The following is a 56232-nucleotide window of genomic DNA, read 5'->3' as shown; positions in this document are numbered from 1 at the left end:
GACCGCATCGCGACCTATGCCGAGCTGGAGGCTGACGCCAACCGCCTGGCCCACTTCCTCGCCGGCCGAGGCGTAGGAGCCGGCGACCACGTCGGCATCTACGCCAAGAACAGCGTGGAGCACGTGATCGCCCTGCTGGCGATCTACAAGATCCGTGCGGTCGCGATCAACGTCAACTACCGCTACGTCGAGGCTGAGCTCAACTATCTCTTCGACAACTCCGACATGGTCGCGCTGCTGCACGAGCGGCCCTACGCCCCCTCGTCGCCAAGACCGTGCCGAAGCACGAGAAGCTCCAGACGGTCGTGGCCCTGCCCGACCCGACCGAGCCCGGCTCGACGGCCGACATCTCGGCATACGACGGTGTCGAGTGGGACGACGCCCTGGCCGGCCAGAGCGCCGAGCGGGACTTCGAGGAGCGGTCCGACGACGACGTCTACATCGTCTACACCGGTGGCACCACCGGCTTCCCCAAGGGCGTCATGTGGCGCCACGCCGACTTCTGGCGGGTTCTCGGCGGCGGCATCGACTTCATGACCGGCGCCCGGCTCGAGGAGTTCGACCAGTCCAGGACGGCGGCCACCACCGAGCCGATGGTGACGTTCCCGCTCAGCCCGCTGATGCACGGTGGCGCCCAGGCCGCCATGCTGATGCACCTCTTCGCCGGCCACCGCACGATCCTCCTCCCCAAGTTCGACCCGGTCGAGGTGTGGCGCACGATCGAGGCCAACGGCGTGCAGCTGATCTTCATGACCGGTGACGCCATGGCCCGGCCCCTGATCGAGGAGTACGAGCGCGGTGACTACAACGCCGAGACGCTGGTCGCCGTGGCGAGCAGCGCCGCCATCTTCAGCCGGCCGGTCAAGGAGCGCTGGATGAAGGCGTTCCCCAACACGTTCTTCACCGACTCGGTCGGGGCGAGTGAGACCGGCTTCCAGGGCACCGGGCTGCAGGACAGCGAGAACATCAAGGGCGAGGGCCCGCAGGTCGCGCTCGGCTCCGAGAGCGTCGTCCTCGACGAGGAGAACAAGGTCCTCGATCCCGCGACCAGCGTCGGCCAGATCGGCCGGCTGGCCCGCTCGGGCAGCGTGCCGATCGGCTACTACAAGGACGAGGCAAAGTCGGCCCAGACCTTCTTCACCGTCGACGGGGTGCGCTACTCGGTGCCCGGCGACTTCGCCCGCATCGAGGGCGACAACAAGGTCACGCTGCTCGGCCGCGGCTCCAACTGCATCAACACCGGCGGGGAGAAGGTCTATCCCGAGGAGGTGGAGATGGTGCTCAAGGGTCACCCCGACGTCTATGACGTGCTGGTGGTCGGTGTCGCTGACGAGAGCTACGGCCAGTCGGTCAGCGCCGTCGTGCAGCCACGTGACGGAGCCCGGCCCACCCTGGAGGAGCTGCGAGCCTTCCTCCGCACCGAGCTGTCCGGCTACAAGCTGCCGCGCACGATCTCCTATGTCGACGAGATCCCGCGCAGCGCCACGGGCAAGGCCAACTATCCCAAGGCCAAGGAGATCGCCATGGCATCGATCGAGGCAGCCGGATGAGGGGCACACGCTGATGCGGACCGACCTGTGTGACGTCTTCGGGATCGACCTGCCGATCTTCGCCTTCACCCCCTCCGAGCACGTCGCGGCCGCGGTCTCGCGTGCCGGCGGCCTCGGGGTGCTCGGCGCGGTCCGGTTCAACGACCCCGACGAGCTCGATCGCACCCTGACCTGGCTCGATGACAACACCGACGGCAAGCCGTACGGCGTCGACGTGGTCATGCCGATGAAGGTCCCCACCGAGGGCACCTCCACCGACCTGGGATCGTTGATCCCGCCGGAGCACCTCAGCTTCGTCGATCGCACGCTCCAGCAGCTCGGCGTCCCGCCGCTGCCCGAGGGCGAGGGCCGCGAGGGCGTGCTCGGCTGGCTGCACTCGGTGGCCCGGTCCCACGTCGACGTCGCCCTGGCGCACCGACCGGTGCTGATCGCCAACGCCCTCGGCTCGCCGCCGGTCGACGTGATCGAGCAGGCACACGCGGCCGGCGTCAAGGTCGCTGCCCTGGCCGGCGCCGCCAAGCACGCGCTGTCCCACGTCGCCAACGGCGTGGACGTGATCATCGCCCAGGGCTACGAGGCCGGGGGCCACACCGGTGAGATCGCCAGCATGGTGCTCACCCCCGAGATCGTCGACGCCGTGGGCCCCGACGTCCCCGTGCTGGGGGCGGGCGGCATCGGCTCCGGTCGCCAGGTCGCCGCGTCGCTGGCGCTGGGTGCCCAGGGCGTCTGGACCGGCTCGGTCTGGCTGACCACCACCGAATACCAGGAGCTCAACAGCAACCGTGCGATGACCGAGGCGCTCGTGCGGGCCGGGAGCGGCGACACGGTGCGCACCCGCATCTACACCGGCAAGCCGGCCCGGCTGCTGAAGACGAAGTGGACGCAGGCATGGGAGGCCGAGGACGCCCCCGCGCCACTGCCGATGCCCCTGCAGAACCTCCTCGTCGCCGGCGCCCACAACCGGATGAGCGCACACGACGACCCCGACACGATCTCGATGCCGGTCGGTCAGATCGTCGGCCGGATGAACGAGGTCCGCCCGGTGGCAGAGGTCATGGCCGGCCTGGTCGAGGAGTTCGAGCAGGCGGCCGCCAGGATCGCGGACGTCGCTGGGCGCTGATCGGCGTACCGTGGCACGACCCGAGTCGTTGGAGTGGTCATGGTCTCGAACACACAGTCCGGAGTCCGTGGTGCCCAGCGCCGTGGCGCCCGCCGCCGAGTGGCAGCAGCGCTGTTCGCGGGCGCGCTCGCCACGACCGGGCTGCTCGTCGTGACCGGTGGTGGGGCCCAGGGTGGACCGGACCCCCAGCCGGTGCCGCGGGCCGACTGCGGCAAGGGCGCCCGCCCCGAGACCGACATCCAGGGCCGTGTCCCCACCAGCGACTACACCAGCGGGCGGGTCGACAGGGGCTATCGCTGCAACACCCGGCCGGTCGCCCGCCACGGCGAGTCGGGCGGCTTCAAGGTGCTGCGCTACAAGGACGCCAAGGGCCAGACCTGCGCGTTCTACGACAGCACGCTGCTCTTCCCGCGCGACGTCCTCTACAACGCCGGGTCGGGCCTGGGCGTCGTCGTGCTGGCGATGGACAACCCCCGCAAGCCACGCCAGACCGCGACCCTCACGACGCCGGCGATGCTCAGCCCGCACGAGTCGCTGCTGCTGAACAAGAAGCGCGGGCTGCTGGCGGCGACGCTCGGCACCGCCGCGACCTATCCCGGCGTCCTCGACATCTATGACATCCGCACCGACTGCCGTCACCCGCGGCTCTTCTCGTCGACCCCGAGCGGACTGCTCGGTCACGAGAGCGGGTGGGCCCCCGACGGCCGCACCTTCTGGACGGCGAGCACCACCGGCAGCCTGGTGGCCGTCGACGTGATGAACCCCAGGGCCCCCAAGCCGGTCATGGTCCAGCCCGGTGTGCAGTACCACGGGCTGCGATTCTCCGCCGACGGCGACACGATGTATGCCACCAACATCGGCAGCCCCGACCTCGGCGGCCTCGACCTCGCCAAGAACACCGGGCTCGACATCCTCGACGTCAGCAAGGTCCACGACCGCGTCATCGGCGCCATGCCGACCGTGCTGTCCAAGCTCACCTGGCCCGAGGCCTCGATCCCGCAGTCCGCCGAGCCCTTCACCCAGAAGGGCCACGACTACGTCCTGGAGATGGACGAGTACGCCGACGTCTTCTCGGTCAAGGGCTTCACCGACATGGGCAACGCGCCCGTCGGGGCGGGGCGGATCATCAACGTCGACAACCCACGCAAGCCGTTCGTCGTCTCCCGGCTGCGCCTGGAGGTGCACCAGCCCGAGGTGCACGGCGGCGAGCAGGCGACCGACCCCGGGGCGTCGTCGCCCGCCCAGGGCTACGCCGGTCACTACTGCTCGGTGCCGAAGCGCAACAACCCGAGGATCGCCGGCTGCTCGATGATCGTGTCGGGGCTGAGGCTCTTCGACATCAGCAACGTGCGCAAGCCCCGCGAGGTGGCCTACTTCAACAAGCCCGTGCGTCCCGGCTCGAAGCCGAGCATCCCCAACGCCGAGGGCGCCTACGCCATGTCCGCGCCGGCGTGGGACCGCAAGCGGGGGAGTGTCTGGTACACCGACGCCAACTCGGGCTTCTACAACATCAAGCTCACCAACGGTGTCGCCAGGCTGCTCCGCAACAAGTAGCAGACCGGGGGCGTCGCGCAGGTCGATCGCAGGATTGACTGACGTCAGTCAATGACAGCGCTGGCCAGTGCGCGCCCGATGGTCAGCGCCTGCTCGGTCGTCCCGCCGTGGGTGAACTCCCACCGCTTGGCGGCGGTGAAGTAGCGGTGGGCCTCCCCGTCGAGGTCGATGCCGACCCCGCCGTGCACGTGGACGGTGGTGTGGGCGACGGCGTGACCGGCGTCGGCGGCGAAGAGCTTGGCGATGGCGAGCTCGGTCGTCGCCGGCAGTCCCTCCTCGAGGCGCCAGGCGGCCTGCCAGAGCGTGAGCCGCTGGCCGAGGGTGTCGATGTAGGCGTCGGCGAGGCGCTGCGAGACGGCCTGGAAGGTCCCGATCGGTCGCCCGAACTGCTCCCGCGTCCTTGCGTATGTCGATGTGAGCTCCAAGGCCCCTTCGGTGACTCCGAGCTGCTGGGCGCACGCGGCCAGGGTGGCCAGCTCGCGAAGCCGCTCCCCGGCCCCGGCGAGCCGTCGCTCGGCGCCGACCGGGACGTCGAGCAGGTCGATCCTGGCGACCGCGTCGCCGTCGGAGAGCTGCTGCGCGGTGATGGTCACCTCGTCAGCGGTCAGCACGAACACGTCGGTGTCGCCGTCGTCGGTCGTGGCCGGGACGAGGAACACGTCGGCGACGGTGCCCGCAGGGACCACGGCCTTGGTGCCGCTGATCAACCAGCCGGAGCCGTCGCTGCGAGCGGTGGTCCCGGGTCGGCCCGGAGCGAACGAGCGCTCCTCGGCCAGGGCCGCGGTCAGCACGCTGGCGCCGGTCGCGGCCCAGGGGAGGAACTGTTCCTGCTGCCCGGGCGACCCCAGCTCGGCGATCAGCCGGCTTGCGGCCAGGTGGGTGGCCAACGGCAGCGGTGCGACCCGGCGGCCGACCTCGACCAGCACGCGGCAGGCCTCGATCAGTCCGAGCCCCGCCCCGCCGTGCTCCTCGGGCAGCGCGAGCCCGAGCAGTCCGGCCTCGCCCAGCGACCCCCACAGCTGGCGGTCGAAGCGGTCGCCTCCGGCCTCGACCTCGCGCATCCGCTCGGGGGTTGCTCGGTCGCTGAGGATGCGCGCGGCCAACGTGGCGGCCTCGTCTGCCTCGGGTGAGAACTCGAAGTCCATGCTGCGCCCCTAACGCTTCGCTGCCGGCAGGCCGAGGCCGGCATAGCCGATGATGTCGCGCTGGATCTCGTTGGTGCCGCCACCGAAGGTCATCACCAGCGCCGAGCGGTGATAGCGCTCGAGCCGCCCGGCCAGCACAGCGCCTTCGCTCTCGCCCGTGACCGCTGCCAGTGGACCGACCACCTCCATCAGCGCCCGATAGACCTCGGTCGCGAGCTCGGAGCCATAGACCTTGGTCGCGCTGGCGACCGCGGGGGACAGGTCCTTGCCGGCGTCGGCGCTGGCGGCGATGTTCCAGTTGAGCAGGGTCAGCATCTCGATCCTCGCGTGGGCGCGCCCGAGCAGGATCTGCACCCATTCCTGGTCGATCACCCGTCTGCCGTCGGCGATGCGGGTGGCTGCGGCCCAGTCGCGCACCAGCTGGAGCGAATGGGTCAGCGGTGCGCTGGACGTGAGGGCCACGCGCTCGGCGTTGAGCTGGTTGGTCATCAACGACCAGCCGCCGTTGAGCTCGCCGACCAGGTTGGTGGCCGGCACCCGCACGTCGTCGAAGTAGGTGGCGCTGGTGTGCACCCCGGCCACGGTGTGGACCGGGGTGTAGGAGAACCCGGGGGAATCGGCGGGCACCAGGATCATCGACAGTCCCTTGTGGCGGGGCAGGTCGGGATCGGTGCGACACGCCATCCAGATCCAGTCGGCGTACTGGATCAACGAGGTCCACATCTTCTGTCCGTTGATCACCCACTCGTCGCCCTCACGGTCGGCGCGCGTCTTCAGCGACGCCAGGTCGGTGCCGGAGCCGGGCTCGGAATAGCCGATGGAGAAGTGGAGGTCGCCGGCCAGGATCTTGGGCAGGAAGTGGTCCTTCTGCTCGTCCGTTCCATAGCGCATGATCGTCGGTCCGACGGTGTTGAGCGTCAGGTAGGGGATCGGCACCCCGGCGACGGCCGCGACGTCGGTGAAGATCAGCTGCTCGATCGTGGAGCGGTCCTGGCCGCCGTACTCCCGAGGCCAGCCGATGCCGAGCCAGCCGTCGCTGCCGAGCTGGCGGATGACCTCCTTGTAGGTCTCGACGTCGCCGAACTCGCCCGTCGCCATCGACAGGGCGCGGCGCCGCTCGGGAGTGACGAGGGCCTGGAAGTAGTCCCGCAGCTCAGCTTGGAGGGCGAGGTGCTCGGGGGACAGGGCAACCTGCATGGGCCGAGACTAGAACGTGTTCTCGTTCTAGTCCATAATGAACCCATGAGTGACACTCGCATGCTCGACACCGGCACCGCCCCCGAGCGCTTCGCCCGCGGCTGGCACTGCCTCGGCCGTGCCGCCGACTTCCGCGACGGCAAGCCCCACTCGGTGGAGGCCTTCGGCGGCAAGCTGGTGGTGTGGTCCGACACCCAGGGCAACGTCAACGTCCTCGACGGCTACTGCCGCCACATGGGCGGCGACCTGACCCAGGGATCGGTCAAGGGCGACGAGATCGCCTGCCCGTTCCACGACTGGCGCTGGGGCGGCGACGGGAAGTGCAAGGCGATCCCGTATGCCCGCCGGGTGCCGCTGCGAGCCCGCACGGTCCGCTACGAGTCGGTGGTCCGCAACGGCCTGCTGATGGTGTGGCACGACGTCGAGGGCGGCGCCGCCGACCACGAGATCCTGCCGCCCGAGCTCGAGGGCATCGGCACCGACCGCTACACCGACTGGACGTGGAACGTCCTCGACGTCCCCAACGCCCACTGTCGCGAGATCGTCGACAACGTGGTCGACATGGCTCATTTCTTCTACATCCACTTCGCGTTCCCGACCAACTTCCGCAACGTGTTCGAGGGCCACATGGCCACCCAGTTCATGGAGTCGACGGGTCGTCCCGACATGGCCGGTGAGGGGTATGGCGACGAGGACCTCATCCTCAAGTCCGAGGCGACCTACTACGGCCCGTCCTTCATGGTCAACTGGCTCGAGACCGACTACAAGGGCTTCCTGACCAAGGTCATCCTGATCAACTGCCACGTGCCGACGGGGCCCAACTCGTTCAAGCTGCAGTACGGCCTGTGCGTGGAGAAGCCCGAGGGCCTCGACGACAAGACGGCGACCTACATCTCCAAGAAGTACTCCGACATGTTCGGTGACGGCTTCATGCAGGACGTCCACATCTGGCTCAACAAGGCGCCGGTGCAGAACCCGCTCCTGTGCGAGGAGGACGGCCCTGTCTACCAGCTGCGTCGCTGGTACGAGCAGTTCTACGTCGACAGGGCCGACGTCACCGACGAGATGACCGAGCGCTTCGAGTTCGAGGTCGACACCACCAAGGCCAACGAGTTCTGGCGCGCCGAGGTCGAGGAGAACCTCGCCCGCAAGCAGGCCGAGGACCGTGCTGCTGGCGAGGGCGTCCCCGCGCCCACCGCCGGTGGCGGCGTGTGATGGCCTACATCCTCCCGACCAGCCCGGACACGCTCGAGGACCAGCGTCTCTACACACGGGCGCGGCTGACCGAGGTCGCGTGCCTCGACTGCCTGGCCCGCGTCGGGGTGAAGAAGAACTCCGAGCACCACACCTCGATCCAGTGGAGCTCTGGGTCCCTGGCCGAGTGCGCGGAGTTCCGTCGTCAGGACCAGCAGCCCGGCGGGCGTAGTGTTCACCAGTCGTGCCCGCGCATGCAGGCGAGCATCGACGCTGCCGTGCGCGACGGCGAGCTCACGATCGGAGCCCAGGATGGATACTGACTCGTTCTTCCTCGAGGTGACCGAGGTCGTCCGCGAGACCGAGGACGCCTCGTCCATCGTCTTCTCGGTCCCCGACGAGGCTGCCGATCTCTTCGCGTTCGCGCCCGGGCAGTTCCTGACCCTCGGGGTGCCTTCGGAGGAGACGGGCCTGGTCGCGCGCTGCTACTCGATCTGCACCCCACCCGGCGAGCCCCTGACCGTCACGGTCAAGCGGACGGTCGGCGGCTATGCGTCGAACTGGCTCAACGACAACCTCAGGGCAGGCGACCGGGTGCGGGTGCTGCCGCCGTCGGGGATCTTCACGCCGAAGGACTGGAGCGCCGACCTGCTGCTCTTCGCCGGGGGTTCGGGGATCACGCCGATCCTCTCCATCGTCCGTACGGCGATGCGTGACCACAGCGGACGCGTCGTGCTCTTCTACGCCAACCGCGACGAGCGGTCGGTCATCTTCGCCGAGGCCCTCACCGCGCTCGCCGCCGAGCACCCCGGTCGTCTGCAGGTCTTCCACTGGCTGGAGTCGGTCCAGAGCCTGCCGAGCGAGGCCCAGCTGCGCGAGTTCGCGAGCGCATACTCCTCCTGGACCAGCTATTGCTGCGGCCCGGCGCCGTACATGTCGGCCGTCTCCAACGCGCTGCGCGCGCTCGACTTCCCCCGCGCCCGCCGCCACCAGGAGAAGTTCGTCAGCCTCGGCGGCAACCCGTTCGGCGACGTCGAGGAGGTCCTCGCCGCCCAGGCCAGCCTGGCCGAGGCCGACGACGCCGACGAGGCCGACGAGGCGCCGCCCGCCGGCCCGACCGGACCGGTGAAGGTCGAGGTCGAGCTCGATGGCGAGCAGCACGTCTTCGATGACTGGCAGGCGGGGGAGAAGCTGCTCGACTTCCTGGAGTCGAAGGGCGTCAAGGCGCCGTACTCCTGCCGGGAGGGGGAGTGCTCAGCCTGCGCGATCCGGTTGGTGTCGGGCGAGGTCACCATGCTGCGCAACGACGTGCTCGATGCCGAGGACCTGGCTGAAGGCATCCGGCTGGGGTGCCAGTCGGTGCCTGCGTCCGAGGAGACGGTGAAGGTCAGCTACAGCTGACCGGCAGCGTCGGTCGGCCACCGCACGGCGCGAGCGCAGCGGCAGTGCGCGAACAGCAGCGACACTGGGTGCATGACGGACGACGAGTTCACGCAGCTGCGCACGCCCAGGCTGCATCTTCGCCGCTTCCGGGCGTCCGACATCGAGACCTTCGCCAGGTACAGGTCGGACCCGGCCGTGGCGCGGTACCAGGGGTGGGATGCGCCGTACCCCATCGAACATGCCACGGAATTCGTGACCACCATGGCGACGGCGCCCACCGATGTGCCCGGGGACTGGCTGCAGATCGCGATCGCCCGCACCGGGGACGGTGCACTGGTCGGAGACTGTGCGTTTGCGTCCCAGGCACATGATGAGAGGACGGTCGAGATCGGGTTCACCGTCGCTCCTGAGCATCAGGGAGTCGGCTACGCGCGCGAGGCCGTCTCGCTGCTGCTGCGCTTCTTGTTCGGCCACCTCGACAAGCATCGCGTGACTGCCTCGTGCGACTCCCGCAACGTCCCCTCGGCCAAGGTGCTGGCTGCCGTGGGAATGCGCCGGGAAGGTCACCTTGTCGAGAGCACCTGGGCGAAGGATGAGTGGACCGACGACCTCCTCTTCGCCATCCTCGAACGCGAGTGGATGAGCTGAGGACTCACTGACGAGCCCGGGCGCAAGCGGAACGCAAGGCGATCGCAGGGTCCGGGGCAGTCGCCCGCCCTACCAGCCGACGGTTCCCGCTGCCCCCTTGAAGGGGCCAGTCACCTTGCTGGTGATCCAGCCGCCATAGAAGTCGCCCTGCTGGGCCAGGACAGTCTCACCATCGACCGTGCACCGATCCATCCGACCGGGATAGAACGCGACGTGGTCGACGAGCGCCTCGTAGCCCGAGGTGGGTTGGGGGTAGTGCCAAGCTGCCCGGGGAACCACCCGACCGCTGGGGCAGACCACATCGAAGTACGACGCAGATCCCTTGAACTCGCACCACGTCGTCCCGGGGACCGGCCTGAGCAAGCCGGGACGGACGGCGTCGCCGGGGACGTAGTAGACGGGTGGATGCGTCGTCTCCAGCACCCGCAGGGATTGCCGGGTGTCGGCCACCACCTCGCCATCCAGCTCGATGACCACGCGCTCGCGCGACGGGACCAGGGCCGGGGGCCGGGGGTAGTCCCACACGGACTCTGTCGCTCGATCGACGTCGTCACTCACGGGCCCATCATTGCTCGGGGCTGCAACCTGGCAGCCCCCCATCACCTAGTCCTGGCGGTGCAGCTCGCCCCGCAGGTGGCCTGCGAGGTCCACCGATGCCTCGATCTCGTCGCGTCGGCTGGAGACGCTCTCGACATTGAGCCCGAACGGCACGCCGAGGCGGCGACAGTAGGCCATCAGCTCCCGAGCAGCGGTCAGGGCGTACTCGAAGGACGCCTCGAGGGTGTCGTCCGCGTGCAAGAGCTCGTTCTCGATCCAACGCGGCACGTCCACGCCCAGCCACCTGAGGAAGTCGAGCGTCTTCGTGGAGCCGCACACCGAGAAGGTGAAGACGATCGGCGCCGGGGACACACCGTGCGCGAGGCACTCGTAGCGATAGTCCGAAACGAGGTTCTTGGCGGCAGTCACGTCGTAGACCACCTGCGTGACGAAGAAGGAACAACCAGCGGCCTGCTTCCGCAGCAGGCGCAGGTGCTCATCGCCACTTCGTGCATGCCGCTCAGGGATGGCGACCCCGCCGAGGAGAAGGTCGGGGCGCGTCTGCGCTCGCAGGGTCAGCGCACGCCCCAAGGAGGTGGTGACCGGCTTGTCCCGCGAAGCCGCCCCGACGAACACCGACAGCCGGCGGGCGGGATCCTGGGCCCGCAGCCATGACTCGAGGTCAGCCTCGGCGTACTTCCCGACAGCCCTGTAGACCACGACGGGGATGTTCCCGACGTCGAAGTAGCGCGACAAGTAGTCGGCCGGGTCCATCGTCGGCAGGAACGGGAACGGGCGCTCGTGCGGGTTGCGGTCACTCTCGTCGTCGATGTCATAGAGGACCAGGCCGTCCACTTCCAGGGACTCCAGGCGCTTCACCGTGATGTCGGCGATCTCCTGGGCCCGTTCCGGCGAGGCAGTCTGGCGCGGTGGAGTCAGGGCGAAGAGCAGGAACTCGCCCCGGCCGTCGATGATGCGTTGCTGCAGCTCCACCTGCGGACCGTAACGCGTTGCAACCTGGCGGGCTCCTGAGGCGTATCTAGCATGAGACAGGGAGGCCTCATGGAAGCCGATGAGTTCGACGCCTTGTACACGATCGCGTTCAGCAGGCTCGTGAATCAGCTCTATGCCCTGGTCGGGGATCGCGAGGAGGCGCGAGACTGCGTCCAGGAGGCCTTCGTCCGGGCGTGGTCGCGTCGCCGCGAGCTCGACGGCTCCGGCTCTCCCGAGGCCTGGGTGCGCCTGACGGCATACCGTCTGGCGGTCAGCCGTTGGCGTCACACAGTCCGTTCCCGCCGCAGTCCAGACCGAGCGCTGCAGCCCGTTCGCAGCGAGCCACCCCCTGACGAGGCGAGGATCGAGCTGATGCGGGCGCTGAGCCAGCTGCCGGTGGAACAGCGGCACGCGCTGGTGCTCCACCATCTCTGCGACCTGCCCGTCGCCGAGGTCGCCGTCGTGGTCCGCGCCCCCGTGGGCACCGTCAAGGCCCGTCTGTCGCGGGGCCGGGCGACGCTGCACTCATTGCTGGCCGAGGAGGGCGCCCGCCATGTCTGACATCTTCGCTCCGCTGCGCGACCCTGACCAGGTGTCCTCGCTTCCTCCTGCGGAGGTCCGTCGCCGCGGGGACAGGTTGCGTCGTCGCCGTGCCGGGCTGGTCCTCGTCGGTACGGCGTTCGCCGCAGCGACGCTCGTGGGAGGCCTGTCCCTGCTTCTGGGTGAGCCGCCGAGCTCCGACTCGGGTCCGGTCGACTCGCCGGGTGTCGAGTCGCTGATCCCGCCGCAGCTCGACCTGGCGTCCGGGATGTCACGGATTCCCGAGCGCCCCACGGCCCACCCCGGTGCACTGAAGCTCTTGGTCTGCGGCGAGACGTCCGCGTTCGCCGAGGGTGCGATCGCCCACCAGTTCGTGAGGGTGTCCCAGGGAAGCGACCTGAGTGCCCGCGGACTGAGTGTCTATCCGGACGCGAGCACGGCGGAAGCGGCTGCCGCCGGCCTCGCCGCCGAGTTCAGGGGCTGCCCGCGCTTCACCGACGAACGGGGTCGCACGTGGACCACCACCGTGCGGTGGGCGCCGGAGCACGGTGAGCCGGGGTGGGTGGTGACGCGCGACGGAGACGGCCCCGGGACCAGGGCGGACTTCCCGGACGTCGTCCAGATCGTCCGCCTCGGACCCAACCTGCTCGTCGTCCAGGAGCGTGAGGTGCACGGGGTTGCGATGGAGGACCTGGCTCGCTGGGTCCGCACCCAGGTCGGCTGGCTGATGGATCGGCAGATGTGCACCATGACCGAGGAGGGGTGCGCCTGGCGCGACGATCCCGACGTCCTGCAACCCGAGGGTTGGGGACCGCTACGACTGGGCAGGTCGTCGGAGGACCTCGATCCGAGCGTCGAGGTGGATTCCAGCGACGCGGGGGAGTGCACCACGGCCGAGGTCGCGGCCGGCACGGGGTGGTTCTCGGGGTCGGGCCGGCTGGTCAGCATCGAGGTCCCGCGGGATGTGACGACTCCAGACGGTATCGGTGTGGGAGCCGGTCGGGAGCAGGTCCTCGACACCTATCCCTTCGAGGAGGTGAGTGGTCCCGTGGTCCTTGTCAGGGCGTCTGCCACCGCTGACTACGAGCTCACCTTCACAGCTGACCGGGTCACTCGGCTGAGGCTGGTGGACGTCGGCTACGACTGCTCCGACTGAGCGCCACTGGATCAGCCACCACGCCGCCCCGCGGGCCTGCCTCGCCCGCGCGCACGACGAGCCGCCAGCTCACGACGACCACGAACGCAACGGCCCACCCGATCAGCGCCAGGCCCCCTGCCTCGCCGGCGCTCCCGGCATGGCCCGGATAGGCGCCCGACCAATAGCCGAACCAGCCGGCGGCGACTGCCACACACCCGGCACTCGCAGCCGCACCCGACCATCGAGCACGTATGCCGACAGCGACCGCCACGGCGGCGGCAGCCACGGCGAGCGCCATCGCTGCCTGCGTGGGCCAGTGGTCGATGCCCCAGGTGTCGTCGTCGAGCGGAGGTCGCCGCTGACGGAACCCCGCGACCATGTCGACCGCGAACAGCACTGCCGGCGGAACCGAGCCCACCGCCAGCACGCCGACCCACGGATCGGGTCTCCGGCTTCGCCGTACGACGAGATGCCTCGGGCGCCCGTGGGCCAGCGCCACGACGGCCCAGCAGCTCAGGGCGAGCAGCACCGCCGGAGCCAGCTGGATCCACGACCCGGCAGCGACCGCGGTCCCTGCCAGGCTCGCAGCCACGATGGCGAGCTGGACGACCGGCATCACCAGCGTCGGCCGCACCACCAGCACGACGAACGCGGCGCTGACCAGGAACGTGTAGAGAACGCCCCACCCGGTCTCCAGGAGATAGGCCTCATGGAACCCGAACGTCTCCTGCACCGGCACCAGCAGGTCGATGACACCGAAGAACAGCAAACCCCAGAAGAGCGCCGATGCGGCCGCGACGCCGCGAACCGCAGGTTGCCGTCCATCCCGGGTCGTCCACCTCACAGGGATCAGGGTGCTCCACCGGTCGCTGGATGGGAAGACTGGCCTGTCGGTGACCGATCCCGGTGCCTACGGTGGTTGTCATGAGCGATCTCGACGCCGTGGAGGCTCGGATCTGGAGCCTGCTCGCTTCCTATCGTGAGGAGCTCGAGGAGGCGACCATCTATGGGATGCCGTCCCTGCGCTGGCCCGGCTCCGGCGCGCACGACTACTTCGCGGCCGTGAAGCGGAGCTCCAGCAAGGTCAGCCTGTACGCGATCGCCGTCGACGCCTGGCCGCAGACGCTCGAGGCGTGCTCTGAGCGGTTCCGGGCACGTCGTACCGGCAAGGCGACCTTCTCCTTCCCGTCACTGGACGACGAGATGGCGATCGAGCTCGAGGCGTTCCTGACGCGCCTCTATGCGGCGTACCGCGCGCACCACGTGGCCCGTGCCCCTCAGCCGCCCACGCACTCGTCGCTGCCGCCGCCGGAGTGACACACCGAGGCGCCGCGGTCAGGCTGCTCGCGCGGCTCCGGGGTGCGGTCCGGCTGGTCGACCTGTCCGGGCTCGGAGACCGAGAACAGCAGGGCCAGGACCAACCCCATGGCAGCGACGAGGGAGTGCCAGGCAAGCGCTCGCCTTCCCCCGCGACGGTGTGCGGCAGCGAGCGCCGCGATGCTCGAGACTGCGAGCACCCCCACGAGGACCCAGTACTGGCGCACGTTCTCGGGGTGGATGACGGCCCGCTCACCGAAGAACGCGAGGCGGACCGCGAAGTAGAGCACAGGGAACAGCGCTGCTGCTCCCCCGCCAGCAGCGAGGCGACGACTTCGAGGGTGACTGCCTGCCACGAGACGCGGTGTTCGGTCGTCTCCATCGGTCTGCCTCCGCCTTCGCCAACGAGCAACGGCCTGATCATGACGGATCGACCGCCGTGGGCGACAGAGTTCCGATACTCCGTGTCCCGAACCGCTCGGCTACGCTCGCTCCTTTCCGATGAAGGAGTGAGATGCGCGAGCAGGACCTGCCGTTCGACCGGCGTCGGGCGGGCGTCCTCCTGCACGTGACGTCGCTGCCCGGAGGTCCGGTGCCCTCGGGCACGAGCACGGGCGACCTCGGCGACGAGGCCTACAGGTTCGTCGACTTCCTCGCCGCCGCGGGCTGCTCGGTCTGGCAGGTGTTGCCGCTGGTGCCGACCCACCCGGGCGACGGCTCGCCCTACAACGCGCCCTCCGCGATGGCCGGCAACACGGCCTTGATCAGCCGCCGGCACCAGTCCGCCCACGGGCTCGAATCTGCAGCGGCGCTCGACGAGCGTCAGCAGGACGCGTTCGGGGCGTGGTGTGTCGCCCAGGCCGACTGGCTGGCGCCGTACGTCGAGTTCATGGCCATCCGCGAGACGCAGGACCTCGCTGCGTGGCAGTCCTGGCCCCAGCCCCTGCGGGACCGCGAGCCGGCGGCCGTCGCCGAGGTGGTCGCTCCGCTCGCCGACCGCGTGCAGGCGCTGCGCTTCGAGCAGTGGGTCTTCGCCGTGCAGTGGGAGCGGCTGCGCGACTACGCCGCGTCCAAGGGCGTGCTGCTCTTCGGCGACCTGCCGATCTTCGTGTCCCTCGACAGTGCCGACGTGTGGGCGTCGCGGGAGTCGTTCCAGCTCGACGAGCAGGGCCACCCGTTCACGGTGGCCGGGTGCCCTCCCGACTACTTCGCCGCCGACGGTCAGCGTTGGGGCAACCCCCACTACGACTGGGACGCCATGGCCGCGGACGGGTTCGGCTGGTGGCGCCGCCGGATCGCGCGCCAGCGTGAGCTGTTCGACCTCGTGCGCATCGACCACTTCCGGGGCTTCGAGGCGGCCTGGCACGTGCCCGCCGAGGCGGAGACCGCCCGCGAGGGGCAGTGGGTCCGCGGCCCGGGTGCCGACCTCCTCTCCGCCCTGGTCGAGACCGCCGGGGCCGGGTCGCTCGTCGCGGAGGACCTCGGAACCATCACCCCGGAGGTCGAGGCGCTCCTGGCCCAGTTCGGCCTGCCGGGGATGAAGGTCCTGCAGTTCGCCTTCGACGGTGAGCGCGACAACCCCTATCTGCCGGCCCGTCACGGCGAGCAGAGCGTCGTCTACACCGGGACCCACGACAACGACACCACCCTGGGCTGGTGGGAGCAGCTGGACGAGGAGAGCCGCGAGCGCGTCCGCTCCAGCCTCGCCGACCCCACGGAGCCGATGCCCTGGGCGTTGGTCCGGCTCGCCCTGCAGTCGACCGCACGGCTCAGCGTCATCCCGGCCCAGGACCTGCTCGGCCTCGGCAGCGAGGGTCGGATGAACACGCCCGGCACCGCGGACGGCAACTGGGACTGGCAGGCGCCGGCCGGAGCCTTCGACGACGAGCTCGCTGCCCGGGTCCGGGACCTCGTGGCCGCGGCTGATCGGCTCGTCTGAGCCCGCCGCGGCCTAGGCTGGCGCCGTGAGTCCTGGCCGCAAGCCCGTGCCGTTCGAGGCCTTCGAACCGGGCGTCCTCCTCCACGGCACCAAGGCGGACCTCGCGGTCGGCGACCTGTTGGTGCCCGGACGCGAGTCGAACTTCGAGGCGGGCCGGCTGATGAACTACGTCTACTTCACCGGCACCCTCGACGCCGCGACGTGGGGCGCAGAGCTCGCGGCCGGGCCGGGCCGCGGACGCATCTACCTCGTCGAACCCACCGGCGCGTTCGAGGACGACCCCAACCTGACGGACAAGAAGTTCCCGGGCAACCCGACCCAGTCGTTCCGCTCGCGCGAGCCGCTGCGCATCGTGGGGGAGCTGGTCGACTGGGTGGGTCACCCGCCCGAGACGCTGCAGGCCATGCGGGACGGGGTCGAGGCCTTGCAGGATCGGGGCGCGGCGCCGATCGAGGACTGACCCTTCGAGGGGGTGTCGGACAGCTTGTGCACCGCTAGCCTCGTCGGGTGCGACCTCTTCGCTACTCCATCAACGTCACGCTGGACGGTTGTTGCGACCACCAGGCCATCCCTGCCGACGAAGAGCTGCACCGCCGCGCAGCCGACAGCCTCGGGCGGGCCGACGCGCTTCTCTTCGGGCGCGTGACCTACGAGATGATGGAAGAAGCGTTCCGGCCGCCGGCGTCGGCGACCGGCAGGCCCGACTGGATGGAGCCCTTCGCCCGGACCATCACCGAGGCCAGGAAATATGTCGTGTCGAGCACGCTGGACCTCGTCGACTGGAACGCAGAGCTCGTGCGCGGAGACCTCGGCGACGCCGTCCGGCGGCTCAAGGACGAGCCCGGCGAGGGTCTGTTCACCGGGGGAGTGCGGCTCCCGATGGCGCTCGCCGAGCTGGGACTGATCGATGAGTACGAGTTCGTGGTGCATCCCAGGATCGCCGGGCACGGGCCGTCGTTGTTCGCGGGGCTCTCGGCACACGTCGAGCTGCGGCCCGTGGGCCGAGAAGAGCTCGCTTCCGGGGCGCTGGCCCTGCGCTACGAGCCTCGGCGCTAGCCCCTCAGGTGCCGCAGAAGGTCTGGTAGTCGACGAAGTCGTCCGGAGCAGGGGCCGCATAGAGCTCGAGCCCAGGCCTTTCGTCGTATGGCGCCGAGACCGCCTCCAGCAGCCGCTGGAGGGGGCCCAGGTCACCCGCCGTCGCGGCTGCGAGCGCTTCCTCGACCAGGTGGTTGCGCGGGATGTAGACCGGGTTGGCGAGCGCCATACGCTCCGCGTCCGGGCCGACCGGGCGCCACCGCGCGAGCCACCCGTCGACCTCCGCGAGGTCGAGGAACAGGCGGCGCAAGGGCTCTGCGTCGCCGGCCGCGGCCGGCCGCAGGGCACGGAAAGCCGTCGTGTGGTCGACCCGGCTGCGCTGGAGGAGCGCCAGCAGGTCTGTGACCAGCCCACCCGCCACGTCGTCCGACAAGCCCGGGGGCAGCCCGAGCTTCGTGCGCATCCCGGCGGCCCACGCGTCGCCGTACTGCGGACGGAAGGCGCCGAGCGACGCCACCGCGAGCTCGACGGCGCGGTCCTGGCTCTCGTCGATCAGCGGCAGCAACGACTCGGCGAGCCGGGCGAGGTTCCACTCGGCGGCCACGGGCTGGTTGGCGAACGCGTAGCGGCCCGCATGGTCGATCGAGCTGAAGACCGTCGTGGGGTCGTAGGCGTCCATGAACGCGCACGGACCGTAGTCGATCGTCTCGCCCGAGATCGTCATGTTGTCGGTGTTCATCACGCCGTGGATGAAGCCGACGAGCATCCACTGCGCGACCAGGGACGCCTGCGCCGACACCACGGCGTCGAACAGCGCCAGCGCCGGCAGCTCCGAGTCCGCAGCGGCGGGGTGGTGGCGGTCGATGGCGTGGTCGACCAGCCGCCGCATCAGGTCGAGGTCGCCGATGGTGGCTGCGTATTGGAAGCTGCCGACGCGCAGGTGGCTGCTGGCGACCCGGGCCAGCACCGCGCCCGGCAACGGGGTCTCGCGCTGGACGGTCCGGCCGGTGGCCACCACCGCCAGGGAGCGCGTCGTGGGGATCCCGAGGGCGTGCATCGCCTCGCTGATGGCGTGCTCGCGCAGCATCGGGCCGAGAGCGGCGAGCCCGTCGCCGCCGCGGGCGAACGGTGTGCGCCCCGAGCCCTTCAGGTGCAGGTCGCGCAGTCGGCCGTCAGCGTCGGCGAGCTCACCGAGCAGGAGCGCTCGGCCGTCGCCGAGGCGCGGGGAGAAGCCGCCGAACTGGTGCCCCGCATAGGCCTGGGCGACGGGTGTCGCGCCGTCCGGGACGCGGGTGCCGGTCAGCAGCCCGACGCCGTCGGGACTGCGCAGCCAGTCCGGGTCCAGGCCCAGGTCGTCGGCGAGATTCTCGTTGAGGACGACCAGCCGCGGATCCGGCGCCGGCTCGCCCCGCCACGGCACAGACAGCTCTGCCAGATCGGTGGCGAAGTGGCTGTGCAGGGCGACCTGGACGGGGGTGAGGCTCACCCGTCGAGCCTACGTCCGGACCCGAGGGCGCCCGGACTCGTCGGCTACGTTCAGGCCATGGGCCCCAGCTCGCGACACATCAGCATCGTGGTCGAGCGCCCCGCGTCCGAGGTGTACGACTTCGCAGCCGACCCGCTCAACCTCCCGCAGTGGGCCGCTGGCCTGGCCGACGCCGAGGTCACCCGGGTGGGCGACAGCTGGGTCACCGAGTCGCCGATGGGTCCGGTCTCGTTCACGTTTGCCCCACCCAACGGCTTCGGGGTCCTCGACCACGACGTCACGCTGCCGTCCGGGCAGGTCGTGCACAACCCGCTCCGGGTCATCGCCGACGGCAGCCGCTGCGAGGTGGTCTTCACCCTCCGCCAGCGACCCGAGACGAGCGACGAGGAGTTCGAACGTGACGCCGACGCCGTCGCCCGTGACCTGACCGCGCTGAAGTCCGTCGTCGAGACCCGCTGAACTACGACCCCGGCATCACGACCGGCTCGCAGACGCACCCGTCGCCGCACGCGAGGAAGGTGTGCGCCCCATGCCCACACCTTCCGCACGGCATGTCGTGCGACAGGTGGACGTCGTTGGTCTGCACGGTGTCCCACATGGTCGTTCCTCCCTGTGTGATCGGTCTCACCACGTGTTCGGGGCCGCCGGCACCAACGACGGGTCGATCGCCGAAGAACTTGGGCGGGCGTGAAGCCCACGCACGGCAGCGGCGTGGCTGTCATCGACCCGGAGACGGCGGACGCGGGCTCGCGACTTCCTGAGCCTGAGCACGGCTGGACCCCTCGAGTTCGGCAGCCACCGGACCCGGCCTCGACGCCGTCGCTGACGGCACGCGACGCGCAGGGCCGGTCGGCGAAGTACGGTTGCCCGGTGGCAAACACTGAATTCCTCGACCTGAGCCGTCGGCTGCGTGCGGCGCTGACGCCGGCCGACCTCGACGCGACCCTCGCCAACATCACGGCCGCGGCCGTCGAGGTCCTGCCCGACGTGCGTTACGCAAGCATCACCATCAGGCACGCGGACGACCGCCTCGAGACGGCCGCCCCCACCGACGACCTGATCTGCGACCTGGACGCGGCGCAGTACGAGCTGCGCGAGGGGCCCTGCTACCATGCCTCCACCGACAGCGTCCACGTCACGGGACCGCACCTGGCCGCGGATGCGCGCTGGCCACGCTATGCGCCGGTCGCCGTGTCCGCCGGCGTGCTGGCCCAGGCCGGCATCCGGCTCTTCGACGCCGAGAAGTCCAAGGGCGCGCTCAACCTCTATTCCGAGAAGGAGGGCGTGTTCGGCGACCTCGACGCCCTGGGTGAGCTGTTCAGCCACCAGGCGGCCATGGCCATCGACTACGCCCGTGAGATCACCCACCTGCAGCAGGCCGTCCAGACCCGTCAGGTCATCGGTCAGGCCGTCGGCGTGGTCATGCACAAGTACGCGATGGACGATGCCCGCGCCTTCGCGTTCCTGACCCGCCTGTCGTCCAACAGCAACACCAAGCTGCGGATCGTGGCCGAGCGGCTGCTGGAGGAGACCAGCGACGACCGCTCGCTCTGAGTCGACGCCGCGAGGACCACTCGACGCTCAGCCGTCGACCAGCGCGAAGGTGGCCAGCGCGTGCACCAGCGAGGACCCCTCCTGCTCCACGTCGCCCTCGCAGACGGTGAGGTTCTCCCCGCGCTTGCTGACCCTGGCCGTGACGACGAGCCGCCCCGGCTGGCCCGGTCGCAGGTAGGTGAGGGTGAGCTGGCTGGTCACGGGAGTCTCGCCGTCGGTGGTGCTGGCGATCGCTGCGCCCATCGTGGTGTCCACCAGGGTGGCGAGCAGGCCGCCGTGAACTGTGCCGGCGTCGTTGAGGTGTCGTTCGTCAGCGTCGAGGGTGAGCGTGGCCGTGCCGTCGGCTGCCTCGGGGGCATGAGCGCCGATCAGCGCGATGAATCGCTGGGAGTGGTCTGTCATGCCGGCCCAGTACCCACGTGACCGCTGCGGATGAAGTTCCACGCGCACGCGTGGAAGTTCGGGCGGCGAGCGCCGTACCGGGCCGAAGTTCCACGCACCTGCGTGGAAGTGCAGCGCCCGTCGCTCAGTTCCCGCCCGCCGGCAGCTCCTCGAGCATCACATCGGGGTTGTCCCGGGCCGTCACCTTGGCGCGCCACTGGTCGACGAACAGCGCCAGCCGCGTGCCGTCGCTGCGTTCCAGGACCTCCACCCCACGGATCCCGGCCAGCGCCGCGGCTCCGGCTGCGTCGGTGCGCCGGGCGACCTGGTAGTCGAGGCGCGCCAGCCGGATGGGCGAGTTGAACTCGTTGGTCATCCGGTCCTCGACCACCTCGAACTGCATCGGTCCGACTGCCGCCAGGACGGGGCTCTGGTCGCCGCGCAGGTCGGAGCGCAGCACCTGGACCACGCCCTCCTGGTCGAGCTGCTCGATGCCGCGCCGGAACTGCTTGTAGCGGCCGATGTCAGCGGCGCTGGCGGTGACGAAGTGCTCCGGGGCGAAGCTGGGCACCGGCGGATATTCGATCGGGTCACCGACATAGACCGTGTCGCCGACCCGCAGCGACTGGGCGTTGACGAAGCCGATGATGTCGCCCGGCTCGGCGGTCTCCACCGAGGTCGTCTCCCGCCCGAACACCGCCTGCGCGAACTTGGTCGCGAAGGGCCGGCCGGTGGTGGCGTGCGTGACGACCATGCCGCGTTCGAACGATCCGGAGACCACGCGCGCATAGGCGAGTCGGTCGCGGTGGGCGTTGTTCATCCCCGACTGCACCTTGAAGATGAAGGCGCTGAAGTCGTCACGGACGTGGCGCACCGAGCCGTCGACGCCCTCGGTCGGGCTCGGGTCCGGCGCCAGGTCGAGGAGCAGGTCGAGCAGCTGCGCGACGCCGAAGTTCTGCAGCGCCGAGGCGAACATCACCGGGGTCGTCTCGCCGGCGAGGAAGCGCTCCTGGTCGTGGTCGGCCTCGTCGAGGCTGAGCAGCTCGTGCTCCTCGACCGCATCTGCCCACAGGGCCGCGTCGTTCTCCTCGACCTGTCCGGACGCCAGCCGCTGCTCGGGAGCCCTCGTGGCGCCACCCGCGGTGCGGGTGTACTTCACGAACTCGCCCGTCCGGCGGTCCAGGACCCCCCGGAAGTCACCGGCCTCGCCCACCGGCCAGGTCAGGGGAGTGGGCCGGAGCTTGATCTTCTCCTGGATGAGGTCCATCAGCTCGAGGGCGGACAGCCCGGGACGGTCCCACTTGTTGATGACCGTGATCACCGGGATGCCGCGGAGCGCACACACCCGGAAGAGCTTGAGGGTCTGCGGCTCCAGCCCCTTGCCCGCGTCGACCAGCATCACGGCGGAGTCGACGGCCGACAGCACGCGATAGGTGTCCTCGGAGAAGTCGCTGTGGCCGGGGGTGTCGACCAGGTTGATCACGTGGTCGCGATAGACGAACTGCAGCGCGGCCGAGGTGATCGAGATGCCACGGGCCTTCTCCATCGCCATCCAGTCCGACACCGTGGCGCGCCGGTCGCCCTTGCCGTGGACTGCTCCGGCCTCGTTGATCACCCGCGCGTGCAGCGCCAGTGCCTCGGTGAGGGTCGACTTGCCCGCGTCCGGGTGGCTGATGACGGCAAAGGTACGGCGGGGGCGACTGTCAGGCACCGCCCGAATCTACCGGTCAGGTGGCCCGACCCCCGCTTCGCCGACGGATCACCAGCCCCGCTCGCGCCACTCCGCGAGGTGCGGCCGCTCGGCGCCGAGGGTGGAGTCACCGCCGTGACCGGGGTAGAACCACACGTCGTCCGGCAAGGCGTCGAAGACCTTGCTCTCGACCTCGTCCATCAGCTGCACGAAGGCGGCTTCGTCGCCGAACGTGTTGCCGACCCCACCGGGGAAGAGCGAGTCACCGGTGAAGAGGTGGCCGGGGCCGTCCGGGTCGGACCAGAGCAGGGCGATCGACCCGGGGGTGTGGCCGGCCAGGGCGATGACCTCGAGCTCGCACGCACCGACGGCCACCCGGTCGCCGTGCGCCACGCGCCGGTCGACGGAGACGCCGGTCTGCTCGGTGATCGCGTCGGCGTCGGGAGCCCCCGCGACGACGGCTGCGTCCGGGTGTGCGGCCTTCACCTCGGCCAGGGCTCGGTGGTGGTCCCAGTGCTGGTGCGTGGTGATGATCGTCGTGAGCGGCTGGTCGCCGATCAGGGACAGCAGCGTCGCAGCGTCGGACGCCGCGTCGATCAGCACGACCTCGCCGGTCTTGTCGCATCGGAGCAGGTAGCAGTTGTTGGACATCTCCGGGTCGACCGCGACCTTGGTGATGCCGAGGCATCCCGCCGATCGGGTCTGTGGTTCGCCGCCGGGGGACACGTCGCCTGTGTAGGTCACCATGGCTCGATCGTAGGCAGGACGCCCGAGTCGGACACCAGTCCGGCGCCGTCCCCGCGCCCCGTCAGCCACCAGCCCAGCTCGTGGGAGGGACCCCGGACGGTGACCTCGGGCTTGCCCTCACCCAGGTCCCAGTCCTGGTCGAGGTCGTCGGCGTGGACGTGGAACGGCGCCGACCAGACACGATGACCGGCGTAGTCGATGAGCGACGACGAGAACTGGGGCGACCAGTCGGCGTGCGTGTAGGCCAGACCCAGGTCCGCGTGGTGGATGTCGACCTCGCGCAGACGCATGAGCACGGTCGAGCGTGCGCGGATGACCTGCCCCCCGGGCGTCCGGCTGAACGTCGTCGCCCACCTGTCCGGGGGCAGGCTGGCCACCTGGTCGTCGAAGAGCGTGACCGTCTCGATGACCCTGTCGCGGATGACGGCCGGGGCTGCGGCGCCGAGGTCGGCGATGTCGCGATCACGCCTGTCCTGCGACTCATACATCGGCGTACCGGCCCCGGAGGCGATGCCCGCCAAGGCACCGGCCAGGGCCTCGGCGTTCAGGGCGAGGTGGGCGAGCACGTGGCCGACCGACCAGCCCGGGAGGAGCGACGGCCTCGTGAAGGTGGCGTCCTCGAGGGCCTCGACGGTCGACACCAGCCGCTGGTTGGCGCCGTCCAGCAGCTGGAGGTGAAGGGGATAGGGAGGCCGCGCGCGCTGGGTCATGGCCCCAGTCAACACACCCGAAGGGCTGCTGTGCGACCCCCGTAGGATCGACGCTGACCGCGTGGCGGGTTGCATCCGACGCCTGCGTGACGAACACTTGTTCGAACAGCCTTCTCGACGCAAGGACGACCGTGATCGACCAGCTCATCATCCGGGGCGCCCGGGAGCACAACCTCAAGGACGTGTCCCTCGACCTGCCCCGCGACTCCCTGATCGTGTTCACGGGGCTGTCGGGCTCGGGCAAGTCGAGCCTCGCGTTCGACACGATCTTCGCCGAGGGCCAACGGCGCTACGTCGAGTCGCTGTCGGCATACGCGCGCCAGTTCCTCGGCCAGATGGACAAGCCCGACGTCGACTTCATCGAGGGCCTGTCACCGGCCGTCAGCATCGACCAGAAGTCGACCAGCAAGAACCCCCGCTCCACGGTCGGGACGATCACCGAGGTCTACGACTACCTCCGCCTGCTCTATGCCCGCGCCGGTCGCGCCCACTGCCCGGTCTGCGGGTCGCCGATCGAGCGGCAGACCCCCCAGCAGATCGTCGACAAGATCCTGGCGCTCGAGGAGGGCGCCCGGTTCCAGGTCCTCGCGCCGGTCATCCGCGGTCGCAAGGGTGAATACGTCGACCTGTTCCGCCAGCTCCAGACCCAGGGCTTCTCCCGTGCGCGCGTCAACGGCGAGACCCACACGCTCGACGAGCCGCCCAAGCTCGACAAGCAGAAGAAGCACACGATCGAGGTCGTCGTCGACCGGCTGGCCGTCAAGGAGAGCTCGAAGCGCCGGCTCACCGACTCGGTCGAGACCGCGCTCAACCTCGCCGGCGGCATGGTCATCTTCGACTTCGTCGACCTCGAGCCCAAGGACCCCGCTCGCGAGCTGAAGTTCTCCGAGCGGATGGCGTGCCCCAACGAGCACACCATCGACACCGACGAGCTCGAGCCGCGCTCCTTCTCCTTCAACTCCCCGTTCGGCGCCTGCGGACAGTGCAGCGGCCTCGGCACCCGGATGGAGGTCGACCCCGAGCTGGTCGTCCCCGATGCCGGTGCCACGCTCGGTGAGGGCGCGATCCAGCCGTGGAGCCACGCCCACGTCTCCGACTACTTCCTGCGGCTGATGAACGCCCTCGGCGAAGAGATGGACTTCGACCTCAACACGCCCTGGGAACGGCTGCCGGCGAGGGCCAGGACGGCCATCCTCGACGGACACAAGACCAAGGTCCACGTCGTCACCCGCAACCGCTACGGCCGTCAGCGTTCCTACTACGCAGCCTTCGAGGGCGTGCGCCCCTACATCGAGCGCCGCCACAAGGAGGCCGAGACCGACACCAGCCGGGAGCGCTTCGAGGGCTTCATGCGCGAGGTGCCCTGCCCGGCGTGCGAGGGCAGCCGCCTCAAGCCGGTCTCGATGGCGGTGACGCTGGGCGCCAAGGACAGCCCCACCGGCACCGGCGGCCTCAACATCGCCCAGGTCTGCCGGCTCCCGATCAACGAGGCGGCCGACTACCTGCGCAACCTCGACCTCTCGGTGCGCGAGAAGCAGATCGGCGAGCGGGTGCTCAAGGAGATCCAGGAGCGCCTCAACTTCCTGCTCGACGTCGGCCTCGACTACCTCTCCCTCGACCGCCCCTCGGGGTCGCTCTCGGGTGGTGAGGCGCAGCGGATCCGGCTGGCCACCCAGATCGGCGCCGGCCTCGTGGGGGTCCTCTACGTCCTCGACGAGCCATCGATCGGGCTCCACCAGCGCGACAACCACCGCCTGATCGAGACCCTGGTCCGGCTCAAGGACCTCGGCAACACGCTGATCGTGGTCGAGCACGACGAGGACACGATCAAGGTCGCCGACTGGGTCGTCGACATCGGCCCCGGCGCCGGCGAGCACGGCGGCCAGGTCGTCCACTCCGGCACCGTCCAGGGCCTCCTCGACCACCCCGACTCGATGACCGGTCAATACCTCAGCGGCCGTCGGGAGATCCCGGTGCCCGCCGTACGCCGACCGCGGACCGTCGGCCGAGAGCTGACCGTCCACGGCGCGCGCGAGCACAACCTGCGCGACATCGACGTGACGTTCCCGCTCGGGGTGTTCTGCGCCGTGACCGGCGTCTCCGGCTCGGGCAAGTCGACCCTGGTCAACGACATCCTCTACACCTCGCTGGCCAAGCAGATCTACAACGCGCGCACGATCCCGGGCCGGCACACCAAGATCACCGGCACCGAGTACGTCGACAAGGTCATCCACGTCGACCAGTCGCCCATCGGCCGCACCCCGCGGTCCAACCCGGCGACCTACACCGGGGTCTTCGACCACGTCCGCAAGCTCTTCGCCTCCACCCCCGAGGCGAAGATGCGCGGCTATCTCCAGGGCCGCTTCTCCTTCAACGTCAAGGGCGGCCGGTGCGAGGCCTGCTCCGGCGACGGCACGATCAAGATCGAGATGAACTTCCTGCCCGACGTCTATGTCCCCTGCGAGGTCTGCCACGGGGCGCGCTACAACCGCGAGACGCTCGAGGTGCACTACAAGGGCAAGACCATCGCCGAGGTCCTCGACATGCCGATCGAGGAGGCGCTCGACTTCTTCGGGGCCGTGCCGGCGATCGCTCGGCACATGAAGACGCTGGTCGAGGTCGGGCTGGGCTACGTCCGGCTCGGACAGCCGGCGACGACGTTGTCGGGTGGTGAGGCACAGCGGGTCAAGCTGTCGAGCGAGCTGCAGAAGCGTTCGACCGGCCGGACCGTCTACGTCCTCGACGAACCCACCACCGGGCTCCACTTCGAGGACATCCGCAAGCTGCTGCTGGTGCTCGGTCGACTCGTCGACCAGGGCAACACGGTGCTGGTGATCGAGCACAACCTCGACGTCATCAAGACGGCCGACTGGCTGGTCGACATGGGCCCCGAGGGCGGCTCGCGCGGTGGCATCGTCGTCGCCGAGGGGACCCCCGAGGACGTCGCGGCCAACGCCGACAGCCACACGGGGACCTTCCTGGCCCCGTTGCTGGAAGGGCGGTCTGCGAAGCAGCCGACCCGTCGGGTCCGGCCGAAGGCGGAGCCCGACCTGCGGCCCCCCACCAAGAAGGCGGCCGCGGCGGCGAAGAGGGCGGCCGCCAAGAATGCGACAGCCACGAAGGCGGCAGCGAAGAAGGTGGCAGCGAAGAAGCCGGCCAAGACGACTACGACCAAGAAGTAGTCTCAGGACATGACTTCTGCACTCAACCGGCGCCTCGTCCTGGGCGGCGCGACCGCGGCCGCCGTCGGCCTTCCCGTCCTGAGCGCCTGCGCCAGCGACGACCCCCAGACGGCCAGCGACCCGGGAGCATCAGACCCGACCAGCTCGTCGGGTGACGACGAGACGGCCGGGGGAGGCGAGTCCATCGCCACCACCGCCGACGTCCCGGTCGGTGGCTGCGCGGTCTTCAGCGACCAGAAGGTCGTCATCACCCAGCCCAGCGAGGGTGACTTCAAGGCGTTCAGCTCGACCTGCACCCACCAGGGCTGCTCGGTCAGCGCCGGCAGCGACGGCGTCATCCCCTGTCGCTGCCACGGCAGCCAGTTCTCGCTCGAGGACGGCTCCGTGGTCTCGGGCCCGGCCACCGCCCCACTGGACGCGGTGGAGATCACGGTCGAGGGAGACAGCATCTCCCTGGCCTGAGGTGTCGGTGCCGCCTCGTAGGGTTGGAACGTGCCGTCCCCTGCCAGCTATCGCCCCTCACCTGGCTCGATCCCCACGTCTCCGGGGGTCTATCGGTTCCGCGACGCCAAGGGCCGGGTCATCTATGTCGGCAAGGCCAAGAGCCTGCGACCGCGGCTGTCCTCCTACTTCCAGGACATCGCCAACCTGCACCCCCGCACCGCCTCGATGGTCACCTCGGGCGCGAGCGTCGAGTGGACGGTGGTCAAGACCGAGGTGGAAGCGCTCCAGCTCGAATACAGCTGGATCAAGGAGTTCGACCCCCGCTTCAACGTCAAATATCGTGACGACAAGTCCTATCCCTGGCTGGCGGTCACCCTGGGCGACGAGTTCCCGCGGGTGATGGTCGGGCGGGGCGCCAAGCGCAAGGGCACCCGCTACTTCGGCCCCTACGGCCATGCCTGGGCGATCCGCGAGACCGTCGACCTGCTGCTGCGGGTCTTCCCGATGCGCTCGTGCTCCAACGGGGTCTTCAAGCGCTCCGCCCAGATCGGCCGTCCGTGCCTGCTGGGCTACATCGACAAGTGCGCCGCCCCCTGCGTCGGCAACGTCACCCCGGCCGAGCACCGTGCGATCGTCGAGGACTTCTGCGACTTCATGGCCGGCAACACCTCGGCGTTCGTCAAGCGCATCGAGAAGCAGATGTATGCCGCCTCCGAGGCCCAGGACTTCGAGAAGGCGGCCAGGCTCCGTGACGACCTCGGAGCCCTCAACAAGGCGCTGGAGAAGCAGGCCGTGGTGCTCGGGGACGGCACCGACGCCGACATCATCGCGCTCGCCGAGGACCCGCTCGAGGTCGCCGTGCAGATCTTCCACGTCCGCGGCGGCCGGATCCGTGGCCAGCGCGGCTGGGTGGCCGACCGCACCGACGAGGGCGCCACCCCCGAGCTCGTCCAGGACTTCGTCCTCCAGCTGTATGGCGGGGATTCGGAGTCGATCCCTCGCGAGATCCTGGTCCCCGCCCTCCCGCCCGACGCCGGTGTGCTGGAGGAGATGCTCAGCGAGCTCCGGGGCAGCCGGGTCGTGATCCGGGTTCCCCAGCGCGGCACCAAGCTCGCGCTCCAGGAGACGGTCGCCAACAACGCCAAGCAGTCGCTGGTGCTCCACAAGACCAAGCGGGCCAGCGACCTGACCACCCGCAACCGCGCGCTGGAGGAGATCCAGCAGGCGCTGTCGCTCGACGAGGTGCCCCTGCGCATCGAGTGCTACGACGTCTCCAACCTCCAGGGCACCGAGGTCGTCGCCTCGATGGTCGTCTTCGAGGACGGGCTCGCGCGCAAGGGCGAATACCGCCGCTTCGTGATCAAGCCGGAGGCGGGGGAGACCACCGTCGGCCAGAACGACGTGGCCCACATGCACCAGGTCATCACCCGCCGGTTCCGACGGCTGCTCGACGAGCAGGCCCGGTCGGAGGCGGTCTCGACCGACTCCGGTCCGATGCTGGTCGACCCGGAGACCGGCCGCCCCCGGAAGTTCGCCTATGCCCCCGGCCTGGTGGTCGTCGACGGCGGCGCGCCCCAGGTCGCAGCCGCCCAGCAGGCGCTCACCGAGCTCGGCATCACCGACATCGCGGTGTGTGGGCTGGCCAAGCGGCTCGAGGAGGTCTGGCTGCCGGCCGAGGAGGACCCGGTGATCCTGGCCCGGACCAGCGAGGGCCTCTATCTCCTGCAGCGGATCCGCGACGAGGCCCACCGCTTCGCCATCGGCCACCACCGCTCGCGGCGCTCCAAGACCATGGTCGAGAGCCTGCTCGACGACGTCCCGGGCCTGGGGGAGGTCCGCCGCAAGACCCTGCTCAAGCACTTCGGGTCGCTCAAGAAGCTCCGAACGGCCGACGTCGCGGAGATCGCGATGGTGCCGGGGATCGGGCCGCGCACGGCAGAGTCGATCAAGGCGGCCGTGGCGACCGCTGACTCGACCGGCAAGAATGCCACCACGCCGCGGGTCAACACCGCCACCGGCGAGATCATCGAGGAGGACTGAATGGAGCCCCACCCCGGCGAGCTCGTCATCGTCACCGGCATGACCGGCGCGGGCCGCAGCACAGCGGCCAAGGAGCTGGAGGACCTCGGGTTCTTCGTCGTCGACAACCTCCCCCCGACCCTGGTGCGCGACGTCGTCCGGCTGGTCGACGACTCCCGTGGGGTCACGCAGCCGATCGCGGTCGTCGTCGACGTACGCTCCGGCTCGTTCTTCGACTCCCTCCAGGCCAACCGCCACCAGGGCGTGACCGGGCGCCCGACCACGCTGCTCTTCCTCGAGGCGACCGACGACGTCCTCGTGCGCCGCCAGGAGGCCGTCCGCCGACCGCACCCCCTCCAGGGCAGCGGCCGCCTGCTCCACGGCCTGCAGCGCGAGCGCGACGTGCTCGCGGACGTCCGGGGCGACGCCGACGTCGTCATCGACACCACCAACCTCAACGTCCACCAGCTCACCGACCGGATCGCCGAGCAGTTCGGCACCCCCGAGTCGACGCGCCTGAAGGTCACGGTCGTCTCCTTCGGGTTCAAGTACGGCATCCCGGTCGACGCCGACTTCGTGGCCGACATGCGGTTCTTGCCCAATCCCCACTGGGTGCCCGAGCTCCGGCCGCGCACCGGGCGCGACGAGGAGGTCGCCGACTACGTGCGGACGCGTCCCGGAGCGGAGACCTTCCTGGCCCAATTCGTCCCGCTGCTCGAGAACGTCGCCCAGGGCTACCTCACCGAGGGCAAGCGCTTCATGACGGTGGCCGTGGGCTGCACCGGCGGCAAGCACCGCAGCGTGGCCATGACCGAGGAGATCGCGGCTCGGCTGCGCGCCGACGGCTTCGACACGCGCGCCAGCCACCGCGACCTCGGGCGGGAATGACGCGCCGATGGCTCGCGACACCGCCCAGTCCGCCGTCGCCCTCGGGGGTGGCCACGGGCTCTTCGCCTCCCTCAGCGCGCTGCGCCACCTCGTGGCCGACCTGACCCTCGACGAGCTCACGGCGGTCGTCACCGTCGCCGACAACGGTGGGTCGTCCGGTCGCCTGCGCGGCGAGTTCGGCGTGCTGCCGCCCGGCGACCTCCGGATGGCGCTCGCCGCCCTGTGCGGCGACGACGAGTGGGGCCGCACCTGGGCCGACGTCGTCCAGCACCGCTTCGACGGCGAGGGGGAGATGCGAGGACACGTCGTCGGCAACCTCCTGATCGTCGGCCTCTGGGAGCTGATGGGTGACCCGGTCCGGGCGCTCGACTGGGTCGGCCGGCTGCTGGGCGCCCGCGGGCGGGTGCTGCCGATGGCCATCACCCCGATCGACATGACCGCGGAGGTGCGCGGGGTGGAGCCGGGTGCTCCCGACGAGGTCACGACCGTGCGCGGCCAGGTCGAGGTCGCGACCACGACGGGCGAGATCGTCTCGGTCGCCCTCGACCCTCCCGGCCCCCAGCCCTGCTCGGAGGCAGTCGACGCCGTCATGTCCGCCGACTGGGTCGTCCTGGGGCCGGGCTCCTGGTTCACCTCGGTGATCCCGCACCTGATGGTGCCCGAGCTGCGTCAGGCGCTGGTGGACACCTCGGCGGGCCTCGTCGTCGTGCTCAACCTCGCGCCGCAGGAGGGCGAGACACCCGGCTACGAGCCCGAGGACCTCCTCGCAGCGCTCTTCGAGCACGCGCCAGACCTGAAGATCCACACGGTGCTCGCCGATGTCCGCAGCGTCACCCGGCCCGAAGCGCTCGAGCAGGCAGTGGGCAGCATGGGGGCGGAGCTCTGCCTGGCCGACATCGCCGCGGAGGACGGATCCGTTCGACACGACCACGACAAGCTGGCCGCCGCCTTCGAGACGATCATGGGGGGGATTACGGCCCGTGGTGATTGACGTTCGTGAAAGGATCGGCGTATGGCGATGACGGCGCAGGTGAAGGCAGAGCTCGCCAACACCCAGATCACCAAGACCTGCTGCCGGAAGGCCGAAGTCGCCACGATGCTGCGGTTCGCCGGCGGCCTCCACATCGTGAGCGGCCGGATCGTCGTCGAGGCCGAGCTCGACACCGGTGCTGCGGCCCGTCGGCTCCGCACCGACATCTCCGAGGTCTACGGCCACCAGTCCGACGTCGTCATGGTGCAGGGCAACGGCATCCGCAAGGGCAGCCGTTACATCGTCCGCGTCGTCAAGGACGGTGAGGCCCTGGCCCGCCAGACCGGCCTGCTCGACCAGCGTGGGCGTCCGGTCCGCGGCCTGCCGCCGGCCGTGGTGTCAGGCGGCGGCTGCGACGCCGTCGCGGCCTGGCGGGGTGCGTTCCTGGCCCACGGGTCCCTCACCGAGCCCGGCCGCTCCTCGTCGCTCGAGGTGACCTGCCCCGGGCCCGAGGCTGCCTTGGCCATCGTCGGCGTCGCCCGCAGGCTCGGGATCAGCGCCAAGGCCCGCGAGGTGCGCGGGGTCGACCGCGTCGTCATCCGCGACGGTGACGCCATCGGAGCGCTGCTGACCCGCCTGGGCGCGCACGAGTCGCTGATGGCCTGGGAGGAGCGCCGCATGCGGCGCGAGGTCCGGGCGACGGCCAACCGCCTCGCCAACTTCGACGACGCCAACCTCCGTCGCTCCGCGCGCGCCGCCGTTGCAGCCGGGGCCCGTGTCGAGCGTGCACTGGAGATCCTGGCCGAGGAGGTGCCCGACCACCTCAAGCTCGCCGGTCACCTGCGGCTCGAGCACAAGAACGCCTCGCTGGAGGAGCTCGGTCAGCTCCACGAGCCGGTGCTGACCAAGGACGCGATCGCAGGCCGGATCAGGCGGCTCCTGGCCATGGCCGACAAGCGCGCCGAGGAGCTCGGCATCCCCGACACGGAGTCCTCGCTGACCCCGGAGATGCTGGCCGACGAAAGCTGAGCCCGACCCCGCGATAGGGTCGTGGGCGTCGTCGGACGACCGGCACCGGTCGTCGTGCTCATGATCGAAGGAGTCCCAGTGACTGTCCGCGTTGGTATCAACGGCTTCGGCCGCATCGGCCGCAACTTCTTCCGGGCGGTTCGCGCCTCCGGGGCCGACATCGAGATCGTCGGGGTCAACGACCTCACCGACAACGCCTCGCTGGCGCACCTCCTCAAGTACGACTCGATCCTGGGACGCCTGGACGCCGAGGTCTCCAGCGACGACACCTCGATCAAGGTCGGCGACCAGTCGATCACGGCGTTCGCCGAGCGTGACCCCGCCAACCTCACGTGGGGCGACCTCGGTGTCGACGTCGTCGTCGAGTCCACCGGCTTCTTCACCGACGCCACCAAGGCGCGCGCCCACGTCGACGCCGGCGCCAAGAAGGTCATCATCTCGGCGCCCGCGTCCAACGAGGACATCACCGTGGTGATGGGCGTCAACCACGAGCTCTACGACCCCTCGAAGCACACGGTGATCTCCAACGCCTCGTGCACCACCAACTGCCTCGCCCCCATGGCCAAGGCGCTCCACGAGGAGTTCACGATCGTCAAGGGCCTGATGACGACCGTGCACGCCTACACCGCCGACCAGAACCTCCTCGACAACATCCACAAGGACCCGCGTCGCGCCCGCGCCGCCGCCCTCAACGTCGTCCCCACCTCGACCGGTGCCGCCAAGGCGATCGGCCTGGTCATGCCCGAGCTCAAGGGCAAGCTCGACGGCTATGCCCTCCGCGTCCCGGTTCCCACGGGTTCGGCCACCGACCTCACGTTCGAGGCCGGCCGCGAGACCAGCGTCGAAGAGGTCAACGCGGCGGTCAAGAAGGCCGCCGACGGCAAGTTCCTCAAGTACTCGACCGACCCGATCGTCTCCTCCGACATCGTCACCGACCCCGCGTCGTGCATCTTCGACGCGCCGCTGACCAAGGTCATCGGCAACCAGGTCAAGGTCGTCGGCTGGTACGACAACGAGTGGGGCTACTCCAACCGGCTCGCCGACCTGATCACCCACATCGGCACCACGCTCTGATCCGTGTCGACCCACACTGCGGACATCGCCTCCCTCGGAGACCTCCGGGGCAAGCGGGTCCTGGTCCGCTCCGACCTCAACGTCCCGCTCGACGGTGACACCATCACCGACGACGGCCGGATCCGCGCCAGCGTGCCCACGATCAGGCAGCTCTCCGAAGCCGGAGCCCGCGTCCTGGTGGTCGCACACCTCGGGCGTCCCAAGGGTGCGCCCGACTCGGCGTTCTCGCTCGCTCCCGTGGCCGCCCGGCTGGGGGAGCTGCTGGGCCGCGACGTCGCCTTTGCGACCGACACGGTGGGTGAGAGCGCCAACGAGACCGTCGCCGCGCTCGGTGACGGCGACGTCGCCGTGCTCGAGAACGTCCGCTTCAACGAGGGCGAGACGAGCAAGGACGACGAGGTGCGGGGCTCGTTCGCAGGCCAGCTGGCGAAGCTCGCCGACGCGTTCGTCTCCGACGGGTTCGGTGTCGTGCACCGCAGGCAGGCGAGCGTCTATGACGTCGCCAGGCTGCTGCCCTCGGCCATGGGCAACCTGGTCAGCGCCGAGATCAACGTGCTTCGTCGACTCACGGTGGACCCGCAGCGCCCCTACGTCGTGGTGCTCGGCGGCTCCAAGGTCTCCGACAAGCTCGGTGTCATCGACAACCTGCTCGAGAAGGCCGACAAGCTGCTGATCGGCGGCGGGATGGTCTTCACCTTCCTCAAGGCCCAGGGGCACGAGGTCGGCAAGAGCCTGCTCGAGGAGGACCAGCTCGACGTCTGTCGCCGCTACCTCGCCGAGGCGACCGAGCGTGGGGTCGAGATCGTCCTCCCCACCGACATCGTCGTCGACACCACCTTCCCGTCCGGTGACGCCGACCCGTCCCCGCAGGTCGTGGCGGCCGACGCCATCCCGGCCGACGCCCTCGGGCTCGACATCGGCCCGGAGTCCGCGAAGGCCTTCGCCGCTTCGCTCGCCGATGCCCGGACCGTGTTCTGGAACGGGCCCATGGGGGTGTTCGAGGTCGACGCGTTCGCCGGCGGCACCCGTGCGGTGGCAGAGGCACTGACCAAGGTGGACGGCCTCTCGGTCGTCGGCGGTGGCGACTCTGCGGCCGCCGTACGCCAGCTCGGGTTCGACGAGGCCTCCTTCGGTCACATCTCGACGGGTGGCGGGGCGTCGCTCGAATACCTCGAGGGCAAGGAACTGCCCGGCATCGCTGTTCTTGAAAGGGACTGAGCCCGTGACGACCACGCTGCGCACGCCGCTGATGGCTGGCAACTGGAAGATGAACCTCAATCACCAGGAGGCAGTCGTCCTGGTCCAGAAGCTCGCCTGGACCCTGTCGGACAAGAAGCACGACTACGGCAAGGTCGAGGTGGTCGTCGTGCCGCCGTTCACCGACCTGCGCTCTGTGCAGACGCTGGTCGACGGCGACCGGCTCTCGATCAAGTATGCCGCGCAGGACGTCTCGACCCACGACAGTGGCGCCTACACCGGTGAGATCTCCGCCGGCATGCTCGCCAAGCTGGGCTGTTCCTACGTCGTGGTGGGCCACTCGGAGCGGCGCGAACATCACGCTGAGACCGACGAGGTCGTCAACGCCAAGGCCCACAAGGCCCTGGCTGCAGGGATGACCCCGATCGTGTGCGTCGGCGAAGGTCTCGAGGTCCGGCAAGCGGGGCAGCACGTGCCCCACACGCTGGCGCAGGTGGAAGGTTCACTCGCTGGCTTCACGGCCGAGCAGGTGGCCGGCCTGGTGGTGGCCTACGAACCCGTGTGGGCCATCGGCACCGGCGAGGTCGCGACCCCGGACGACGCGCAGGAGGTGTGCGCGGCCATCCGCGCCCGCATCAGGGAGCTCCACGGCGACAGTGCCGCGGACTCCGTCCGCGTGCTCTACGGCGGCTCGGTCAAGGCCGCCAACGTCGCCGGCATCATGGAGAAGGCCGACGTGGACGGCGCCCTGGTGGGCGGCGCCAGCCTCCAGGTCGACGAGTTCGGTGGGATCTGTCGCTTCTATGAGATGCCGGTCCTGTGACTGTGCACGTCCTGACGTAGGCTGCCGCTCGTGGAAATGCTCTTCACTGTCCTGCTCGTTGCGACGAGCGCCGTCCTGATCCTGCTCGTCCTCCTGCACAAGGGACGTGGCGGCGGTCTGTCCGACATGTTCGGAGGCGGTGTCTCCAGCTCGCTGGGCGGTTCGTCGGTCGCCGAGCGCAACCTCGATCGTTTCACCATCGGCATGGGCGTCATCTGGTTCGCGTGCGTGATCGCGCTCGGACTGCTCAAGGCCTACAGCGGTTCATGATCAAGTTTCCGCAGGAATTGAGAGAAAGAGACTGACGGTGGCTGGTGGAGGGAATGCGATCCGGGGAGCCGGGTCGGCGCTGGTCCGATGGGTGAGGCGGAGCGCGGCGAGGCCGCCCCACGTCAGCTGATCACCTATTTCTGCGCACACGAGCACCGCTCGGTGGTCGCGTTCGCGGTCGAGGCCGCCGCGCCGGACAACTGGGACTGCCCCAAGTGCGGGCTCCCGGCCAGTCGTGACTGCGACAACCCGCCGCCGGCGCCGAAGAACGAGCCCTACAAGACCCACCTCGCCTACGTGAAGGAGCGTCGCTCCGAGACCGAGGCTGCCGACATCCTCGACGAGGCCATCCAGCTCCTGCGCAGTCGGCGCAAGTCGGGCGACATCATCTTTTGAGGCTCTCGGCGCAGCTTCTCGCGTCGGCGAGGGTGATCGGCTCGGGTGAGCAGAGGTCAGCCCTCAGTCCGGTGACCAGTGCGGCCAGCGCCCGAACCGCCCCCGACTGCTCGTCAGGCAACCATCTCCGGATCATGGCGTGCTGCTCCTGCTCGCCGAACACGGTGGCGGCTCCGACGGCGGCGTCGCTCCTGCCGGCCTCGCAGATGGCGAGCCAGACGCGGGCGAAGACGATGCCGTCCTCGTCCGCGGGAAGCAGCCGCTTCGCCACTGTCGCAGCGTTCGGGCCAGGTGGGTTGTAGGCACCAGCCAGCTGGTAGGACAGCAGCTGCGTCCAGCGTCGCGCGTAGCGCCATGCGATCTGCTCCCGGAGCGGTTGCACGCCGCCAAACCACGCTTGGACCGACTGCTTCGACATGTTCCCGCGCGCACCGACATTCGCCAGGGTGACGGCTTGCCAGCCTTGTTCAGCCATGACCGGGATCGCCAGGTCAGTCGCCATGTCAGCCTTGGCCTGACTGGTGAACGCGAACATGGGTCGGTCACGACGATGGGAGAGAGCTGCCACGCCATGAGCGAAGCAGCATGACGCGCGCGTCGCACACGCTCCTCCACAGGGTCCCCCTGCGAGGCCCTCAACTCGATCATTGACTGACGTCAGTCAATGATCGAATCGACCTCCGCGGTCCTGTCGGATCAGCGGGGGATCCGGCTGGCTGCGGCCTCATCGATGAGCCAGACCGTCTCCGAGGTCCCGCGCACGCCGCGGGCCGGGATCTCGTGCCGATCCCCACCGTCGATGGCCGCGGCGACGGCGTCGGTCTTGTCGCCGCCGCTGACCAGGAACCACACGGCCTTGGCGCGGTTGATGGCCTCGAAGGTCAGGCTGACCCGGTCGGGTGGAGGCTTGGGGGAGTCGTGGACCGCCACCGCGATCTGGTCGGTGACGTCGAGCGCCACGTGCCCGGGGAAGAGCGATGCGACGTGCCCGTCCGGGCCGACGCCGAGCATCAGGACCTCGAAGGAGCCCGCCCCCACGGAGCGCATCGTCGCGGAGTATGCCGACGCCGACTCCTCAGCCGTTGCGACTTCGTCGGCCGCGGGGACCTCGTGGATGTTGTCCGGCGACAGGGGCAGCTGGTCGAGCAGGGCGGAGCGTGCCTGGTGGGCGTTGCGGTCGGGTGAGGACGCTGGGACGAACCGCTCGTCACCCCACCAGATCACGACGCGCGACCAGTCGACCGACGAGTCGGTGGCACGGCGGGCGACCTCGCGGTGGATGGCATCGGCGATCGAGCCGCCGGTGAGCCCGATGTGGGGGACCTCTCCGCGGCCCTGCGCCTCCTCGATGCGGGAGAGCAGCCGGGACGCGACGTCGCCGGCCAGGGTCGAGGCGTCCTCGTGGACGACCATCTCCGGCGCCGTCATGACGACTTCCTCAGCGCCACCAGGCGCTTCGCGGTCGAGGCATAGACATCGTCCTCGTCCAGGCGACGCAGCTCCTCGGCGAGCAGGGCAGGCACCTCGCGCCGCTTGAGCGCAACGGGTCGGTCGGGTCGGTCGGGGGAGGAGAACGTGGCCAGCCGTCCGTCGGCACGGGAGATGGTGATGGGGCCTTCCTTGGTCTCCAGCGAGACGTCGGTGATCCCCGGACCGTCCGAGCTGTGCCTGGTCACCTCGACCTTGAGCCGGTCGGCGAGCCAGGCGACCAACAGGTCTGCGCTCGGGCTGATCCGTTCAGCGGTCACCGAGGCCCCGGTCACCTTGAGCGGGTGCTGGTCGAGGGCTGCGGCGAGCAGGGCCCGCCAGGGCGTGAGGCGGGTCCAGCTCAGGTCGGTGTTGCCGGGCGCATAGACCTTGCACTGGTTCAGCATGGCAGTGGACTTGCCGCGGGTGACCGCGGCGGAGTCGGTGATCCGCCGCCGGGCCAGGGCTCCCAGGGGGTCGGCGGCCGGATCAGCCGGAGCCGTGGTCGGCCACCAGATCGCGACGGGGGAGTCGGGAAGCAGGAGCGGCAGGACCACAGACTCGGCATGCCGGACCACCTCGCCCTTGAGCCTGATCAAGGCGGTCTCGCCGCCCCACCCGTCGCCGCTGCCGACCTGTGCGTTGACCTGCGGGGCACCGCGACCGTCGCCGAGGATCACGCCGAGCACGCGGGAGGGATGCTCGCGCGAGGCTCGCTGCGCGGCCTTCATCGCCTCGGAGGCGTCCTCCTCGGGGGTGACGATGATCAGGGTCATCACCATCCCCATGGCGGGGCTGCCGGCCCGGGTCCGGGCACGGACGAACTCGGCCGCGATCCGCGACGAGGTGGTGTCGATGAGCTCGATCATCTCGGGGTCCCCTCGGAATCGGGAGCGAAGCGAGGGATTGCGTGGGGTGAGGTCATCTAGGGTCTCCGCCAGACTCGGTCGTCGCGGGCCAGCATGGCATCGGCTGAGGCTGGGCCCCACGTGCCGGCCGGGTAGGGCTCCGGCTTGCCCTTGCGTGCCCAGTGCTCGATCACCGGGTCGAGGAGTCGCCACGACTGCTCGACCTCCTCGTGCTGGGGGAACAACGGCGGCTCGCCGAGCAGGACGTCGAGGATCAGCCGTTCGTAGGCCTCGGCGCTGGCCTCGGTGAACGAACCGCCGTACGCGAAGTCCATGTTGACGTCGCGGATCTCCATCGCCGTCCCCGGCACCTTGGAGCCGAACCGCATGGTCATGCCCTCGTCGGGCTGCACGCGGATGACCAGGGCGTTCTGGGTGAGCTCCTCGGTCGTGGTGTCGTGGAAGGGCAGGTGCGGTGCCCGCTTGAACACGATGGCGACCTCGGTGACCCGTCGCCCCAGCCTCTTGCCTGTGCGCAGGTAGAACGGGACCCCGGCCCAGCGACGCGTCTCGACGTGCACGGTGATCGCCGCGAAGGTCTCGGTGGCCGACGTCGACGTGATCCCCTCCTCGTCGAGGAAGCCGATCACCTTCTCGCCGCCCTGCCACCCGGCGGCGTACTGCCCGCGTGCGGTCGTGGTGTCGAGGCGGCGGGGGAGCTCGGCCGAGGCGAGCACCTTCTGCTTCTCCACCCGCAGGCTCTCGGCGTCGAAGGAGATGGGCTCCTCCATCGCCACCAGCGCCATCAGCTGCAGCAGGTGGTTCTGGATGACGTCGCGCGCTGCGCCGATGCCGTCGTAGTAGCCGGCGCGGCCCCCGATGCCGATGTCCTCGGCCATCGTGATCTGGACGTGGTCGACGTAGTGGGCGTTCCAGATCGGCTCGAACATGTTGTTGGCGAAGCGCATCGCCAGGATGTTCTGAACCGTCTCCTTGCCGAGGTAGTGGTCGATCCGGAAGATCTGCTCGGGCTCGAAGACCCCGGCCAGGACGTCGTTGAGCTCGCGGGCCGATTCGAGGTCGTGCCCGAACGGCTTCTCCACCACGACCCGGCGCCACTGGTCATCGCGGCCGTCGGCGAGGCCGTGCTCCTTGAGCTGACCGACCACGGTGCCGAAGAAGGCGGGTGGGATCGCGAGGTAGAAGGCCATGTTGCCGCCCGTCCCGCGCAGCTGGTCGAGCTCCTCGACCGTGCGCCGGAGCTGCTCGAAGGCGTTGTCGTCGTCGAACTCTCCCGGCACGAACCGGAATCCCTCGGAGAGCTGCCTCCACACCTCCTCGCGGAAGGGGGTCCGGGCGTGCTCCTTGACCGCGTCGTGCACGATCTGGGCGAAGTCCTGGTCGGCCCAGTCACGCCGGGCGAAGCCCACCAGGCTGAAGCCGGGCGGCAGCAGCCCGCGGTTGGCAAGGTCATAGATCGCCGGCATCACCTTCTTGCGCGACAGGTCGCCCGTCACCCCGAAGAGCACCAGCCCGCAGGGTCCGGCGATGCGCGGCAGCCGACGGTCCTGCGGGTCGCGCAGCGGGTTGTGCCCGGACTCCGTGGCGCTCACCGGCGGTTCTCCCGGTAGTAGGTGATCAGGGCCCTCGTCGAGGCGTCCTGCTCGGCGAGTACGGCGACGTCGCCACCCACCGCAGGGGTGAGCTGCTGGGCCAGCTGCTTGCCGAGCTCGACGCCCCACTGGTCGAAGCTGTCGATGCCCCACACCACCCCCTGGACGAAGGTCAGGTGCTCGTAGAGCGCGATCAGCTGACCCAGCACTGCGGGGGTCAGGGCCGGGGCCATGATCGAGGTGGTGGGCCGGTTGCCCTCGAAGACGCGGGCGGCGACGCCCGCTTCGTCGAGCGGGTCGTCGGCATGTTCGGCGCGGACCTCGTCGGCGGTCTTGCCGAAGGCCAGGGCCTTGGTCTGGGCGAAGAAGTTGGCCAGCAACAGCTCGTGGACGTCTGCCCCCTGCCCGTCCTCGGAGTCGTCGACGAGGGGGTAGTCCGGGTTGGCGAAGGCGATGAAGTCGGCCGGCACGAGCTGCGTGCCCTGGTGGATGAGCTGGTAGAAGGCATGCTGTCCGTTGGTGCCCGGCTCCCCCAGAACACCTCTCCGGTCTCGGCACTGACCGGCGTCCCGTCCCACCGCACGCTCTTGCCGTTGGACTCCATGGTGAGCTGCTGCAGATAGGCCGGGAACCGGTGCAGCAGCTGGGCATAGGGCAGCACCGCGTGCGTGGCGGCGCCCAGGAAGTTGTGGTGCCAGATGTTGGTCAGGCCCATCAGCACCGGGACGTTCGCGCGCAGCGCAGTGGTGCGGAAGTGCTGGTCCATGGCGGCGAACCCCGCCAACAGCTCGGCGAAGCGCTCCGGCCCGATCGCGATCGCGAGCGAGGTGCCGATGGCGGAGTCGACGGAGTAGCGCCCACCCACCCAGTCCCAGAACCCGAACGCGTTGTCGGGGTCGATGCCGAAGTCGGCGACCTTGTCGAGGGCGGTGGAGACGGCGACGAAGTGCCTGGCGACCGCGTCGTCGTGCTGTCCGAGCGCGTCGAGCAGCCAGCTGCGGCACAAGCGCGCGTTGGTCAGCGTCTCCAGCGTGCCGAAGGTCTTGCTGGCGACGATGAACAGCGTGGTGGCCGGGTCGAGGTCGGCGAGGGTGCGGGCGGTGTCGGTCGGGTCGATGTTGCTGATGAAGCGACACTCCAGACCGTCCTGGACGTATGCCGCCAACGCCTCGTAGGCCATCACGGGACCCAGGTCGGAACCACCGATGCCGATGTTGACCACGGTGCGGATCTGCTCGCCCGTCGCGCCGGTCCAGGCACCCGAGCGGACCCGCTCGGCGAAGGCGTAGACCCGCGTCAGCACCTCGTGCACGTCGGCGACGACGTCCTGGCCGTCCACGGTCAGCGATGCCGACCGGGGCAGCCGCAGCGCGGTGTGCAGGACGGCGCGGTCCTCGGTGGCGTTGACGTGCTCACCGGCGAACATCGCGTCGCGCCGCGCGGGCAGGCCGACCTCCTCGGCCAGGGCCAGCAGCGCGTCGAGCACCTCGTCGTTGAGCAGGTTCTTCGACAGGTCGACGCGGAGGTCGGCCGCGTCGAAGGAGAAGCGCCCGGCCCGGTCCGGGTCGGTGTCGAACGACGCCCGCAGGTCGGGGGCGAATCCGCTGCTGAGGTCACCCAACCGCGCCCACGCCGCGGTCGTGGTGCAGTCGACCGGCGCCGCGGGACCGCCCGACGCGGTCAAGACGTGCCGCCCGCCGCCTCGAGCTGGCCGCGGACCGTGTCGAGCAGCTCGTTCCACGAGACGACGAACTTCTCGACGCCCTCCTCCTCGAGGGTGGAGATCACGTCGTCGTAGTCGATGCCGGCCTCGGCCAGCGCCGCCATCGTGGCGTGCGCGTCGTCATACATCGTGGTGACCCGGTCACCGTTGACCTCGCCGTGGTCGGCGAAGGCCTGCATGGTCTTCTCGGGCATCGTGTTGACGGTGTCGGGGGCAACGAGCTCGGTGACATACATGGTGTCGGAGTAGTCGGGGTTCTTCACACCCGTCGAGGCCCACAATGGCCGCTGCCTGTTGGCGCCGGCCGCCTCGAGGGCCTGCCAGCGGTCGCCGCTGAAGAACTCCTCGAACGCCTGGTGCGCCAGCCGGGCGTTGGCGATGCCGGCACGCCCGAAGAGCTCCTTGTCGGCACCGGCGGCCTCGAGGCGCTTGTCGATCTCGCTGTCGACGCGCGAGACGAAGAAGGACGCCACGGAGTGGATCTTCGACAGGTCCTGGCCGTTGTCGCGAGCCTTCTCGAGACCGGCGACGTAGGCCTCCATCACGCCGCGGTAGCGCTCCAGCCCGAAGATCAGGGTCACGTTGACGCTGATGCCCTCGCCGAGCACGTCGGAGATGGCCGGTGCCCCCTCGGTGGTGGCCGGGATCTTGATCAGGCAGTTCTCCCGGTCCACCGCCTTCCACAGGTCCTTGGCGGAGGCGGTGGTGGCCTCGGTGTCGGCAGCCAGCGCAGGGGAGACCTCGATCGAGACCCGGCCGTCCACGCCGCCGGAGGCGTCGAAGACGGGACGCAGGACGTCGCACGCGGCGCGGACGTCGCCGGTCGTCAGCTGGAAGACCGTCGTGTCGACGTCGGCCCCGGACTTCGCGAGGTCGCGCACCTCGGCGTCATAGCGCTCGCCATCGGCCAGGGCCGAGGCGAAGATCGACGGGTTGGTGGTGACCCCGACCACGGAGTGGGAACCGACGAGATCGGCGAGGTTGCCAGTCTCGATCCGTTCGCGGGACAGGTCGTCGAGCCAGATGGACACGCCCGCGTCTGCGAGAGTCTTCATGCGGTCACTCATGGTTCCTCCTGATGGTTGGTCTGGGGGTCCCGGCGCGTGAGCTCAGTCGGTGGACACCCGGATGCTGTCGCGGGCGGCGTCGGCGACTGCCTGGCCGGTCATGCCGTATTCCTCATAGATGCGTGCGTAGTCGGCCGAGTGCCCGTAGGTCTCGATCGAGACGATGCGACCGTGGTCGCCGACGATCTCGCGCCAGCCCATGGCGATGCCCGCCTCGACCGAGACCCGCGCCTTGACGGTGGGCGGGATGACGCTCTCGCGGTAGGCCGGCTCCTGCTCGTCGAACCACTCACGGCACGGCATCGAGACGACCCGCGCACGGATGCCGTCGGCGGCGAGGAGGTCGCGCGCGGCCACAGCGATCTGGACCTCCGACCCAGTGCCGACGAGTACCACGTCTGGCAGGCCCTCCTCGACGTCGACGAGGACATAGCCACCGCGGTGCACGTCAGAGGTGTCGGAGAAGCCGTCGGTGCCGCGCGGGAAGACCGGCACGTTCTGCCGGGTCAGGGCGATGCCGGCGGGACGGTCGGTGTTGCGCAGCACCGCGTGCCACGCCGCAGCGGTCTCGTTGGCGTCAGCAGGACGCACGACGTCGAGGCCCGGGATGGCCCGCAGGGCGGCGAGGTGCTCGATGGGCTGGTGGGTCGGACCGTCCTCACCCAGACCGATCGAGTCGTGCGTCCAGACATAGGTGACGGGCAGGCCCATCAGAGCGGCGAGACGGACCGACCCGCGCATGTAGTCGGAGAAGGTGAGGAAGGTGCCGCCGAAGACGCGGGTGCCGCCGTGGAGCGCGATGCCGTTGAGGATCGCACCCATCCCGTGCTCGCGGATGCCGAAGTGCAGCACCCGGCCGGCCTCGGGGTCGCCGTCCCACTGATCGGTGGAGCGGTCCTTGGGGATGAACGAGGGCGCGCCCTCGATGGTGGTGTTGTTGGACTCGGCGAGGTCGGCCGAGCCGCCCCACAGCTCCGGCATCAGGCCGGCGACCGTGTTGATGACCTTGCCGGACGCCTTGCGGGTGGCGACGCCGTCGGTGCTCGGCTCGAACGTCGGCAGCGCCTCGGCGAGCCCCTCGGGCAGCGCCCGCGTCTGCATGCGGTCCCAGGTCGCGAGCACGTCTGCGGAGGCAGCCTCTCGCCAGGCGTCGAGCTGCTCCTCCCAGGCGGCTTGCGCCTCCTTGCCGCGCTGCACCAGCGAGCGAGTGTGGGCGATGACGTCCTCGGGCACCTCGAAGTGCTTCTCGGCGTCGAAGCCGAGGATCTCCTTGGTCGCGGCGACCTCCTCGGCACCGAGCGCGGAGCCGTGGGACTTGCCCGTGCCCTGGGCGTTGGGGGCCGGCCAGGCGATGACGGTCCGCAGCACGATCAGGCTGGGCTGGTCGGTGACGCCGCGTGCCTGCTCGATGGCGTCGTGGAGCGCGGGCACGTCCTCGGTGTAGCCGGTGCCGTCGTGGGTCCAGTCGACGGTCTGGACGTGCCAGCCGTAGGCCTCGTAGCGCGCACCGACGTCCTCGGTGAAGGCCACGTCCGTGTCGCCCTCGATCGAGATCCGGTTGGCGTCATAGATGACGGTGAGGTTGCCCAGCCGCTGGGTGCCGGCGATGGACGAGGCCTCGGCGCTCACGCCCTCCTGGAGGTCGCCGTCGCTGGCGAGGGCATAGATGTGGTGGTCGAAGACCGAGGCACCCTCGGCCGCGCCGGGGTCGAGCATCCCGCGCTGACGGCGGGCGGCCATCGCCATGCCGACGGCGTTGCCGACGCCCTGGCCCAAGGGGCCGGTGGTGGTCTCGACGCCCGCGGTGTGGCCGTGCTCGGGGTGACCGGGGGTCTTGCTGCCCCAGGTGCGCAGGGTCCTGAGGTCGTCGAGCTCGAGGCCCCAGCCGCCGAGGAAGAGCTGGGTGTAGAGGGTGATGGAGCTGTGCCCCAGCGAGAGCACGAAGCGGTCGCGGCCGGCCCAGTCGGGATCGGCCGGGTTGTGACGCATCACCTTCTGGAACAGCAGGTAGGCCGCCGGCGCGAGGCTCATCGCGGTGCCCGGGTGTCCGTTCCCGACCTTCTGGACCGCGTCCATGGCCAGCACGCGGGCGGTGTCCACAGCCTTCTCGTCGAGTTCGTTCCAGTCCAGCTTGGGCAACGGGGAGGTCACAGGCGTCCTTGTCATCTGGTGGCCACGGGGTGGCTGTTCTGTGTGGCGACGGGCGCGTCCGAGCCTACTCATCCCGCGGGATAGACTCGACCCCGCACCAGTTCCCGAACTCTTAGGTTTCATACCGTGTCCCAGGTCGGCCAACCGCAGGCGAGCGACCGCTCGGCCGACGCTCCGCGGGGAGACGGATCAGCGACCGTCCCCGCGCCGTCGTTCAAGGACGTGGTCGCGGCCTACGTCGGCCTGACCAAGCCCCGGGTGATCGAGCTCCTGCTCCTGACCACGGTGCCGGTGATGTTCTTCGCCCAGCGTGGGATCCCGCCCCTGGGCCTCGTGGCGGCCACCGTGGTCGGGGGCGCCCTCTCGGCCGGGTCCGCGTCGGCATACAACTGCGTCTATGACCGCGACATCGACGAGCAGATGCGTCGCACCCGTCGCCGCGCGCTGCCTCGCCACATCGTCTCGGCCCGCTCGGCGCTGATCTTCGCCACCATCCTGGCGATCGTGTCCACGGTGGTCCTGGCCCTGTGGGTCAACTGGCTCAGTGCGGGCCTGTCGGTGCTGGCCAACGCCTTCTACGTCTTCGTCTACACGATGCTGCTCAAGCGCCGCACCACCCAGAACATCGTCTGGGGCGGCCTCGCCGGCTGCTTCCCGGCGCTGATCGGCTGGACCGCAGTGACCGGCGAGCTGGCCTGGACCCCCGTCGTGCTGTTCCTCGTCGTGTTCTTCTGGACTCCACCCCACACCTGGGCGCTGGCGCTGCGCTACCGCGAGGACTACGCCGGCGTCGACGTCCCGATGCTCCCGGTCGTCAAGCCGGCAGCGGAGGTGGGTCGCCAGATCGTCCTCTACAGCTGGGTGCTCGTCGCGACGTCGCTGACGCTGTGGCCGGTCGCCGGCACCAGCGTCTTCTATCCCGTCGCCGCCGCGGTGCTGGGTGCGGTGTTCCTGCTGGAGGCGCACCGCATGTGGCAGCGCGCCAAGGCTTCGGACGCGTTGAGCGACATCAACCCGATGCGGCTCTTCCACATGTCCAACCTCTATCTGTCGCTGCTGTTCGTCGCCGTCGCGCTCGACCCGCTGCTCTTCGGCTGAGCCCACTCAGCCCGGCGCGACATGGTGCTCAGCAGCGTCCACGTCACCGCGGCCGAGACGAGCGCGGCGCCGAGCATATGGAGGCCGACCAGGACCTCCGGCAGGTCGGTGAAGTACTGCACGAAGCCCAGGACCCCCTGCACGAGCAGCAGCGCGAGCAGCGCGCCGGCGGCCCGGCGGACCACCGTGGCGCCCAGCCCGTGGGCCAGCACGGCGAGCCCGAGGGTGAGCGCCAGCAGGGCATAGACCGCTGCGGCGTGCACGTGCGACATCACCTGGGGGTCGAGACCGGTCCGTCGTGACTCGAGGTCGCCCGAGTGGGGCCCGCTGCCGGTGACGACGGTGCCGAGATAGAGCACCACCCAGGTGGCGGCGAGGACCAGCCAGGCCAGCGGGCGGAGCCGGTCGGAGGCCGGGCGCGTCGGTCCGCGCAGCTCGTCGAGCAGCGCGACACAGACCCCGATGATGGCCATCGACACCAGGAAGTGGCCGGCGACGATCCAGGGGTTGAGGTCGGTGAGGACCGTGATGCCGCCGAGGACGGCCTGGGCTGGTATGCCGAGGGCGACGACCGCAGCCAGGACTGTCGCCCGGGTGCGGCCGGTGCGCCCGACGGCGACGAAGCAGGCGATGGCGATGACCACCAGGGCCCAGGTGAGCATCCGGTTGCCGAACTCGATCGCGCCGTGCACGCCCAGTTCGCCGTGGGCGACGTAGGACTCGTCTGTGCAGCGTGGCCAGGTCGGGCATCCCAGCCCGGAGCCGGTGAGGCGGACGGCGCCACCGGTGACGACGATGCCGATGTTGGCGACGAGGTTGGCGACGGCCAGGGGCCAGGCGAAGCGGTGCAGCCGGTGGAGCCGGTCAAGGGCAGGCATGGTCATTCCCATTTGAAGGTGCGGGCGGTCAGGAGGGTCCCGAGGACGCCCCACCCGAGGAGGACGAGCAGGGCCGCCCAGTCGAGACGGGCGTCGATCAGGGCGGCGCGCATGGCGTCGCCGAGCGCGCCGGAGGGCAGCCACGAGACCAGACCGGCCGCGGCGCCATAGGACGAGGTCGGCAGGACAACGCCGCCGCCGGCCATCAGCAGCAGGTAGACCAGGTTGGCCAGCGCGAGGGTCGCCTCGGCGCGCAGCACACCGGCGACGAAGAGGCCGAGCGAGGCGAAGGCCCATGTCCCGGCCGCCACGGTGAGCGCGGCCGCCCCTGCGCTGAGGGCCGGGTGCTCTAGCGAGGGCCGCCAGCCTAGGACGAGTGCGACGACGACGAGCACCACCAGCTGGAGCAGCACGACGTTGAGCAGGGCCAGGACCTTGCCCAGCAGGAGGCCGTGCCGGGGGAGAGGGGAGGACCCGAGGCGCTTGATCACGCCGTAGCGCCGCTCGAAGCCGGTGGCGATCGCGATCGAGGTGAAGGCGGTCGACATGACTGCCAGGGCCAGCACCCCAGGCGCCAGGACGTCCACCGGTGCACGCCCGCCGAGGTCGAGACCGAGTCGGTCGGCTGCCAGGACGCCGGCGACGAGCACGATCACCGGGATGACGATGGCCAGGAGCAGCTGTTCGCCGTTGCGCAGCATCAACCGCGTCTCCATGCGAGCCTGGGCGGCCACCTGGCGAACGAGCGGGGCAGCTCCCGGAGCAGGTGCGAACACGCTCATCCCTCCAGCTCCCGACCCGTGAGGCGCAGGAACACGTCCTCGAGGTTCTGCCGGCCCAGGGCCAGCGACTCGGGCACCACGTCGTGGTTCTCGCACCAGCGCGAGACGATGCCCAGGGTGGTGCCGTCGGCGGGTCCGGTGATCAACATGCTGCGCTCCCCGAGCTGGCTGACCTCGGTCCCGGGCGCGAGGTCGCGACGCAGCGACTCCGGGGCGCCCTCGGGGAACGGGCGGGTCACGACGAGTCGGATGGTGGCCGCGCGACCGCCGCTCGTGAGCTCGGTCGGCGACCCCGACGCGATCAGCCGACCGTGGTCGATGATGTGGATCAGGTCCGCGAGCCGCTCGGCCTCGTCCATGTGGTGGGTGGTCAGCACCACGGTCACGCCGTCCTCACGGATCTCCTCCAGCAGCTCCCAGGTCGTACGCCGAGCCTGGGGGTCCATCCCGGCCGTCGGCTCGTCGACGAACACGAGCTCAGGGCGCCCGACCAGCGCCATCGCCAGGCCGAGCCGCTGCTGCTGGCCGCCCGACAGCCGCCGGTAGGGGGTGCGCCCGCAGTCGGCCAGCCCCAGCCGGTCGCTGAGCATCGCCGTGTCGAGGGGGTGGGCGTGCAGGGAGGCGATGTGGTCGAGCATCTCCATCGCCCGGACGCCGCTCCACGCGCCGCCGGCCTGCAGCATCACCCCGATCCGGGGGAGCAGCTCACGCCGCTGTCGCTGCGGGTCCAGTCCAAGCACCCGCACCGTTCCCGCCTGGGGCGGGCGGTATCCCTCGCAGGTCTCCAGCGTCGTGGTCTTGCCAGCGCCGTTGGGGCCGAGCACTGCGGTGACAGAGCCCCTCGCGACCTGCATCGACAGTCCGTCGACGGCCCGCTTGTCGCCATACGTCATGACCAGGCCCTCGATCTCGACGGCAGGTGAGGTCGAGGGCACCCGGCCATTCTAGGAAGGGGCTGTCACACCTCGGCTCACCGGGCGGCCAGGAGCGCGGCCAGCACGGACGGCTCGTCGCTGATCACCGCGTTGACCCCGATCGCCAGCGTGCCCTCGAGCGACGCCAGGTCGTTGATCGGCCAGGTCATGACGACCTCGACGTGGTCGAGCATCGAGGCCACCACGGTGCTGTCGAGCAGGGAACGATGCACCGAGACCCCGTGCACGGAGCCGCCGCGGATCCGCGTCAACAGCCGCGCCAGCTCCACCCGGTTGCGGGCCGAGAGCACGGGCCGGACGTAGGGCAGCTGCGCGAGCTCGTCCACGGCCGGCCAGTAGCGCCCACAGACCAGGAGCGGCTGGTCGTGCCCGGACTCGTGCAGGAGCTCGGTGACCGCTCGAGCGGCAGCCGTTCGGCGTCCCTTCAGGTCGAGCATGAAGGTCGCCCCCGTGCCGGCGGCGAGGAGCTCGTCGAGTCCCAGGCGCGGGGCCGATGCCGAGGCCAGCTCCCAGCGGTCCCAGAGGAAGGGGAGCGGTCCGGCCGTCTTGAGGTGTCGCACCTCGAGTCGACCCCGGTATTCGTGGACGTCGCACTCGATGACGTCCACGCCGAGCTCGTTGGCGCCGCGAAGCCCGGCCAGCGAGTTGCCCGCGCGGTGGGCCACCGCCAGTGGGGACGAGTTCATGCGGCACTCAGGGTCTCGTCCTCGGCGCTGCAGCCGGCGGGCGCGTCATGTCGTGCGCGCCGCCGTTCGAGTGCGAGGGCCGCGGCATGGGCGACCAGCACCAGGCTCACGCCGGCAACCACGTCAAGGATGTAGTGGTTGGCCGTGAACACCACAGCCACCGCCATCAGCATCGGCATGATGAAGCCGATCGCCCGCAGCCAGACCGACGACGCGGCCGCCACGATCGCCATGCCGACGAGGAGGTCCCAGCCGGAGTGCAGGCTCGGCATCGCGGCGTACTGGTTGACGAACGCGGGCGGCTGGAGGACGCGGTAGGCCTCGCTGCTGTTGGTCACGGTGTCGAGGAGACCCAGGTCCGCCAGCCGCGGCGGCATGACCGGATAGAGGGCGAAGACCACCATGCCGACGCCGCCGGAGATCATCATGGCGTCGCGCAGGCGCACGAACACGACGCGGTGGCGCCACACCAGCCACACCATCGTCGCGATGATGACCGGCCAGTGTCCCCAGATGTAGATCCAGTTGACGACCGCCTCGAGCGTCGCCGACTCGTTCACCGGGGCCTGGAGGGCACCCTCCACCTGGATCCCCAGGCGGCGCTCCAGCGCGACGACCTCCTCGGCGTTCTCCCGAGCCGTCTCGGGCGAGGCAGCCGTCCGACCCCGCACCCCGAAGTAGACGACGATCCCGAGCACGACCCACGCGACCTGCTTGACCACCCACCCGGTTCGCGCGGGAAGTCTGTGCAGCACCTGCAGTCCGGCCACGACGAGTCCTCCAGGCCCGTGTCGTGTGCGCGGTGGCTCACGACGGCGTTGCGGTCCATTGAACCGCGTCGAGCGCGCGAGGCCAATCGCTTTACGGCGTCAGGCTGCGGCCACCATGACGGCGTGCTTGTGCCGCCGCCGGGTCAGGTAGAGGCTCGAGCCACCCAGGACGATGGCGGGCAGCCAGGCCAGGGCGGCCTTCAGGGCGACTGCGGCGGCGGCGGCCACCCACGGCAGGCCCAGCGCGACCAGTGCGACGACCAGGGCCGCGTCGCGGGGACTGGCGCCGTTGGGACCGGGTACGGCGCCGGCGAGCTGGCTTGCGCCGAACGCGCCCAGCACGGCGAGCGGCTCGAGCTCGTGGCCGGTCGCGGCCACCGTCCCGAGGAGCAGGGCAGCGATCGAGAGCTGGTAGCCGGCTGACAGGAGCAGGCCGTGGGCCAGCTGTCGGGGCGCGGGCAGGGCCGGACGCCGCGGCAGCCACTGGGGTCGGACGAGGCGGACCACCAGGAGGCAGACGCCGGCGGCGACAGCGAGGCCGAGAGCGGGGAGGAGGAGGTCGACGGGGAGGGCGCTGCCCGCGAAGCCGACGAACGCAGCCAGGCCGATCGCCCCGACGAGCCGGTCGAGGCCGACGCTCACGACCGCGTCACCCCGCTCGAGTCCGGCCCCGGTCAGCCGCTTGAGACGCCAGACATCGGCTCCCACGTGGCCGGGGGTCAGGAGCCCGAGCAGCTCTGACTCGGCATACGCCCGGAGGTGCCACCACCGACCCAGGCCTGCGGGAGTGAGTGCGCGCCAGCGGAGCGGACACAGGACGTACTTGCCCAGCACCCAGGGCGCCAGACCCAGCAGCGCGGGCCACACGATCACGCTCGGGAGGCGGGGCAGCGTCAGGGCAGGGACCGCCAGGCTGACCAGGACCCCGACGACGAGTGCGGTCCGGGAGTGGACGATCGTGTGCAGGGCGGAGCGGAATCTCATCGAGCTCTTTCGGGGGGTGGCGGATCGACGTGCGACCTGTGTCGCACTGCCCCCGGTACCCCGAGGATGCCATGCTGACGCCCCCACGTCTCAATCTTCGGGACCCTCGTGCTATGAGCCCGGGCCCCTGCCCGACGTCAGCTGGCGGTGCGGCGGTTGAACGTCCGGATCGCCAGCGGCGCCACGACGGCGGTCAGCACGATGATCCAGATGATCGTCGCCAGCACGGGGTGCTGCAGGGGCAGCGCCGCGTCCTCGCGGAGCGGGTAGTCGTTGCCCCACAGCTCGCGCACGGCCTGGGTCAGGCTCGAGATGGGGTTCCACTCGGCCACGGTGCGCAGCCAGGTCGGCATCCGGTCGGTGGGCGCGAAGGTGTTGGCCAGGAACGTGATCGGGAACATCGTGGCGAACATGACGCCGTTGACCGCCTCCACCGAGCGCATCTTGGAGCCCACCCAGATCCCGACCCAGATCATGGCGAATCCCCAGCCGAGCAGCAGGAGGTAGCCCAGCGCGGCCTCGGCGATGTTGGTGTGGATGCGCCAGCCGATGACCAGTCCGGTCAAGGACATCACCACGAGGCCGATCGAGGAGTGCATCAGGCTCGAGATCGAGCGACCGACCAGCACTGCCGCCGGGTTGATCGGCAGCGAGCGCATCCGGTCGACGATGCCCTTCTCGAGGTCCGCGGTCAGTCCGACGGCGACGATGAACGAGGAGAACGCGATGGTCTGGGCCATGATGCCGCCGAGGAGCCAGGCCTTGTAGCCCGCGGCGGTGTCGATGTCGATCGAGCTGCCGAAGACGTAGGCGAACAGCAGCACGAACATCACCGGTTGGATGGTGACGTCCATCAGCATCTCGGGCATGCGCTTGATGTGGGTCAGGTTGCGCCGCACGATCGACATCGACTGACGGAGCAGGTTGGTGGGGACGATCTCCGGGCGCTCGAGCGCGGGTCGCGAAGTGAGGCGGGAGTCCTGGTCGGTGTGGCTCATGCGGAGATCTCCTCGGCTGCCTGGTCTGCTGTGGGGTCGTCGGCGCGGTCGGCGTCCTCGGCGCGGTGGCCGGTCAGGTGCAGGAACACGTCGTCCAGGCTGGGACGCTTCAGCCCGATGTCGTCCAGCTCGATCTGGCTGTCGGCGAAGATGCCCGCGATCCGGGTCATGTGCTGCAGGCCCTCAGCCGGGGCGGTGAGCTGACGTGCCCCGTGCTCCACGTGCACCTCGGCCACGTGGGAGCGCAGCATCTCCTCGGCGATGGCCAGGTCCTCCGAGCGCGAGACCGTCACCACGAGGGACGCGGCGCCGGACTGGTCCTTGAGCTGCAGGGGAGTGCCTTGCGCGATCACCTTGCCGCGGTCGATGACCACGATGTTGTCGGCCAGTTGGTCGGCCTCCTCGAGGTACTGCGTGGTCAGCAGCAGCGTCGTGCCGTCGTTGACGAGCTCGCGCAGCACCTCCCACAGCTCGAGCCTGCTGCGCGGATCGAGCCCGGTGGTGGGCTCGTCGAGGAACAGCACCGGGGGAGTCGCGATCAGGCTCACGGCGAGGTCGAGCCGACGCCGCATGCCGCCCGAATAGGTCTTGGCGATCTTGTTGCCGGCCTCGGTGAGCGAGAACCGCTCGAGCAGGTCGTCGGTCGCGCGCCTGATGTAGGCGCCGGACAGGCCGTAGAGAGAGCCGATCAGGCGCAGGTTCTCGCGCCCGGTCAGGAGCTCGTCGACGGTGGCGGCCTGACCGGTGAGGCCCATGCTGCGGCGTACGTCGCGGGGCTGGTCGACGATGTCGTAGCCCGCGACCCGGCCGCTGCCCGAGGTGGGTCGGGTCAGGGTGGTCATCATCCGCACAGTGGTGGTCTTGCCGGCCCCGTTGGGACCCAGCAGGCCGAGCACGCTGCCGGTGGGGACGCTGAAGCTGACGTCGTCGACCGCCGTCTTGTCCCCGAACTTCTTCACCAGGTGGCTGGCCTCGATGGCCGTTCCAGTCGTCATGTGTCCAAACCTAAGGAAGCAGTGCGGACAGGACGTGTCCGCTTCGTAACGGGACGACGCATCCCGCGCTCCCCGCCCTGTCATGTCTACACCGTGGACATTCAAATGTCCACACCGTAGACTTGCCGGATGGAGAGGTATCACCACGGTGACCTGCGCGAGGCTCTCGTGCAAGCGGGTTTCGACGCGGCGCGCGAGCTCGGTGCCGACGCGATCGCCCTCCGCGACGTGACCCGCCGGGTCGGGGTCACCCCCCGCGCGGCCTATCGGCACTTCGAGGACCGCCAGGCGCTCGTGCTCGCCGTCGCCCGCCGTGCGGCGGCACGGCTCGCTGCCGTCATCGATGCCCGCATCGCCCTCGACCCGGAGATGGACGCCGCGACCCGTCTCGAGTCCGTGGGTCTGGGCTACATCGCCTTCGCCCTCGACGAGCCCGGCCTCTTCGACGCGGCCTTCTTCGCCATCGGCGACATGCTCTCGGCCGACGCGCCCGAGGCGGCTGCAGCGGGCGGTCGCACTCCCTACCAGCACCTGCAGGACGCGCTCGACCGACTGGTGGCTGCGGGTGACCTGCCGGCAGCGTCCGTCGGGGACGCCGCGATCATGTGCTGGTCGGGGGTGCACGGCTTCGCCACGTTGACCGCTCGGGGTCCGCTTCGCGCCCTGCCGCGCGAGGTCGTGGACGAGCAGGCCTGCCGCCTGGTCGGCGCGATCGTCGAGGCGGTCACGGCAAGTAAGGCCACCCTTGCTTGAAGCGCGGGAAGCATTAACGTCACACTTGCGTTGTGCAATTCATGAGGCCGACTGCTGCGCTGCCGGGGACGACCCCTGACAACGACGCTCCCACCCGGGAGCGCGTCGCGCGGTCGATCCTCGAGAACGGCCCCTCGACGGCCGCCGATCTCGCGGCCCGTCTCGCCTTGACACCGGCTGCAGTTCGTCGTCACCTGGAGCACCTGAGCCACGACGGCGCGGTCGAGTCGCGCGAGCAGAAGGTCTACGGCAGTCGTGGTCGCGGTCGCCCGGCGAAGGTCTTCGCGCTGACCGACACCGGGCGCGACACGTTCGACCAGCAGTACGACGACCTGGCCGCCCAGGCCCTGCGGTTCCTCTCCGAGACCGGCGGTGAGGACGCCGTCATGGAGTTCGCCCGCAGGCGCGTGGCGTTCATCGAGCGCGACTACGCGAGCGTGGTCGCCGACCAGCCGGCGCTGAGCCCAGCCGATGCGCTGGCGAAGGTCCTGACCGACGAGGGCTACGCCGCGAGCGTGCGCACCCTGCCGATCGGTGACCAGCTCTGCCAGCAGCACTGCCCGGTCTCACACGTCGCCCACGAGTTCCCCCAGCTGTGCGAGGCCGAGACCGAGGCCATCGGTCGCGTGCTCGGCACCCATGTCCAGCGCCTGGCCACCATCGCGCACGGCGACGGGGTCTGCACGACGTGCATCCCCACCTCGACGACTTCCACCCAGATGTCCACCAAGAAGGAGCAGTCATGACCTCCACGCACCCGAGCCCGAGCATCGAAGACCTCAATCCCGAGCTCAAGGGGATCGGCCGCTACGAGTTCGGCTGGTCGGACAAGAACGACGTCGGCGCCAACGCGCAGCGCGGGCTCAACGAAGACGTCGTCCGCAACATCTCCAACCTCAAGTCGGAGCCGCAGTGGATGCTCGACCTGCGCCTGAAGGGCCTCAAGCTCTTCCACCGCAAGCCGATGCCGACCTGGGGCTCGGACCTGTCGACGATCGACTTCGACAACATCAAGTACTTCGTCCGCTCGAGCGAGAAGCAGGCGACCTCGTGGGACGACCTGCCCGAGGACATCAAGAACACCTACGACAAGCTCGGCATCCCCGAGGCGGAGAAGCAGCGTCTCGTCTCCGGTGTCGCCGCACAATACGAGTCCGAGGTCGTCTACCACTCCATCCGTGAGGACCTCGAGGAGCAGGGAGTCCTGTTCCTCGACACCGACACGGCGCTCAAGGAGCACCCGGAGCTGTTCCAGGAATACTTCGGGACGGTCATCCCGGTCGGCGACAACAAGTTCGCCGCACTCAACACGAGCGTGTGGTCGGGCGGCTCGTTCATCTACGTGCCCAAGGGCGTCCACGTCGACATCCCGCTGCAGGCCTACTTCCGGATCAACACCGAGAACATGGGGCAGTTCGAGCGGACGCTCATCATCGTCGACGAGGACGCCTACGTGCACTACGTCGAAGGCTGCACGGCGCCGATCTACAGCTCCGACTCCCTGCACTCGGCCGTCGTCGAGATCATCGTGAAGAAGGGCGGCCGCTGCCGCTACACGACGATCCAGAACTGGTCGAACAACGTCTACAACCTCGTGACCAAGCGCGCCGTCTGCGAGGCCGGCGCGACGATGGAGTGGGTCGACGGCAACATCGGCTCCAAGGTGACGATGAAGTACCCCGCGATCTACCTCATGGGCGAGCACGCCAAGGGCGAGACCCTGTCGATCGCCTTCGCCGGCGAGGGGCAGCACCAGGACGCCGGCGCCAAGATGGTCCACGCAGCGCCCCACACCTCCTCGAGCATCCTCAGCAAGTCCGTCGCGCGTGGCGGTGGCCGCACGTCCTACCGTGGCCTCATCCAGATCAACGAGGGTGCCTACGGCTCCAAGTCCAACGTGCTGTGCGACGCCCTGCTGGTCGACCAGATCAGCCGCTCCGACACCTATCCCTACGTCGACATCCGCGAGGACGACGTGTCCATGGGTCACGAGGCGAGCGTCTCCAAGGTCTCCGACGACCAGCTCTTCTACCTGATGTCGCGCGGGATGGAGCAGGACGAGGCGATGGCGATGATCGTGCGTGGCTTCGTCGAGCCGATCGCCAAGGAGCTGCCGATGGAGTACGCGCTCGAGCTCAACCGCCTGATCGAGCTGCAGATGGAAGGCGCGGTCGGCTGATCGGCCGGACCACTCGCCTTCCGCACACGAAGAAAGAGAAGTAGTTGACAGTCACTGACTCAGTTCGGTCTGCCCTCGAGGTGGACAAGGTGGAGTCCCACCTCAACCCGCCGGGCTCGTTCGACGTCACCGACCACCCGGTCCCCACGGGCCGG

General features: G+C 69.8%; 54 protein-coding genes and 3 pseudogenes (2 of these 57 only partly in view). 31 read left to right on the top strand and 26 right to left on the bottom strand.

What is annotated here, in order from left to right; all coding sequences use genetic code 11:
• The 3 genes and pseudogenes from G7071_RS15690 to G7071_RS15680 all read left to right on the top strand — a co-directional run.
• Positions 1-1550 (top strand): annotated as a pseudogene (locus G7071_RS15690) (acyl-CoA synthetase); it begins 75 nt to the left of the window's first position.
• Between the two features lie 13 nt (positions 1551-1563).
• Positions 1564-2670, top strand: a complete 1107-nt coding sequence (locus G7071_RS15685; protein WP_166320305.1) for an NAD(P)H-dependent flavin oxidoreductase — start codon at positions 1564-1566, stop codon at positions 2668-2670.
• A gap of 39 nt (positions 2671-2709) precedes the next feature.
• Positions 2710-4224, top strand: coding sequence for an LVIVD repeat-containing protein (locus G7071_RS15680; protein WP_166320302.1), 1515 nt, complete (start codon positions 2710-2712; stop codon positions 4222-4224).
• Between the two features lie 44 nt (positions 4225-4268).
• On the opposite strand, the gene G7071_RS15675 is transcribed toward G7071_RS15680, so the two are convergent.
• Positions 4269-5369, bottom strand: coding sequence for an acyl-CoA dehydrogenase family protein (locus G7071_RS15675; RefSeq protein WP_166320300.1), 1101 nt, complete (start codon positions 5367-5369; stop codon positions 4269-4271).
• 9 nt (positions 5370-5378) lie between these two features.
• On the bottom strand, positions 5379-6566 hold the full coding sequence (locus G7071_RS15670) for an acyl-CoA dehydrogenase family protein (RefSeq protein WP_166320298.1): 1188 nt from the start codon (positions 6564-6566) through the stop codon (positions 5379-5381).
• A 45-nt stretch (positions 6567-6611) separates the two neighbouring features.
• On the opposite strand from G7071_RS15670, the gene G7071_RS15665 reads away from it, so the two are divergent.
• The 4 genes from G7071_RS15665 (at position 6612) to G7071_RS15650 (ending at position 9791) form a co-directional block, all read left to right on the top strand.
• Positions 6612-7781 carry a 3-ketosteroid-9-alpha-monooxygenase, oxygenase component gene (locus G7071_RS15665; RefSeq protein ID WP_166320296.1) on the top strand — a complete coding sequence of 390 codons (1170 nt, stop codon included), beginning with the start codon at positions 6612-6614 and terminating at the stop codon, positions 7779-7781.
• Positions 7781-8083 carry a hypothetical protein gene (locus G7071_RS15660; RefSeq protein ID WP_166320294.1) on the top strand — a complete coding sequence of 101 codons (303 nt, stop codon included), beginning with the start codon at positions 7781-7783 and terminating at the stop codon, positions 8081-8083. Before G7071_RS15665 ends, G7071_RS15660 begins: the two co-directional genes overlap by 1 nt.
• Entirely contained in the window at positions 8073-9161 is a 1089-nt protein-coding gene (locus G7071_RS15655) for a ferredoxin--NADP reductase (protein WP_166320292.1), read from the top strand. Before G7071_RS15660 ends, G7071_RS15655 begins: the two co-directional genes overlap by 11 nt.
• A gap of 72 nt (positions 9162-9233) precedes the next feature.
• Positions 9234-9791 carry a GNAT family N-acetyltransferase gene (locus G7071_RS15650; protein WP_166320290.1) on the top strand — a complete coding sequence of 186 codons (558 nt, stop codon included), beginning with the start codon at positions 9234-9236 and terminating at the stop codon, positions 9789-9791.
• Positions 9792-9860: 69 nt separating this feature from the next.
• Here the strand turns inward: G7071_RS15650 and G7071_RS15645 are convergent, their stop codons facing one another.
• Both G7071_RS15645 and G7071_RS15640 read right to left on the bottom strand, forming a co-directional pair.
• Positions 9861-10349 (bottom strand): DUF427 domain-containing protein, encoded by a 489-nt coding sequence (locus G7071_RS15645; RefSeq protein ID WP_246210062.1) that lies wholly within the window; start codon positions 10347-10349, stop codon positions 9861-9863.
• Between the two features lie 45 nt (positions 10350-10394).
• On the bottom strand, positions 10395-11321 hold the full coding sequence (locus G7071_RS15640) for a methylenetetrahydrofolate reductase (RefSeq protein ID WP_166320286.1): 927 nt from the start codon (positions 11319-11321) through the stop codon (positions 10395-10397).
• A gap of 69 nt (positions 11322-11390) precedes the next feature.
• Between G7071_RS15640 and G7071_RS15635 the strand changes: the two genes are divergently transcribed.
• Both G7071_RS15635 and G7071_RS15630 read left to right on the top strand, forming a co-directional pair.
• Complete coding sequence (locus G7071_RS15635) at positions 11391-11882, top strand: sigma-70 family RNA polymerase sigma factor (RefSeq protein WP_166320284.1); 492 nt, start codon at positions 11391-11393, stop codon at positions 11880-11882.
• Positions 11875-13017: a hypothetical protein gene (locus G7071_RS15630; protein WP_166320282.1), complete on the top strand. Its 1143-nt coding sequence runs from the start codon at positions 11875-11877 to the stop codon at positions 13015-13017. Before G7071_RS15635 ends, G7071_RS15630 begins: the two co-directional genes overlap by 8 nt.
• Here G7071_RS15630 and G7071_RS15625 read toward each other — a convergent pair.
• On the bottom strand, positions 12971-13843 hold the full coding sequence (locus tag G7071_RS15625) for a hypothetical protein (RefSeq protein ID WP_166320280.1): 873 nt from the start codon (positions 13841-13843) through the stop codon (positions 12971-12973). The two genes, G7071_RS15630 and G7071_RS15625, sit on opposite strands and share 47 nt — an antisense overlap.
• An 80-nt stretch (positions 13844-13923) precedes the next feature.
• Here G7071_RS15625 and G7071_RS15620 point away from each other — a divergent pair, with 80 nt between their 5' ends.
• Positions 13924-14316 carry a hypothetical protein gene (locus G7071_RS15620; RefSeq protein WP_166320278.1) on the top strand — a complete coding sequence of 131 codons (393 nt, stop codon included), beginning with the start codon at positions 13924-13926 and terminating at the stop codon, positions 14314-14316.
• Here G7071_RS15620 and G7071_RS15615 read toward each other — a convergent pair.
• A complete protein-coding gene (locus G7071_RS15615) occupies positions 14277-14672 on the bottom strand; it encodes a DUF6234 family protein (RefSeq protein WP_166320276.1) in 396 nt (131 codons plus the stop codon). The genes G7071_RS15620 and G7071_RS15615 overlap by 40 nt on opposite strands.
• 158 nt (positions 14673-14830) lie before the next feature.
• On the opposite strand from G7071_RS15615, the gene malQ reads away from it, so the two are divergent.
• From malQ to G7071_RS15600, 3 genes are read left to right on the top strand one after another with little or no spacing between them, the layout of a single operon-like run.
• Positions 14831-16255 (top strand): 4-alpha-glucanotransferase, encoded by a 1425-nt coding sequence (malQ, locus tag G7071_RS15610; protein WP_166320274.1) that lies wholly within the window; start codon positions 14831-14833, stop codon positions 16253-16255.
• Positions 16256-16280: 25 nt separating this feature from the next.
• Positions 16281-16715 carry an NAD(+)--rifampin ADP-ribosyltransferase gene (gene arr / locus G7071_RS15605; protein ID WP_166320272.1) on the top strand — a complete coding sequence of 145 codons (435 nt, stop codon included), beginning with the start codon at positions 16281-16283 and terminating at the stop codon, positions 16713-16715.
• Positions 16716-16762: 47 nt separating this feature from the next.
• On the top strand, positions 16763-17311 hold the full coding sequence (locus G7071_RS15600) for a dihydrofolate reductase family protein (protein ID WP_166320270.1): 549 nt from the start codon (positions 16763-16765) through the stop codon (positions 17309-17311).
• Positions 17312-17315: 4 nt separating this feature from the next.
• On the opposite strand, the gene G7071_RS15595 is transcribed toward G7071_RS15600, so the two are convergent.
• Positions 17316-18776, bottom strand: a complete 1461-nt coding sequence (locus tag G7071_RS15595; protein ID WP_166320268.1) for a protein adenylyltransferase SelO — start codon at positions 18774-18776, stop codon at positions 17316-17318.
• Positions 18777-18833: 57 nt separating this feature from the next.
• Between G7071_RS15595 and G7071_RS15590 the strand changes: the two genes are divergently transcribed.
• A complete protein-coding gene (locus G7071_RS15590; protein WP_166320266.1) occupies positions 18834-19235 on the top strand; it encodes an SRPBCC family protein in 402 nt (133 codons plus the stop codon).
• 411 nt (positions 19236-19646) lie between these two features.
• A complete protein-coding gene (locus G7071_RS15585; protein WP_166320264.1) occupies positions 19647-20330 on the top strand; it encodes a GAF and ANTAR domain-containing protein in 684 nt (227 codons plus the stop codon).
• A 27-nt stretch (positions 20331-20357) separates the two neighbouring features.
• Here the strand turns inward: G7071_RS15585 and G7071_RS15580 are convergent, their stop codons facing one another.
• The 4 genes from G7071_RS15580 to G7071_RS15565 all read right to left on the bottom strand — a co-directional run bounded on the left by G7071_RS15580 (position 20358) and on the right by G7071_RS15565 (position 23858).
• Entirely contained in the window at positions 20358-20732 is a 375-nt protein-coding gene (locus G7071_RS15580) for a PaaI family thioesterase (protein ID WP_166320262.1), read from the bottom strand.
• A 124-nt stretch (positions 20733-20856) separates the two neighbouring features.
• Positions 20857-22422, bottom strand: coding sequence for a peptide chain release factor 3 (locus tag G7071_RS15575; RefSeq protein WP_166320260.1), 1566 nt, complete (start codon positions 22420-22422; stop codon positions 20857-20859).
• Between the two features lie 48 nt (positions 22423-22470).
• Entirely contained in the window at positions 22471-23148 is a 678-nt protein-coding gene (locus tag G7071_RS15570; RefSeq protein ID WP_206062828.1) for an MBL fold metallo-hydrolase, read from the bottom strand.
• Complete coding sequence (locus tag G7071_RS15565) at positions 23142-23858, bottom strand: maleylpyruvate isomerase family mycothiol-dependent enzyme (protein WP_166320258.1); 717 nt, start codon at positions 23856-23858, stop codon at positions 23142-23144. The genes G7071_RS15570 and G7071_RS15565 overlap by 7 nt, the downstream gene beginning before the upstream one ends.
• Before the next feature lie 131 nt (positions 23859-23989).
• On the opposite strand from G7071_RS15565, the gene uvrA reads away from it, so the two are divergent.
• The 11 genes and pseudogenes from uvrA to G7071_RS15510 all read left to right on the top strand — a co-directional run bounded on the left by uvrA (position 23990) and on the right by G7071_RS15510 (position 36150).
• Positions 23990-27040, top strand: a complete 3051-nt coding sequence (gene uvrA, locus G7071_RS15560) for an excinuclease ABC subunit UvrA (RefSeq protein ID WP_166320256.1) — start codon at positions 23990-23992, stop codon at positions 27038-27040.
• Between the two features lie 9 nt (positions 27041-27049).
• The gene (locus tag G7071_RS15555; RefSeq protein ID WP_166320254.1) at positions 27050-27502 is read left to right on the top strand and encodes a Rieske (2Fe-2S) protein; all 453 of its coding nucleotides are present in this window, start codon (positions 27050-27052) and stop codon (positions 27500-27502) included.
• A gap of 30 nt (positions 27503-27532) precedes the next feature.
• Complete coding sequence (gene uvrC, locus G7071_RS15550; RefSeq protein WP_166320252.1) at positions 27533-29524, top strand: excinuclease ABC subunit UvrC; 1992 nt, start codon at positions 27533-27535, stop codon at positions 29522-29524.
• Positions 29525-30391, top strand: a complete 867-nt coding sequence (rapZ, locus tag G7071_RS15545; protein WP_166320250.1) for an RNase adapter RapZ — start codon at positions 29525-29527, stop codon at positions 30389-30391. It abuts the gene before it with no gap.
• A gap of 7 nt (positions 30392-30398) precedes the next feature.
• Positions 30399-31382, top strand: a complete 984-nt coding sequence (locus G7071_RS15540; protein WP_166320248.1) for a gluconeogenesis factor YvcK family protein — start codon at positions 30399-30401, stop codon at positions 31380-31382.
• 21 nt (positions 31383-31403) lie between these two features.
• Positions 31404-32390, top strand: coding sequence for a DNA-binding protein WhiA (whiA, locus tag G7071_RS15535; protein ID WP_166320246.1), 987 nt, complete (start codon positions 31404-31406; stop codon positions 32388-32390).
• 78 nt (positions 32391-32468) lie between these two features.
• Complete coding sequence (gap, locus tag G7071_RS15530; RefSeq protein WP_166320244.1) at positions 32469-33464, top strand: type I glyceraldehyde-3-phosphate dehydrogenase; 996 nt, start codon at positions 32469-32471, stop codon at positions 33462-33464.
• Between the two features lie 3 nt (positions 33465-33467).
• The gene (locus tag G7071_RS15525; protein ID WP_215727628.1) at positions 33468-34682 is read left to right on the top strand and encodes a phosphoglycerate kinase; all 1215 of its coding nucleotides are present in this window, start codon (positions 33468-33470) and stop codon (positions 34680-34682) included.
• Between the two features lie 31 nt (positions 34683-34713).
• Positions 34714-35484 (top strand): triose-phosphate isomerase, encoded by a 771-nt coding sequence (tpiA, locus tag G7071_RS15520; protein WP_166321209.1) that lies wholly within the window; start codon positions 34714-34716, stop codon positions 35482-35484.
• 36 nt (positions 35485-35520) lie between these two features.
• Positions 35521-35754, top strand: coding sequence for a preprotein translocase subunit SecG (secG, locus tag G7071_RS15515; protein WP_425489432.1), 234 nt, complete (start codon positions 35521-35523; stop codon positions 35752-35754).
• Between the two features lie 37 nt (positions 35755-35791).
• Positions 35792-36150 (top strand): annotated as a pseudogene (locus G7071_RS15510) (RNA polymerase-binding protein RbpA).
• Here the strand turns inward: G7071_RS15510 and G7071_RS15505 are convergent.
• The 7 genes and pseudogenes from G7071_RS15505 to tkt form a co-directional block, all read right to left on the bottom strand.
• Complete coding sequence (locus G7071_RS15505) at positions 36140-36718, bottom strand: hypothetical protein (RefSeq protein ID WP_166320238.1); 579 nt, start codon at positions 36716-36718, stop codon at positions 36140-36142. The pseudogene G7071_RS15510 and the gene G7071_RS15505 overlap by 11 nt on opposite strands.
• Positions 36719-36846: 128 nt before the next feature.
• Positions 36847-37578, bottom strand: a complete 732-nt coding sequence (pgl, locus tag G7071_RS15500; RefSeq protein WP_166320236.1) for a 6-phosphogluconolactonase — start codon at positions 37576-37578, stop codon at positions 36847-36849.
• Complete coding sequence (locus G7071_RS15495) at positions 37575-38486, bottom strand: glucose-6-phosphate dehydrogenase assembly protein OpcA (protein WP_166320234.1); 912 nt, start codon at positions 38484-38486, stop codon at positions 37575-37577. Before G7071_RS15495 ends, pgl begins: the two co-directional genes overlap by 4 nt.
• Positions 38487-38542: 56 nt before the next feature.
• A complete protein-coding gene (gene zwf, locus G7071_RS15490; protein WP_166320232.1) occupies positions 38543-40078 on the bottom strand; it encodes a glucose-6-phosphate dehydrogenase in 1536 nt (511 codons plus the stop codon).
• Positions 40075-41762: pseudogene (pgi, locus tag G7071_RS15485) on the bottom strand (glucose-6-phosphate isomerase). The gene zwf and the pseudogene pgi overlap by 4 nt, the downstream one beginning before the upstream one ends.
• On the bottom strand, positions 41759-42868 hold the full coding sequence (gene tal, locus G7071_RS15480; protein ID WP_166320230.1) for a transaldolase: 1110 nt from the start codon (positions 42866-42868) through the stop codon (positions 41759-41761). The pseudogene pgi and the gene tal overlap by 4 nt, the downstream one beginning before the upstream one ends.
• Before the next feature lie 42 nt (positions 42869-42910).
• The gene (tkt, locus tag G7071_RS15475) at positions 42911-45034 is read right to left on the bottom strand and encodes a transketolase (protein ID WP_166320228.1); all 2124 of its coding nucleotides are present in this window, start codon (positions 45032-45034) and stop codon (positions 42911-42913) included.
• Between the two features lie 111 nt (positions 45035-45145).
• On the opposite strand from tkt, the gene G7071_RS15470 reads away from it, so the two are divergent.
• Positions 45146-46117, top strand: coding sequence for a heme o synthase (locus G7071_RS15470; RefSeq protein WP_166320226.1), 972 nt, complete (start codon positions 45146-45148; stop codon positions 46115-46117).
• Here the strand turns inward: G7071_RS15470 and G7071_RS15465 are convergent.
• The 8 genes from G7071_RS15465 to G7071_RS15430 form a co-directional block, all read right to left on the bottom strand.
• Complete coding sequence (locus G7071_RS15465; RefSeq protein WP_166320224.1) at positions 46063-46995, bottom strand: COX15/CtaA family protein; 933 nt, start codon at positions 46993-46995, stop codon at positions 46063-46065. The two genes, G7071_RS15470 and G7071_RS15465, sit on opposite strands and share 55 nt — an antisense overlap.
• A gap of 2 nt (positions 46996-46997) precedes the next feature.
• Positions 46998-47777, bottom strand: a complete 780-nt coding sequence (locus G7071_RS15460; RefSeq protein ID WP_166320222.1) for an ABC transporter permease — start codon at positions 47775-47777, stop codon at positions 46998-47000.
• Positions 47774-48712 carry an ABC transporter ATP-binding protein gene (locus G7071_RS15455; protein WP_166320220.1) on the bottom strand — a complete coding sequence of 313 codons (939 nt, stop codon included), beginning with the start codon at positions 48710-48712 and terminating at the stop codon, positions 47774-47776. Before G7071_RS15455 ends, G7071_RS15460 begins: the two co-directional genes overlap by 4 nt.
• 35 nt (positions 48713-48747) lie before the next feature.
• Complete coding sequence (locus tag G7071_RS15450) at positions 48748-49398, bottom strand: glycerophosphodiester phosphodiesterase (protein WP_166320218.1); 651 nt, start codon at positions 49396-49398, stop codon at positions 48748-48750.
• Positions 49395-50168: a phosphatase PAP2 family protein gene (locus G7071_RS15445; RefSeq protein ID WP_166320216.1), complete on the bottom strand. Its 774-nt coding sequence runs from the start codon at positions 50166-50168 to the stop codon at positions 49395-49397. Before G7071_RS15445 ends, G7071_RS15450 begins: the two co-directional genes overlap by 4 nt.
• A gap of 99 nt (positions 50169-50267) precedes the next feature.
• Positions 50268-51152: a lysylphosphatidylglycerol synthase domain-containing protein gene (locus G7071_RS15440; RefSeq protein WP_166320214.1), complete on the bottom strand. Its 885-nt coding sequence runs from the start codon at positions 51150-51152 to the stop codon at positions 50268-50270.
• A 137-nt stretch (positions 51153-51289) separates the two neighbouring features.
• Positions 51290-52150, bottom strand: coding sequence for an ABC transporter permease (locus G7071_RS15435; RefSeq protein WP_166320212.1), 861 nt, complete (start codon positions 52148-52150; stop codon positions 51290-51292).
• A complete protein-coding gene (locus G7071_RS15430) occupies positions 52147-53145 on the bottom strand; it encodes an ATP-binding cassette domain-containing protein (protein ID WP_166320210.1) in 999 nt (332 codons plus the stop codon). The genes G7071_RS15435 and G7071_RS15430 overlap by 4 nt, the downstream gene beginning before the upstream one ends.
• Positions 53146-53274: 129 nt before the next feature.
• On the opposite strand from G7071_RS15430, the gene G7071_RS15425 reads away from it, so the two are divergent.
• From G7071_RS15425 to sufD, 4 genes are all read left to right on the top strand, one after another.
• Positions 53275-53898: a TetR/AcrR family transcriptional regulator gene (locus G7071_RS15425; RefSeq protein ID WP_166320208.1), complete on the top strand. Its 624-nt coding sequence runs from the start codon at positions 53275-53277 to the stop codon at positions 53896-53898.
• A gap of 41 nt (positions 53899-53939) precedes the next feature.
• A complete protein-coding gene (locus tag G7071_RS15420; protein ID WP_166321207.1) occupies positions 53940-54644 on the top strand; it encodes a helix-turn-helix transcriptional regulator in 705 nt (234 codons plus the stop codon).
• The gene (sufB, locus tag G7071_RS15415; protein ID WP_166320206.1) at positions 54641-56077 is read left to right on the top strand and encodes a Fe-S cluster assembly protein SufB; all 1437 of its coding nucleotides are present in this window, start codon (positions 54641-54643) and stop codon (positions 56075-56077) included. Before G7071_RS15420 ends, sufB begins: the two co-directional genes overlap by 4 nt.
• An 89-nt stretch (positions 56078-56166) precedes the next feature.
• Positions 56167-56232, top strand: partial view of a Fe-S cluster assembly protein SufD gene (gene sufD / locus G7071_RS15410; protein WP_246210061.1) — the beginning only. It continues 1071 nt past the right edge of the window; only the first 66 of its 1137 coding nucleotides appear in the window; the start codon lies at positions 56167-56169; its stop codon lies beyond the right edge, outside the window.

The sequence above is a fragment of the Nocardioides piscis genome, assembly GCF_011300215.1.
GTDB classification, from domain to species: domain Bacteria; phylum Actinomycetota; class Actinomycetes; order Propionibacteriales; family Nocardioidaceae; genus Nocardioides; species Nocardioides piscis.
The sequence above is the reverse complement of the archived record's forward strand: the minus strand, read 5'-3'. Positions and strand labels throughout refer to the sequence as shown.

What these genes read in the sequence shown, in the direction of transcription:
- whiA (WP_166320246.1), top strand. Translation starts at nt 31,404, where the DNA reads ATGGCGATGACGGCGCAGGTGAAGGCAGAGCTCGCCAACACCCAGATC.
- G7071_RS15650 (WP_166320290.1), top strand. Translation starts at nt 9,234, where the DNA reads ATGACGGACGACGAGTTCACGCAGCTGCGCACGCCCAGGCTGCATCTT.
- G7071_RS15430 (WP_166320210.1), bottom strand. Translation starts at nt 53,145, where the DNA reads ATGACGACTGGAACGGCCATCGAGGCCAGCCACCTGGTGAAGAAGTTC.
- G7071_RS15440 (WP_166320214.1), bottom strand. Translation starts at nt 51,152, where the DNA reads ATGAGATTCCGCTCCGCCCTGCACACGATCGTCCACTCCCGGACCGCA.
- tal (WP_166320230.1), bottom strand. Translation starts at nt 42,868, where the DNA reads ATGAGTGACCGCATGAAGACTCTCGCAGACGCGGGCGTGTCCATCTGG.
- G7071_RS15670 (WP_166320298.1), bottom strand. Translation starts at nt 6,566, where the DNA reads ATGCAGGTTGCCCTGTCCCCCGAGCACCTCGCCCTCCAAGCTGAGCTG.
- G7071_RS15680 (WP_166320302.1), top strand. Translation starts at nt 2,710, where the DNA reads ATGGTCTCGAACACACAGTCCGGAGTCCGTGGTGCCCAGCGCCGTGGC.
- secG (WP_425489432.1), top strand. Translation starts at nt 35,521, where the DNA reads ATGCTCTTCACTGTCCTGCTCGTTGCGACGAGCGCCGTCCTGATCCTG.
- G7071_RS15495 (WP_166320234.1), bottom strand. Translation starts at nt 38,486, where the DNA reads ATGATCGAGCTCATCGACACCACCTCGTCGCGGATCGCGGCCGAGTTC.
- G7071_RS15450 (WP_166320218.1), bottom strand. Translation starts at nt 49,398, where the DNA reads ATGAACTCGTCCCCACTGGCGGTGGCCCACCGCGCGGGCAACTCGCTG.
- G7071_RS15685 (WP_166320305.1), top strand. Translation starts at nt 1,564, where the DNA reads ATGCGGACCGACCTGTGTGACGTCTTCGGGATCGACCTGCCGATCTTC.
- G7071_RS15635 (WP_166320284.1), top strand. Translation starts at nt 11,391, where the DNA reads ATGGAAGCCGATGAGTTCGACGCCTTGTACACGATCGCGTTCAGCAGG.
- G7071_RS15570 (WP_206062828.1), bottom strand. Translation starts at nt 23,148, where the DNA reads ATGGTGACCTACACAGGCGACGTGTCCCCCGGCGGCGAACCACAGACC.
- G7071_RS15420 (WP_166321207.1), top strand. Translation starts at nt 53,940, where the DNA reads ATGAGGCCGACTGCTGCGCTGCCGGGGACGACCCCTGACAACGACGCT.
- G7071_RS15465 (WP_166320224.1), bottom strand. Translation starts at nt 46,995, where the DNA reads ATGCCTGCCCTTGACCGGCTCCACCGGCTGCACCGCTTCGCCTGGCCC.
- rapZ (WP_166320250.1), top strand. Translation starts at nt 29,525, where the DNA reads ATGGAGCCCCACCCCGGCGAGCTCGTCATCGTCACCGGCATGACCGGC.
- G7071_RS15655 (WP_166320292.1), top strand. Translation starts at nt 8,073, where the DNA reads ATGGATACTGACTCGTTCTTCCTCGAGGTGACCGAGGTCGTCCGCGAG.
- G7071_RS15630 (WP_166320282.1), top strand. Translation starts at nt 11,875, where the DNA reads ATGTCTGACATCTTCGCTCCGCTGCGCGACCCTGACCAGGTGTCCTCG.
- G7071_RS15435 (WP_166320212.1), bottom strand. Translation starts at nt 52,150, where the DNA reads ATGAGCCACACCGACCAGGACTCCCGCCTCACTTCGCGACCCGCGCTC.
- sufB (WP_166320206.1), top strand. Translation starts at nt 54,641, where the DNA reads ATGACCTCCACGCACCCGAGCCCGAGCATCGAAGACCTCAATCCCGAG.
- G7071_RS15425 (WP_166320208.1), top strand. Translation starts at nt 53,275, where the DNA reads ATGGAGAGGTATCACCACGGTGACCTGCGCGAGGCTCTCGTGCAAGCG.
- G7071_RS15460 (WP_166320222.1), bottom strand. Translation starts at nt 47,777, where the DNA reads ATGAGCGTGTTCGCACCTGCTCCGGGAGCTGCCCCGCTCGTTCGCCAG.
- tkt (WP_166320228.1), bottom strand. Translation starts at nt 45,034, where the DNA reads ATGACAAGGACGCCTGTGACCTCCCCGTTGCCCAAGCTGGACTGGAAC.
- G7071_RS15555 (WP_166320254.1), top strand. Translation starts at nt 27,050, where the DNA reads ATGACTTCTGCACTCAACCGGCGCCTCGTCCTGGGCGGCGCGACCGCG.
- G7071_RS15665 (WP_166320296.1), top strand. Translation starts at nt 6,612, where the DNA reads ATGAGTGACACTCGCATGCTCGACACCGGCACCGCCCCCGAGCGCTTC.
- G7071_RS15565 (WP_166320258.1), bottom strand. Translation starts at nt 23,858, where the DNA reads ATGACCCAGCGCGCGCGGCCTCCCTATCCCCTTCACCTCCAGCTGCTG.
- G7071_RS15660 (WP_166320294.1), top strand. Translation starts at nt 7,781, where the DNA reads ATGGCCTACATCCTCCCGACCAGCCCGGACACGCTCGAGGACCAGCGT.
- malQ (WP_166320274.1), top strand. Translation starts at nt 14,831, where the DNA reads ATGCGCGAGCAGGACCTGCCGTTCGACCGGCGTCGGGCGGGCGTCCTC.
- G7071_RS15590 (WP_166320266.1), top strand. Translation starts at nt 18,834, where the DNA reads ATGGGCCCCAGCTCGCGACACATCAGCATCGTGGTCGAGCGCCCCGCG.
- G7071_RS15675 (WP_166320300.1), bottom strand. Translation starts at nt 5,369, where the DNA reads ATGGACTTCGAGTTCTCACCCGAGGCAGACGAGGCCGCCACGTTGGCC.
- pgl (WP_166320236.1), bottom strand. Translation starts at nt 37,578, where the DNA reads ATGACGGCGCCGGAGATGGTCGTCCACGAGGACGCCTCGACCCTGGCC.
- tpiA (WP_166321209.1), top strand. Translation starts at nt 34,714, where the DNA reads ATGGCTGGCAACTGGAAGATGAACCTCAATCACCAGGAGGCAGTCGTC.
- G7071_RS15580 (WP_166320262.1), bottom strand. Translation starts at nt 20,732, where the DNA reads ATGACAGACCACTCCCAGCGATTCATCGCGCTGATCGGCGCTCATGCC.
- G7071_RS15620 (WP_166320278.1), top strand. Translation starts at nt 13,924, where the DNA reads ATGAGCGATCTCGACGCCGTGGAGGCTCGGATCTGGAGCCTGCTCGCT.
- G7071_RS15540 (WP_166320248.1), top strand. Translation starts at nt 30,399, where the DNA reads ATGGCTCGCGACACCGCCCAGTCCGCCGTCGCCCTCGGGGGTGGCCAC.